This window comes from Mesobacillus sp. MER 48, from assembly GCF_023714225.1.
Lineage (GTDB): Bacteria > Bacillota > Bacilli > Bacillales > Cytobacillaceae > Mesobacillus > Mesobacillus oceanisediminis_A.
Genome location: NZ_JAMAUR010000003.1, coordinates 461373 through 519043, shown reverse-complemented (window position 1 = coordinate 519043; position 57671 = coordinate 461373). Strand labels below are relative to the sequence as shown.

The window sequence follows — 57671 nt, the reverse complement described above, 5'->3', positions numbered from 1 at the left end:
GCATTGACACCTGAAATCGTTGGCGAAGAGCACTACTCAGTAGCTCGCCGCGTCCAGCAAACATTGCAGCGTTACAGAGAACTTCAGGACATCATCGCGATCCTGGGTATGGATGAGCTTTCTGACGAAGATAAGCTGACTGTACACCGCGCTCGCCGCGTCCAGTTCTACCTGTCACAAAACTTCCACGTAGCCGAACAGTTCACAGGACAGAAAGGTTCTTACGTGCCAGTTAAAGAAACAGTTAAAGGATTCGCTGAAATCCTTGACGGCAAATATGACCACCTTCCAGAAGATGCATTCCGCCTAGTTGGCCGAATCGAAGAAGTTATCGAGAATGCAAAACGTATGGGTGTAGAGGTCTAATAACGGACCAGGAGGGTAAAAAATGAAGACGATTAAAGTCAGTGTTGTTACTCCCGATGGGCCGGTGTATGAATCAGATGTTGAAATGGTAAGCACAAAAGCGAGCACAGGCGAGCTTGGAATCTTGCCAGGCCACATTCCAATGGTTGCACCGCTACAAATTGGCGCTGTCCGTTTGAAAAATGGCAGCAATTACGAGTTCATTGCAGTCAGCGGCGGCTTCCTTGAGGTCCGTCCCGAGCAGGTAACCATCCTTGCTCAATCTGCAGAACAATCATCTGAAATCGATCTTGAACGTGCATTAAGAGCAAAGGAACGCGCTGAACAGCGCCTGCATGAAAGAAAGCAGGAGAACATCGACTTCAAGCGTGCAGAACTTGCCCTTCAGCGTGCAATAAACCGTATTTCAGTTGCTGAACGCAGAATTTAATTTTTGGATGAACACCCTCCGGTGATGCTGGGGGGTGTTTTTTTATGGAGGTGTGTTTGTTGACAACAATGTTCCCTTTCTGTTGTGCTGTGAAAGAATCTTCTTTTTGGCATTGATTGAATGCCGTGAACTTCGGCGGAGCTATCCAATTGATTAGCAAATCTGGGAGCGGATTCCGTTTCGCTATAAAAACTAAAAACTCGCTAAAAAATCGGGAAAGTCGCTATAAAAAAGAAAAAGTCGCTATATAACCGATAAACTCGCTATATAAATAAAACAGTCGCTATATAAATAAAATTCCGGCTATAAAACTCAAAAATAAATCAGAGTTTATCCGATAAATTATCCTAAGAAATCATGATAGAGATCAAAATACACTCGATCTTCGTTAAATTCTCGTTTAGAAATCAATTCCTCACTCAATTCCCCAATAATGGTCCCCAAAAACTCCCGCAAGGAGAAAAGTCCACAATTTCGCCATAAACTCAACGCTGTAACAGAACTCATAAATGTTGACAAACGTCACTGACAATCAAGCCTGAATTGTTTTAAATATAAAATGTAACCGATTGTCTTGTTTTTAACGCGCGTCTGTGAGGATGCACCCTTCAGAACGCGGCCCGGCATTAACACCAGACAGCCACGTAAAAACAATGAGAATAATTTGCCTTCTGGACAACTAAGTATGGAAAGGGACGACTCTTTCCAGCTTTCCGAACAGGTCAAGAAAGATACTATTTTTCTACCAAAAGTGTAAGGAAGAAGGTTGCCAGATTGTTCAAAGCCTTGTCGACACACTATTGTAACAATGGTATAATTGTTATCGGTTACAAGTTTAAAAAGTATGAAAATTTTACAACATTGGAGGGATGGGCATGGAACAGTTGAATCTATATCAAAATAACTATTTGATAGTCTTTGTGTTCCTATGTCTCGGGGTATTGCTTCCAATCGTAGCCTTGTTTGCGGCTAAGCTTCTGAGGCCGAAATACAAGAACGACGAGCGGAAATATACCACCTACGAGAGCGGGATGGAACCGTTCAGCGATGCACGGGTCCAGTTTAATGTCCGTTATTATGTGTTTGCCCTTATGTTCGTTATTTTTGATGTAGAAACAGCGTTTTTGTATCCATGGGCTGTCGCCTACGAGAAGCTGGGGATCTTCGCATTGATTGAAATGCTGATTTTCGTCGTAATGCTTCTAATCGGACTCATCTACGCATGGAAAAAGAAGGTGCTAAAATGGATTTAAAATTGGATGATTTATCACCAGCAGAAGCGGCAGAACTCCAAAGGAATGTATTCGTGACAACTCTTGAACAGGTAAAAGGCTGGGCCAGAAGCAACTCGATGTGGCCAATGACTTTTGGTCTTGCGTGCTGCGCGATTGAAATGATGGCGTCCAGTTCGGCTCACTATGACCTTGACCGTTTTGGGACGTTCTACAGGAACTCACCTCGTCAATCCGATGTCATGATTGTTTCAGGTACCGTAACGAAGAAAATGGCTCCGACTGTCCGCAGGCTGTATGACCAGCTGGCAGAACCAAAGTGGGTAATCGCGATGGGTTCTTGCGCGACAGCAGGTGGACCATATGTAAAATCATACTCAGTTGTAAAGGGAGTCGACCAGATTGTACCGGTTGATGTATACATACCGGGATGCCCGCCGAACCCAGCAGCATTGATTTACGGGATTAATAAATTGAAAGAGAAAATCCGTTATGAGGCGAAAACCGGGAAGAAGGTGATCTAACCGATGAGCGGGGAAAAGGATTTAGAGCAAATAAAAAGAGAAGCAGCCCAAAAGGCGAAGGAGCTTGCAAAGCAGCGTCAGGCTGCCAAACAAGCAGGGGAAGGAAATGACCCGAAAGAGGTTGCCGACAAAGTCGCAGAACCTGAAGAAAAACAAACTGAAGCAAAAGCGGAAGCACCTGCTGGTGACGATGCCGAGCTAGCGAAAAAGAAAGCTGCAGCCGCAGCGAACGCAAAGGCAGCTGCACTTGCAAAAATGAAAGCCAACGAGCAGTCTGGGGAAGCTCCAGAGGCAAAAGAAGAGGTTTCGGCTCCGGTCGAAGGACAGGATGCTGATTTGGCCAAGAAAAAAGCAGCTGCAGCCGCAAAAGCAAAGGCAGCCGCTCTCGCAAAGATGAAAGCGACTGGCCAGATAGAGGAAAACGCCGAAGCTCCAGCAGCATCAGAAACTCCAGCAGCAGCGGATGCTCCAGCCGGAGACGACGATGATTTGGCGAAAAAGAAAGCCGCAGCCGTAGCGAAAGCCAAGGCAGCAGCGGCAGCGAAAAGGAAGGCGCAGGCCGAGGCAGAAGGTGGAGCGGACGCTTCAACGGATGACGATGACCTTGCGAAAAAGAAAGCCGCAGCCGTAGCGAAGGCAAAGGCAGCAGCGGCAGCAAAAAGGAAAGCACAGGAGGCAGCTGGAGGAGAAGACGCTTCAGCAGGTGACGATGATCTGGCGAAGAAGAAAGCCGCAGCTGTAGCGAAAGCGAAGGCGGCCGCAGCAGCAAAAGCAAAAGCGGCAGCAGGCGGAGACTCTGCGGACGACGAGAAAGCGAAAGCGATTGCCGCAGCCAAGGCAAAAGCCGCAGCAGCAGCGAAGGCTAAATCAGCAGCTGGCGCGAAAGCAGGAGCAGATGAGCCTGTCGAAGAGAAGAAGCCATCTCCAAACCAGCCTTACCTTGATAAATATGTAAAAGCAATCACCGACAATCTTGGCGATGACATTTTGGAAGATTCCTATATTAACCCTCTTTCAAAGGATGTCCCAACGCTTGTGGCAAAGAAAGAATCCTATTATCGCCTGGCTGAATTCCTGAAGTACAATGAACTGCTTGGATTCGATTATCTGTCAGAGCTTCACGGAACGGATTTCCAGACCCATATGGAAGTGTATGTTCACTTGTACTCATACAAGAACAGACAGTCAGTAGCGTTGAAAGTTAAGCTTGACCGTGACCAGCCGGCCATCGAGTCATTGGCGAACCTGTGGGCAGGAGCGAACTGGCCAGAGTGTGAAACCTACGACCTTCTTGGCATAAAATTCGAAGGCCATCCTGACCTCCATCGCATCATGCTTGGTGAAGACTGGGTCGGCCACCCATTAAGAAAAGACTATGAACCGTATGATGTGGAGGTGTAGCCCGTGATACGCACAGAAGAAATGCTCTTGAACGTGGGCCCGCAGCACCCTAGTACACACGGTGTATTCCGCCTCGTTCTCAAAATCGACGGGGAAATCATTGTAGAAGCGAAGCCGGTCATCGGCTATTTGCACCGCGGCACTGAAAAGTTAGCGGAAAATCTGCAATATACCCAGATCATTCCTTACACAGACCGGATGGACTATGTGTCAGCGATGACGAATAACTATGTCATCGTCCATGCTGTGGAAACGATGATGGGCGTCCAAATTCCGGAACGCGCCGAGTACTTAAGAGTACTTGCAATGGAGCTGAACAGGGTTGCCAGCCACCTGCTGTGGTGGGGAACATTCATCCTCGACTTTGGTGCGACAAGCCCACTGCTTTACGCATTCCGAGACAGGGAGATGATCCTGAATCTGCTGAATGAACTGTCTGGTGCTCGTCTGACGTTCAACTACATGCGTGTAGGCGGCGTCAAATGGGATGCTCCGGAAGGATGGATTGAAAAGGTAGCGGAATTCGTGCCATACCTGAGGGAACAGCTGAAGGGCTATCACCAGCTTGTATCAGGGAATGAAATCTTCCTTAATCGTACGAAGAATATCGGTACATATACAAAGGAAGACGCAATCAATTATTCATTGAGCGGCCCGAACCTGCGTTCAACCGGAGTCAAGTGGGATTTGCGCAAGGATGAGCCGTATTCAATCTATGACCGTTTCGACTTCGATATTGTCACGCGTGACGAAGGCGATGCGCTGGCCCGCTATTATGTACGGATGGGCGAAATCGAAGAATCATTAAAAATCATTGAACAGGCTGTGCAGCAATTCCCGAAAGAGGGAGAAATCATGGCCAAGGTTCCAAAGATCATCAAGGCTCCAAAAGGGGAAGCGTTTGTCCGGATCGAAGGCTCCCGGGGCGAAATTGGCTGCTATATTTCCAGCGATGGCAAAAAAGAGCCGTACCGCCTCAAGTTCAGAAGGCCTAGTTTCTATAATCTGCAAATCCTCCCTAAACTGCTCGAAGGTGAAAGCATCTCAAATCTGATTGCAATTTTAGGAGCGGTTGATATCGTTCTTGGGGAGGTAGACGGATAATGGTTCAGGAGCTACTCGAATCCAGTGCTGGCCTTATGAATTTCAGCATCTTCTTCGTCCTGGCTGTCGTCCTTTTGTTCGTAATCCTTGGATTCGTAACAATGGCGATTCTGGCAGAGAGGAAAGTGCTTGGTTTCATGCAGGGCCGTTATGGTCCAGCCCATGTCGGCGGTAAGTGGGGGCTGTTGCAATCCGTTGCCGACGTTGTAAAGCTTCTTGTAAAAGAAGACTTAATTCCAAAAGCAGCGGATAAGCCGCTGTTCATCATCGCACCGGTCATCGCGTTCGCGCCGTCCTTCATGGTCATGGCGACGATCCCGCTGACGGATAAACTGCAATTTGCCGACTTGAATGTCGGATTCCTGTATTATATAGCGATTTCAGGCCTGACGATTGTCGGGATGCTGATGGCAGGCTGGGCATCCAACAATAAATACTCATTGCTTGGCGGTATGCGTGCCGCGGCCCAGATGATTTCCTACGAAATCCCGCTGGTCATGAGTGTTTTGGGGATTGTCCTGTTATCAGGCAGCCTTAACCTGAATGAGATCGTTGAAACACAGCAGAACAACGGCTGGTTCATCCTGTGGCAGCCGATCGCGTTCATCGTGTTCTTCATTGCCGCTACCGCTGAACTGAACAGGGTGCCATTCGACCTTGCCGAAGCGGAGAACGAACTTGTTGCCGGTTTCCACACAGAGTATTCCGGATTCCGCTGGGCGATGTTCATGCTGGCTGAATATGTGTATATGTTCGCAATGTCTGCTTTGATCACTGTATTATTCCTTGGAGGCTGGCTGCCGCTCCCATTCCTCGGCTTCATCCCTGGAGCTGTATGGTTCGCGCTCAAGTTCAGCTTAGTGGTTTATATCCTCATTTGGTTCCGTGCTACGTTCCCGCGTATCCGTGCAGACCAATTGATGGAGTTCGCCTGGAAAGTGCTTTTGCCGGTTGCGCTGGCAAACATCTTCCTGTCGGCATTGATCAAAGAATTTTTCACTAATTTTTTCTAAAATAGGAATGGAAGCAGCATGGCTTCCTGCATTAAAGGGGTGAATTACGTGCTAGGATGGACTAAAGGATTAGCTTATACCCTTAAACAATTGACTCGCGAAAAGGTGACTTACGATTATCCGAACGAACCGATTCCGCTTCCTGACAGGTTCCGCGGAATCCAGAAGTTTTATCCTGAAAAATGCATCGTCTGCAACCAATGTGCCAATATTTGCCCGACCGAATGCATTAACTTGACTGGTAAAAAGCATCCTGATCCAACGAAAAAAGGCAAAATCATTGATACGTATGATATCAACTTCGAACTTTGCATCCTCTGTGACCTGTGCACAGAAGTGTGCCCGACTGAAGCGATCATCATGACGAATAACTTTGAACTTGCTGAATACAGCCGGGATGACTTATTCAAGAACCTGGAATGGCTTGACGAAAATGATGAGAATATACGGAAGGTGAATAAAGCATGACGTTAACAGGCGAATTCTTTGCGTTTATGTCACTTGCTTTAGTGGCGGTAATCGGCGGCGTGCTTTTATTGAATCTCACCAAGGTCATCCACATGGTCGTAGCGCTCGTCTTTACATTCGTCAGTATTGCAGGTATTTATGTGCTCTTGTCCGCTGAATTCCTGGCGGTCATCCAAGTCATGATCTACTCGGGCGCCATCACAATCATGATGCTGTTCGGGATCATGCTCACCCGCCACCATGGCGACGAAGAAGAGCCAAAGGGCGGAAGATTGCGCAAGCTTGTGCTGCTGCTCGGTGTCCTCGGATTTGGCGCAGCAGTCTATTTCGGTATCTACGATCTGGATTTCGAAGCATTGCCGAATACTCTGCACGAAAACAATACAGAACAAATCGGGGTCGCTCTGTACTCGCATTACATCATCCCGTTTGAACTGACATCCGTGATCCTGCTCGCTGCGCTAGTCGGCGCAATTGTACTCGCGCGCAAGGATGACGATAAGGAGGGTGATCAGGAATGAGTTCTGTTCCGGTTTCAGCCTATCTGGCACTTGCACTTATTATTTTCTGCATCGGACTGTACGGTGCCCTGACAAAAAAGAACACAGTCATTGTGTTGATTTCAATCGAACTGATGCTGAATGCGGTCAATATCAATCTCGTAACCTTCAGTAAATACGGAGCAGTTCCATCGATCACCGGCCAGGTGTTCGCGCTGTTTTCCATCGCGGTGGCAGCTGCTGAAGTAGCGGTTGGACTGGCGATCCTTATTTCACTTTACCGCAACCGCAGAAGTGTCAATATCGATGAAATGAATGAGTTGAAAAATTAATGGAACTTTTCATAAGCGGCATCGGCCGTTTGAAAAAGAAGATATTTAGTAGCTGGACTGCCCCGCTTGATGCGGGCCTCAATCTGACGGGCGTACACATGAAAGAACACGCGCGCGTTCAAAAAAGGGGATTGTGATATTAATGGAGAATGCTTGGCTCATTCCGCTGTTCCCGCTTGTATCCTTTCTATTCCTTCTGCTGTTCGGAAAAAAGCTTAAAGAAGCGAGCGCATTCGTCGGAATCCTTGCGACGCTAGCCTCACTTGTCTACTCCATCCTTGTGCTCCTTGAGCGCCTGGAGAGCCCGACACATAAAGCTGAAGCCGTTTGGCTCACTATTGGGAATCTGGAACTTACTGCGGGTTTTGAAGTAAATCAATTAAACGCACTGATGCTGGTAATCGTATCTCTTGTCAGCTTCCTTGTACATACCTACTCAAAAGGATATATGCATGGTGATGAGCGATTCCCGGTTTTCTATGCTTATCTTGGACTCTTTACTTTTGCAATGCTTGGTCTCGTCATCTCGCCGAACCTTTTACAGACTTATATTTTCTGGGAATTGGTCGGTGTTGGTTCATTCCTGTTGATTGGATTTTACTTTTACAAGGAAAGCGCCAAAGCGGCTGCAAAGAAAGCCTTCATCATGACCCGTATCGGGGATGTCGGACTTTTGATCGGAATGATTCTTTTATTCTGGCAAACTGGAAGCTTCGAATATGATGAAATTTTTGCGGCAGTAGAAGAAGGCGCGATTTCCGGAACGATGATTACCTTGACTGCGATCCTGATTTTCATCGGGGCAGTTGGTAAATCAGGTCAGTTCCCGCTGCACACATGGCTTCCAGACGCGATGGAAGGTCCTACGCCAGTTTCTGCGTTAATCCACGCAGCAACGATGGTTGCGGCTGGTGTGTATTTGGTCGCTTCACTGTTCCCGCTGTTCAACGCTAGTGAAACAGCAATGTTGACGGTAGCGATCATTGGAGCGTTCACAGCAATTTTTGCGGCAACGATCGGCCTTGTCCAGACTGACATTAAACGAGTGCTTGCCTTCTCGACTGTCAGCCAGCTTGGCTACATGATGCTCGCATTGGGATCTGCCGGTTATGTGGCCGGAGTATTCCACTTGATGACCCACGCTTTCTTCAAAGCATTGTTATTCCTTGCAGCAGGAAGCGTCATCCATGCTGTACATACTCAGGATATTGAAAAAATGGGCGGGCTATGGAAAAAGCTGACCTTCACAGGACCTTTGTTCCTGATCGGAACGCTGGCCATCAGCGGTGTCCCATTATTCTCGGGATTTTTCAGTAAAGATGAAATTTTGATCGCTGCATGGGCACATGGCAATTATATTCTGTTCTGGCTGGCAGTGATTGCGGCATTTTTCACAGCGTTCTACATGTTCCGCCTGTTCTTCATGGTCTTCTCTGGTGAAGCACGCAGCGACATGAAGAATGTCCATGAATCGCCATCCGTCATGACGATGCCGATGGTTGTCCTTGCAATCCTGGCAGTCATTGCTGGTTATGTGAATACACCTTGGTTCGGCACATTCCTTGGTGACTGGCTTGTCGAAGGCAACGAAGCACTCGGACATGGCCATATCGAAGGACCTGGCTGGATTATGATTGTCGCGACGGTTGTCTCCTTGCTTGGCATCCTGCTTGCATGGATGATGTACAGCAAGAAGTCGATTTCACGCGACTGGCTGTCCAGCAGGGCGCCAATTGCCTATGGCATTGTGAAAAATAAGTACTATATCGATGAAATATACAATCAAAGCATCGTGTTTGGCGCAAAGGCAGTCAGCTTGTTCCTGCGTTTCATCGAGCTCTTCCTTGTTGAGGGACTCGTGAAGCTGACAACGGCAACTGTCCAGGGCCTTGGTAAAGCCGGTGCGAAAATCCAGAACGGTCAGGTACAGACTTACGGCACAATCGCCTTCGTCGGCCTTGCAGTCCTGATTGTCATCTATGCGTTAACAGGGGGGTATTTATAATGGATTTCAACTATTTTCTTACCTTGCTGGTATTCTCCCCTTTACTAGGAATCCTGCTTTTGGTCTTCATGCCAAAAGCGAACGAATCAGGCATTAAAATGCTTGGCGTATTGGCAACACTGCCATCTTTGATCCTTGCGCTGATCGCGTACTTTTCGTATCGCGGAGGCAGCGATCTCGCTGGCTTTTCTGAAAAATTCCGCTGGATCCAATTCGGCGGGCAGGGTGCCGAGCAGCAGGGCATGTTCTCTGTCAACTACGAACTTGGCATCGATGGGTTCGGTTTGATCATGGTGGTACTGACAGCGGTAATCGCAACACTTGCGGCAATCGCATCCTTCCATATCAAAAAAGAGTGGAAAGGCTATTACATGCTGTTCCTGCTTCTCGAAATCGGGATGCTCGGAGTATTTACATCGCAAAACCTGATCCTGTTCTTCCTGTTCTTTGAAATCACCTTGATCCCGATGTTCTTCCTGATTGGGAAATGGGGCTATTACGAAAAAGAAAAGGCTGCCTACAGCTTCTTGATTTATAACGGCCTTGGTTCAGCGATCCTGCTGATTGTCATCATGGTGTTGTTCTCAAGAACCGGCACCTCAAATATCGAAATGCTAAAAGTCATGATGAACACAGATAATGCGCCGCTGTTCGCGCCTGTGTCTGATTCCTTGAAGATGGGATTATTGATTGCCTTGCTTGTCGCTTTCGGTGTCAAGCTGCCAATCTTCCCGCTGCACAGCTGGATGCTGCGCGTCCACGTTGAAGCACCGCCATCGATCGTCATGATCCACTCAGGGATCCTGCTGAAGATCGGGGCATTCGGTTTGATCCGCTTCGGGATGGGGATTTTCCCTGAACAGTTCGCTGAATTAGCCGGGCTGCTTGCAGTACTGGGTGTCATCAACCTGCTTTACGGAGCGTTCCTTGCTTTTATCCAGACAGATTTCAAAATGGTCCTTGCTTACTCTTCTATTTCCCATATGGGAATCGTTTTAATCGGACTTGGAGCATTAAATGAGGCGGGAATACAAGGTGCTATTTTCCAGGTTGTATCACATGGCCTGATTTCAGCATTATTGTTCTTCCTTGTCGGTGTACTTTATGAACGCACACACACAACCACACTTGCCAATCTTGGCGGCATGGCAAACGGAATGCCGCTTGCCGCAGGCTTCCTGCTCGCAGGCGCGATGGCTTCACTTGGACTGCCTGGCATGTCAGGCTTCGTCAGCGAATTCATGGCATTCCTCGGTTTGTTCGAAGAGATGCCAGTTCTGGCTGCAGTCGGTACACTGGGCATCATCATGACTGCGGTTTACCTGCTGCGTGCCGTGCTGGCCATCACGTATGGCAAAGCAGAACGTGAATTTGTCGGCGTAAGTGACATCCGTTCATTCGAATGGGCACCGGTGCTTGTGCTTGTCGGCTTGATCGTCCTGATCGGTGTATATCCGGCCGTTCTTAGTGAACCGCTTCAGGCAACATTAGAGACTATCTTGATGGGAATAGGGGGGTGATGAAGGATGGATCTAGATACACTTCTATCATTTGATTGGGGGACGATGGCTCCGGAATTCATCATCCTCGGTTTTATTGCACTTTTATCAGTCGCTGATTTGTTCATGCCAAAGCATGTTGACCGCAAGATCCTTGGATTGGTTGGTTTTGCCGGGGTGGTAATGGCGCTGGTTTCACTGGTAACTTTGATTGGTACCGATACAACATCAATTTTACATGATACATTCAGGCTTGATTCATTCGCGATCGCCTTCAAGTTGATCCTTCTTCTTGGAGCGGCGCTTGTCATGCTATTGGCGATTGACTTCAGAGCGAATGAGGGGCTTGAGGACTACAAAGGTGAATTCTATTACCTGTTCCTTACTGCCTTGCTTGGAACCATGTTCATGGCATCAAGCGGCGACTTGATCACTTTGTTCGTCGGCCTTGAATTGCTGTCGATTCCGTCTTACATCCTTGCAGGAATGCGTAAACGCAACCTGAAATCGAATGAATCAGCAATGAAATACGTCCTGAATGGCGGCATTTCATCTGCCATCACTTTGTTCGGTATGAGCTATGTGTTCGGAATTGCCGGCACAACGAATTTAAAAGGGATCGCCCAGGTTTTCAATGGCTTGAGTGACCCTCAGCATATTTACATTCTTGGACTGGCATTCTTCATGATTTTCGTTGGCCTATCCTTCAAGCTGGCATCTGCACCATTCCATATGTGGGCACCTGATGTTTACGAAGGAGCGCCGACTCCAGTGACGGCATTCCTGAGTGTCGTCTCCAAAACAGCTGGATTTGTCATCATCCTGCGCATCCTGCTATCCATCTTCGGGTATGTACCGGTTGCACAGGAGGACGGCCAGCCAATTCCGCTGCTGTTCGCGATGCAGGATTACATTGCATTCCTTGCGGGAGCAACGATGATCATTGGTAACGTCGTCGCCTTAAGGCAGCGCAACATCAAGCGCATGTTCGCGTACTCAAGCATCGCCCATGCCGGTTACATCCTTGTCGCGCTGACAGCGATGTCGTTCGTGACCTTCGATGCCATCTGGTTCTACCTGCTGGCATACGTTTTGATGAACCTAGGTGCGTTCGCCGTAATCCAGGTCATCACAGCAAAAACCCGTTCAGAGGATATCAGCCATTTTGCCGGACTTTACCGCCGCTCGCCATTACTAGCAGTCGGAATGGGAATCTTCATCCTGTCACTCGCAGGAATCCCTGGTACAGCAGGCTTCATCGGAAAGCTGAACATCTTCATGGGAGCCTTGATGGTCGACGAGGCACATTACGTGCTCGTTTCGATCATGATTGCGACTACAGTCGTATCCTATTTCTACTACTTCGGAGTCATGACACAAATGTTCTTCCGCCCGGCAGCTAATGATGAAAAAATCAAGCTACCAGCAGGAACAATCGTGGTCATCCTGGTAGCAGTAATCGGAACAATCCTGTTCGGAGTCATGCCAAACCTGGCCATCGACTTCATGCAAAATAACTTCAACCAGTTCGTTGACTTTATGAAATAACCAGAATGAATTTTGGGGAAAATCCATTCATGGAAACAAAGGGGTAAATTCAGCTGGCCTGCGATTTTTGCGGGCCGGTTTTTTATTTGAAACTTTTTCATAAGTAATACGTCTATAAATAAGGGAAAGTATCGCCTTTATGGTAAAATAGCATGTGAAGGGAGGAGAGTATATGCTAACAGGTTTTGGCGGCTTTGCGCTGACCAGCATTCTGACACATCTAGTTTTTATTGCTCTTTCATGGTGGGCTCTTCAGGCACTGCAGTTTGACAAACTGCTGCGAGCGAATCATGTTCTTCAAGCCCGCGTACTATATATCCTGCTTTCCATTGCACTCGGATCTACAGTCAGTAATTTCTTCCTTGATTACCTCCAATGGTCGCAGCAGCTTCCTATGATTTTTCAGTAGCTGTTAAGTCATACCCAAATTGGTAAAAAATTAGGTCTTCATACATGTTTTCAAAACGAACAATATCAAGTATTATTCTCTTTGTGTTTGTTTTTTTGAACAAACATGTTTGTTTTTTCACAATCTATGAACACCCGGGCAAGTTGGTACATAGAATGATGTCAAAAAGTGACGAGAATTCCCAAGTATGTGATTCGCTCTCCTGGTAAGAATGGTAATAAGGGGAGAGTGAAGCAGATATGAAGAAGATTCCATTTATTTTATCAATTTTTGGCATTATTGGTTTTATTGTGTTCCAAGCTGGGAATAAGACGACTGTAGCTGACGCTGATCATGAAATAAAAACTCTGGCCTCGGTTTTGCAGGACGAAGATATTTTAATCACTGGTTGGTCTTTATATGCAAGGGAAACATTGGAACAACAAAATGTCGAAGCATTGGTGAAGGATTTGAAGGTCCAGCTTTCTGAGTGGACATGGTCAGGACACGATGGAGAACTGACAGCTGTCACGAACTCATCTGGGATTCAGGAAAAAATTAAAATTGTTTCTACCGACACAAAGGGACCTTTACATACGTATGTGATGTATGAGGTCAGAGGTCAGTACTGGAATAAAAATACAGAAACCTTTTTAAACGAAAATTTACCAGGCAGAATATTTGACATTTTTCGAGGAAACGCAACAACTTTCTCTTGTGTAATAGGCGAAATCAATGATAAGATAGAGTCGGCTTTACCTGTTTATAAAAGTAAATTGCTTAAGGCTTTCAACGCTCGTGAAGTTGAAGGGCTGGCAGAAGAATCATTCATTTCCTCTTCCGCCGTTTCGCCTTTGTTCGACAAAACACTGAGCAATGAACATGACATGAATATGCAGCTTGGATTACGGAAAACTGAACGATTGGGCGCAAAGACTACCGTCGTAGTTGGCACACCCATCATTACGATTGAATATTAATATAGAGAAATTGGACGCGGAGGGGAATACACTTGGAAAAAATCATCGTCCGCGGCGGACAAAGGCTAAGCGGTTCTGTAAAGGTTGAAGGAGCTAAGAATGCCGTCTTGCCTGTTATCGCTGCAACATTATTAGCAAGTGACGGAAAAAGCGTAATTCGTGATGTGCCAACTCTCTCCGATGTATATACCATCAACGAAGTATTACGTTCTTTAAACGCCGTAGTGGAGTTTGAAAATAACACGATTACAGTAGATGCATCCAGAGAGTTAAAAATTGAAGCACCTTTTGAGTATGTTCGAAAAATGCGTGCTTCTGTATTGGTTATGGGATCCCTGCTTGCCAGGAATGGCCGTGCTCGCGTAGCATTACCAGGCGGCTGTGCAATCGGTTCCCGTCCTATCGACCAGCACCTTAAAGGCTTTGAAGCAATGGGTGCTACAGTCAAGGTAGGCAACGGTTTTATCGAAGCCGAAGCAGTCAATGGTCTGCACGGAGCTAAAATATACCTTGATTTCCCTAGCGTTGGCGCTACGGAAAATATTATGATGGCTGCTGTCCTTGCAAAAGGTACAACAATCATTGAAAACGTCGCAAAAGAACCAGAAATCGTCGACCTTGCAAACTTCCTGAACAAAATGGGAGCAAAGGTAAAAGGCGCAGGCACTGGCACGATCAAGATCGAAGGTGTTGAAGTACTGTTTGGTGCTGACCACAACATCATTCCTGACCGAATCGAAGCAGGAACATTCATGGTTGCGTCTGCCATTACTGGCGGAAACGTGCTTGTAAGGGGCGCAGTTCCTGAGCATCTTTCTTCATTAGTAGCAAAGATGGAAGAAATGGGCGTTACTATCACCGAGGAAGAAGATGGTCTTCGTGTCATCGGGCCTGAAAAACTGAAAGCAGTCGACATCAAAACGATGCCGCACCCTGGATTCCCGACGGATATGCAGTCCCAGATGATGGCCTTGCTATTGCGCGCACAGGGAACAAGCATGATCACCGAAACTGTTTTCGAAAACCGCTTCATGCACGTGGAAGAATTCCGCCGCATGAACGCAAACATCAAAATTGATGGCCGCTCTGTCATCATGAATGGGCCATCTGACCTTCAAGGAGCAGAAGTGGCAGCAACTGACCTGCGTGCCGCAGCATCACTGATCCTGACTGGCCTTGTAGCAGATGGAGTTACACGCGTTACAGAACTGTATCACCTGGACCGCGGCTATGTTGACTTCCATCTTAAGCTTGCCGCACTTGGCGCAGATATCGAACGCGTAAGCGAAGTAGAAGAACAGCCAGTAACTGAAAAATTAGTCTCAGACATGAACGCATAAATAAACTGCTCATAAAACCGGAGAATTGTGCTTTAACGTATAGTTCTGCGGTTTTTTGATTTTTTGACTGGATTTTTTCAATGCTCTTTTTTCAAACCTTTGTTGCTATTGAATACCACATTGGATTGAACTACCTACGCTTCTTCACTAAATTTACGCTTTAATGAGGAAAGAGCTTGCAAACTTAGTACCGACCTACAATTTGCCTTTTATCACGTTAAAATCGGCTTTAGGATTTTAACACCCCTGTTTACGAAAATAAACTTCTTCAAAAAATATCTGTCCAATTTCGACCGACTTATTATGAACTTTTTAAAAGAAAATATGCAAATTGTGAGCTTTTTCAATTTCTGTCATAAAAGCTCGTCCGCCTCCATAAGAATGGAATGAGACGGTTAACAGCCGTGAAATTTCATAATGGAGGCTTTTTTATGTTAAAATTCAAACCAATCATCGTACTAGCTGCAATCCTTTTCGCGGTCACACTCTTGATCCCATCCTTGCTGGTCCTCCCTTTTATGGAAGATAAGGCAGGCGGAAAGCTTGGGGAAGAGCTGCAAAATGAAGCAAAGGAGGCTGCCGCTATGCCTACAGCAGATTCAGCAATCGAGGTGGCTGTCTACCGGACAGCGTTATCAAAAACCGAGAAGCTTCCACTTGATGACTACTTGATCGGCGTCGTAGCCGCTGAAATGCCAGCCGAGTTCGAGCTTGAGGCATTGAAGGCACAGGCGCTGTCAGCAAGGACTTATTATGTAAAACAAATGCTGAGCCCCAATAAAGTTGGCGTTCCCGAAGGTGCACAGCTGAATGATACCGAAATCCACCAGGTTTTTAAAAATAAAGAAGAGCTGAAAAAGCAGTGGGGTGCCGATTATAAATGGAAGATGAAGAAAATCGCCGAGGCTGTAAAAGCTACCGATGGCCAGGTACTGACTTATGATGGTTCGCCGATCGATGCCACCTTCTTTTCGACATCGAACGGGTTCACAGAGAATTCGGAGGAATACTGGTCAAATTCACTGCCGTATTTGCGCAGCGTAGAAAGTCCATGGGATCTGAAATCACCGAAGTTCCGCAGCCAGGAAGTGAAGACAGTGGCCGAGGTGGAATCCAAGCTGGGCGTAAAGCTCCCAAATTCCGCGGAGATTGGCAAAGTCATCTCCAGAACCACTGGAAACCGTGTTGCAAAAATTGATATCGGCGGCAAAGTCCTGACTGGAAAAGAAGTTCGTGATAAACTCGGCCTGCGCTCAAGCGACTTCAGCTGGGAACTCAAAGGCAACAACGTCATCATCACCACCGAAGGCTTCGGCCACGGCGTCGGCATGAGCCAATACGGAGCCAACGGCATGGCCACCGAGGGCAAGAACTATCAGGACATCGTCAAGCACTACTACAAAGGCGTTGAGATAAGTGAAGCGGATAGTATGCTGGCGAAGGTGACAGCGAGGAAATAAAAGATTAATGACCAGGCCAGGGCGAAGAGCAGCCCTGGCTTTTTAGCGCGGATTGATTTGGTGGTTTGACTTATTAATTCTTCGCGAGTTCAGGATGGCACTTTTCTATGTCGAGTTCAGGATGTTATTTTTTCGCTGAATCGAAGAAGGTTTCGATGTCTGGTGGCATGTGGTAGATGCGGCCTTTGTTAGTCCCCGTAAAAGGGAGATTTAAAGAGGATAAAATGTTAGTGATAGTTCTGGATGATATTCCGGGGCAAAACTCTCTGCACAACTGATTTTTAATAGTGGGACTAATAAGGAGAAAAAACTCTTTTATAGTTTTATAATGTGCTGTTTTGGATTTATGCTCACACACTGGACAACGCCAAATCCACTTTTCCCGTTGCATGCCATATGTAAAACAGGATGGACATTGAACACCCTTTTGGAGGTCGTCTGGAGTGAGGGAATATTGTTTCAGAATGTCAGGGTGGTGTGGGGAATGATTCTTTACAAGTGACTTGGATAACTTTCTTACTTCTTTATCAGTAAAAGTTGGATTTGAATTCCTATCATCAATTTCATGAACACGACTTAATAATACGTCCCCTTTTACAATCAAGTTATTCAGGGAGCGGTCACTTACCTTGATAATAGTAGATGAATTGCTGATCACAACAAGATGGTATATGGGTGGGACACTGAATTTGTGGTTCTGCAGCCACCTTTTCAAGTGCCAGGCTTGCATTCGGACCTGGTTAATGGGATTATCGTATGATTTTTCTTGACCATCTTTGGTTTGAATCATTTGTTCGGAATGTTTGTCGAAGAAAAGGGTACCGGAATGGGCTTTGGTTTCAATTAGAAGGATATATCGAAGAGTTAAAATGAGGGTATCAATCTGGAAATGCCATTTTTCATCTTGCAGGCGTAAATCCCTGAATATATGGAAACCTTTTTCAGGCAGAAAACTTAAACGGTAATCAGTTTGCAACTCGCCTCTGTATCCTGCACGCCTGGCTTTGTAATCTTGTTCGATTAGTGAGATTTTAGGGTGATTTGGTATGATTCTTTCCATTAAAGCCTCATACATGAGAAGACGGAGGGGATATGTTCTATCTTTTTCAATCAAATTGGTCACTTCCTTACTGTTTTTTTAATAAATTCTTTGCTTGCACCGAAATTACCTGCTGAGATAACTGTTTTATTATGAAGTTTTTATGTCCGAATAACTATTAGAAATTAAATCTCCAGTTGCAGCGGATATATCTCCGGTTGCAGACATTTTATCTCCAGTTAATCGGATTTTATCTCCAGTTAAGCTCAATTTATCTCCAGTTGAGATTACGGCTGGACTAAACAAACAAAAGCCAGCCTCAATAACAAGGCCAGCCCCTTAAAAACCGTAATTATTAATAATCCCAAAATTACACCCGGTTAAAATCCCCGAACTCTCTCCTCAATCCCGCGCAAAACCTTCCCCAACCACACAAACTTGCCGCTGAAGTAGGCGTGATGAATGAAGTGTGATGCCGCTAAAACCCCGATTACGTCTTTTATAAAATCAATCACGGTGGCGGACCGCGCCGGGACGAAGCTTTGATGAATCTCGTCGAGCAGGCCGTACAAAATTGCCACGCCCATAAAGGCAAAGCTCATAACAGGGTTGAAGCGTCCGGTCGTCAGCGCGGCCAGGACGAGCAGCACATACAGGATGCCAAACTCAACGAGGTGGAGTGATTCTTTTAAAAAGCGGTCAACGCCACGGTCCGGCAGTTCGATGACCGCGGTATCGGGCAGGCTGGACATGATCCAGATCGCCGCCATATAGGCAAAAGGAAGAATGCGCAGAATCCATACTAATAATTTTTTCATGATAATACCTCTCTTTATGGTAATAACCCGAACGAACGGAGTGGGAAGCGGGTATCAGCCGACACTTAGCAGCTAAAAATCCGCCCAAAAAACTTTTTTGCATAAAATCATAACCTTTGTCGAAAAATAAGCAGTAAAAAATTTTTCAACTCTATGTATATATTTTTTCGCTTCTGTTCAAACTGATTGCTGAGGTGATGAAAATGAGAGAGGAAGAAAAAAGATCTTCTCAAGACAAAAGCAAGAACAGCTTTTTCAAGAAGCGGTGGGTGTATCCAACAGTTTATATTGCTAGTGCCGCAATCATTCTAACTGGTGTCCTTTGGTATCAAAACAGCGCGAGCGATCAACTGGATCAGTCGGAATACAAATCGACTGACATGCCTGGCAAAAAGATGAATGACCAGCCTGCAGTTGAAGTAAACCGCGCGATGGAGAACTTCGTAATGCCAGTGGTGAGTGAAGACGATGCTGTCATCCAAATGGGATTCTATGATAATGACGGCGATTCGGCAGAGCAAGAAGCAGCTCTAGTGTTCTATGATAATACTTACCATCCGAACACTGGACTGGACATTGCAGCAAAAGACGGCAAGGAATTTGATGTAATCGCGTCACTTAGCGGTACTGTCAAGAATGTCATGGAAGATGCTGTACTTGGAAATGTCATTGAAATCGAGCACGACAAAGGTATTGTAACACAATATCAGTCAGTAAAAGACTATCAAGTTAAGGTTGGCGACGAGGTTGAGCAAGGACAAGTCATTGCGAAGTCCGGCACAAGCCTGATCAATGAGAAGGCTGGCAACCACGTACACTTTGAAATCCGCAAGGACAATGTTCCTGTCAATCCGCACGAGTACTTCAACAAGCCGATGAGCGCATTGCAGGATGCCAATGTGACAGAAGAGAAGGCTTCATCTGATGCAGATGCAGGAAAGTCTGAAGATGCTGTCGAGGAAGATGCTGAAGGAACCACTCCATCTAAAAAAGATGTAGAGGGTACGACTCCAGCAGAAGAGAAGCCTGCTGAAGATGGCTCTGATAAAAAAGACGCTGGACAAGATGAAGATAAGGATGCAGGCGAAGACCAAGATTCTTCAACTGACTCTGATACTTCGAGCAACTCATAATAAAATTAAAAATTTTGGAACCCGCCTGGTTTTAAAGGCGGGTTTTTTTATTGGAATAATATGAAATGCATCACACTTATCGAAAAGGGTTGAGTATGGTAAAATCAGACAGGAGGAGGGGTACATATGAAACGAGTATTGTTCATAATCATGTCGGTGCTAATAGCCGCAATCATTTCAGGCTGCAGCAAGGAACCGACTCCCGAAGAACGGTTTTCCGAGTATGTGAAGCTTTGGAATGACCAGAAGTTTGATGAGATGTATGGATTTTTATCAGCGGAAGCGAAGAATTCGATTTCAAAAGAGGATTTCGTCTCCCGGTATAATAAAATTTATCAGGATTTGGAGATAGACAAGCTGAAGGTCAGCTACAAAAAGCCTGAGGAAGAAAAGGAACACGAAGAGAACGCAGAGCTTCCTTTTTCGGCAAAAATGGAGAGTGCTGCTGGTCCGATTGGATTCGATCATGATGCCACTCTTGTAAAAGAAAAACGCGATGATGATACAAACTGGTATGTGGAATGGAATACGACCTATATTTTTCCTGAGCTTGGATCAGGCGATAAAATCAGCTTCAAGAATGTCCAGGCAGAACGGGGCAGCATCCTCGATCGCGGCGGAAACGGTCTTGCAATCAACGGTACTGCTGTGCAGGTTGGAGTAGTCCCAGGCGAACTGGGAGAGCAGAAAGATCAGACGATTGCGAAGGTGGCGGAACTGCTCGATATGTCCGAGGAGCAGATTAACAAGGCGATGAGCGCCGGCTGGGTAAAAGATGACCTGCTTGTTCCAGTAAAGAAAATTTCAAAGGAAGACAAAGGTCTGCATGAAAAACTGTTTGCGATGAATGGCGTGAAGAGCCAGGAGGTTGGGGCACGTGAATATCCATACGGAGCAGCATTGTCCCACTTAATCGGCTACGTCGGCCCAATCACAGCCGATGACCTCGAAAAGCTGGAGGGAAAAGGATACACCTCGACTGATCTCATTGGCCGCCGCGGACTTGAGCAGGTTCTTGAGGAGCAATTAAAAGGAACAAATGGTGTCCGGATTTCGATTGTGAAGAAAGACGGCACGGTCAAGACACTCGCAGAAAAGCCAGTGGAAAACGGGAAGGACGTCAAGCTGACCATCGATGTAGTCGCACAGCAGCAATTGTATGATCAGCTAAAAGGAAAAGCGGGTATGGCATCAGCCATCAATCCGGCAACAGGCGAAACGCTGGCCCTCGTGAGCGCGCCAGGCTTTGACCCGAATGAAATGACGCTCGGAATCTCGCAAAACAAACGGAAAATGCTAGAGGAAGACCCGCTCAAGCCCTTCCTGAACCGATTCAAACTGACCTATGTGCCAGGGTCTGTGATGAAGCCGATCACCACGGCAATCGGCCTTGAGAGCGGCAAGCTCCAGACGGATACTGCATTTGAAATCAACGAGAAACAATGGCAAAAAGACGCATCCTGGGGCAAGTACAAGGTGACAAGATATTCCGATATAAAAGGCAGCATCAATCTGGAAAAAGCGCTGGTTTATTCGGATAATATTTATTTCGCTCAGGCTGCGCTTGGAATGGGGCAGGAAACTTTTACAGAAGGCCTGAAAAAATTCGGCTTTGAAGACCAGCCGGAATATTTATACCCGATCGAGCCATCGCAAATCGGCAAGATTGACAGTGAAATCCGCCTGGCGGACTCTGCCTACGGACAGGGGCAGGTGGAAATGAATATCCTCCATCTTGCGACCACTTATTCGCCATTCGTGAACAAGGGCAACATGATAAAGCCGATTCTGAATATGGAGGATGAGCAGGGGCAGGTGTGGAAGGAAGGCCTGGTCAGCGCGGAAAATGCCGCTGTGATAAACAGCATGCTGACAAAGGTCATCACCGATCCAAAAGGAACCGCACATAACGGCTTGATAGCCAATTATCCGCTCGCAGGTAAAACAGGCACAGCGGAAATCAAAGAGAAGCAGGGTGAAAAGGGCAAAGAACTTGGATGGTTCGTCGCCTACAACCCGAATGCAGCCGACATGATTGTCGCAATGATGATCGAGGACTCTGGATCCAAGGATGTTGTTTCTCGGGTGAAGTCGTTTTATGAGTTAAAGTTGGATAGTGGACAATAGGAAGTCTGGCCGATACTGGCCGGGCTTTTTTATTTATAGCAAATCAATTAGCCTGTTCCATTGTTGGTCGAAATTTAGTCCCTAGTATATTTTTATTTAGAATTTTCAATTATCTTGGTATAATATTTCGTAAGACGAAAAAATATTGGGGGAATTCAAATGTCTTTGCATACATATCCATATCCGTCCCAGCGAATGGCGGCGGTGGCGCGCAATGGGATGGTCGCTACATCACAGCCCCTTGCTGCGCAGGCTGGGCTGGATATTTTAAAAAAGGGCGGCAACGCGATTGATGCGGCGATTGCAACAGCAGCATGCCTGACGGTCGTTGAACCAACTTCAAACGGGATTGGCGGCGACGCGTTCGCGCTCGTCTGGGTAAAAGACAAGCTTTATGGCCTGAATGCGAGCGGTCCTGCACCGCAATCGATTTCGATTGAAAAAGTAAAAGAGCTTGGCCATGAAAAAATGCCTTCGCATGGCTGGATTCCGGTCACGATTCCGGGGGCGCCATCTGCCTGGGCGGAGTTGTCAAAGAGGTTCGGGCGTCTACCGCTAACCGAAGTTTTGCAGCCGGCAATCGAATATGCTCGCAATGGCTATCCGCTGACTCCGATTCTCGCAAAATATTGGAAGGGTGCTTATAACGCCTACAAGAGCCGCTTTCAGGGCGAGGAATACGATGAGTGGTTCCGTATCTTCGCTCCTGAAGGCAGAGTGCCTGACGCCGGTGAGATGTGGAAATCGGAAGACCATGCGAATACACTCCAGGAAATCGCCGAAACGAATGGTGAAAGCTTTTACCGCGGCGCACTTGCTGAAAAAATTGCCGCTGCCTCTAAGAAAGCTGGCGCATTCTTAAGTAAGACTGATCTTGAAAACTATCATCCGGAATGGGTTGAGCCCATCTCAGTATCCTACCGCGGGCACGAGGTCTGGGAAATCCCGCCGAACGGGCAGGGAATCGTAGCTTTGATGGCATTGAATATTTTAAAAGGATACGAGTTTACTCATCGTGATGATGTCCGTGGAGTCCACCTGCAGCTGGAAGCGATGAAGCAGGCGTTCACGGATGGAAAGGAGTATGTCACCGACCCTAAGACGATGCAGGCGAAGGTAGCGGACCTGTTATCAGAGCAGTATGGTGAGGAAGCGCGAGCTAAAATTTCCGATGAAGCAAGAATGCCTGAACCGGGTTCACTTCCAAAAGGAGGAACGGTCTATCTTTCTACAGCGGATGGCGAATGCAACATGGTTTCATTCATCCAGAGCAACTATATGGGCTTCGGCTCTGGTGTGGTCGTTCCGGGAACAGGCATCGGACTGCAAAACCGCGGACATGATTTCTCGCTTGACCCCACTCATGCGAACGCGCTTGCTCCTGGCAAAAAGACATACCATACAATAATTCCGGGATTCATCACGAAGGATGGCCAGGCTGTCGGCCCGTTCGGCGTAATGGGCGGCTATATGCAGCCACAGGGTCATGTCCAGGTTGCGATGAATATGATTGATTTCGGAATGAATCCGCAGGCTGCGCTGGATGCACCTCGCTGGCAATGGACCAGCGGAAAGCAGATTGAATTAGAGCATCATTTCCCAAACCATATCGTCAAAGAACTAGCTAGACGAGGGCATCAGATGAAGGTGGCGTACGATGGAGGAGGTTTCGGCCGAGGCCAGGTTATTATCCGTGATCCAAAGACGGGCGTCCTGACCGGGGGAACCGAAATGAGAACTGACGGTGCCATTGCCTGCTGGTAATATTATAGTCTAATGAAGGAACACTCCATCACGAGTGTTCCTTTTTACTATTCTGTAAAATCATTACAGACAGGCCATTTCTCTGGAAGTAAGCAGAAAAAATTTTTTCGACAAACTCCTTAGCCTGTAATCCCTATAAACCCTTATTGTTACTGACGAATTTACCACGGTATGAAATATATCGACATAGTAAGCGGTTACATTTTTTAAACATAATGATTGACCAGCCTGGACATTATATGGATAATTAAATTAAATTTTCTAAAGATTTAGTTAAATGGCATATTTTAGAGTTGGAGGGATCTACTTGATTATTTTAATCGGCCTGCTGGTGATTACCGGCATCAGTCTATTCCTGGGTTTACGGAAAAACAAGGTGATTTTTCTGGCAATCCCATTCCTGAGCATCTTTCTCTACTTCCTCATCCAGATCATCATGGTCCCGGCCCCATTTTTCGAAACGTTGAAATTCATCTTCAGTCTGAGCTGAATTTTTTTCCCGTAAACATATCGGTATCAACCTTGCCTGGCGCAGGGTTCATATAATTAAAATTTGAAAAAGGAGTGGGGAAGCTTTTAGAATGATAGGCTGTGACCGTCCATCATGAAGGAATATAAAAAGGGGATTAGCAAAACCAAAGGGGTGTAAATGTGAAGAAAATTGATAAGTCAGTTGCTGACGCGTATTTCCGTGAAAAAACCCGTAACATGATCGTTTATTTCGTCATCTGGTTTCTCGTTTCGTTCGGTGCAGTGTTGATTGCCGAGCCTCTGAGCGAGATTTCAATCGGCGGCTTCCCGTTCCACTACTTCATGGGAGCCCAGGGTGCGGTTGTGACGTTCATCATCCTGCTGTTTGTCAACGCCAAGCTTAGCGACAGCATCGACAAGAAGTATGGAATTGACGAAGAGAAGAATGTAAAGCTGAGCGAAGGAAAGAGCCTGGACCATTAAGTCTTTGGAAATGACAAAAAGAGCGTTTGAATAAGGGGGAGAACTTTGGATACACAATTCTTGGTCTCATTATCTATTATTTTAGCTACATTCGGTTTGTATATCGGGATTGCGGTCTACAATACAGCTAAACAAACGTCAGACTTCTATGTTGCCAGCCGCGGAGTACCGCCAATTTTCAACGGCATGGCAATCGGAGCTGACTGGATGAGTGCCGCTTCCTTTATCGGGATGGCCGGTACGATCATGCTGCTCGGCTATGACGGCCTGGCGTATATCATGGGCTGGACGGGCGGATATTTGCTTCTGACCTTCCTGCTTGCACCGCAGCTCAGGAAGTATGGGCGATACACGGTTCCTGAATTCATCGGTGACCGCTTCAACAGCCATACAGCACGCGTTATTGCGGCCATTTCAACAATCATCATCAGCTTCACGTATTCAATCGGCCAGCTTTCCGGTTCCGGCGTGGTGATCGGGCGCCTTTTCGAAATCGATGCAAAGGTTGGCACGATGATCGGGGTTGTCCTGATTGCATTCTATGCTGCTTTCGGAGGTATGAAAGGAATTACCTGGACACAAGTTGCTCAGTATATCATTTTGATCATTGCCTACCTGATTCCGGTTATCTTCATGTCCCTGCAAATCACGAGCAGCCCGCTGCCATGGCTTTCTTACGGCGAACTGGTCGGGAAAATGGGTGAACTCGACCGTGAGCTTGGCATTTCCGAATATTTTGCACCATTCACGAACGGCACAAAATGGCAGTTCCTTGCCCTTATGTTCACATTGATGGCCGGTACGGCGGGACTTCCGCACGTAATCGTCCGTTTCTATACGGTTTCTACGATGAAGGCTGCTCGCTGGTCAGGCGCCTGGGCACTTCTTTTCATCGGCTTGCTTTACCTGTCTGCACCTGCGTATGCGGCATTTTCACGTTTCATCCTGATGACAAAAGTAGCCGGCAGCAAAATCAGCGAGCTTCCTGCATGGACGAAAACCTGGGTCGATACTGGCAAGCTTCAGGTTGCCGACGGAAACGGCGATGGAGTCCTGCAATGGAGTGAATTGATCATCTCCAACGATATCGTCGTAATGGCGACGCCTGAAATCGCCAACCTTGGCGTATTCGTCATCGGCCTTGTAGCGGCAGGCGCTATGGCTGCAGCCCTTTCTACAGCAGGAGGCTTGATGATCGCCATTTCCTCAGCGTTTGCGCACGATATCTATTACCGAGTCATGAAGCCAAATGCTACTGAAAAAACGCGTCTGAACGTAGCGCGTATCTCGATCGTTGTAGCGACTTTATTTGCAGGCCTGATTGCCCTTAACCCTCCTGGGGCGATTACGCAGATCGTGGCCTGGGCGTTTGCGCTTGCCAGCGGTACATTCTTCCCGGCACTAATCCTTGGTGTCTGGTGGAAGCGTTCCAATGCACAGGGTGTCATCGCCGGCATGGTCGTCGGTCTGGCCGTGACATTGGGATATATTTTCGCCGCAAAGTACGGCGGCTATACGATTCTTGGCATTATCGACACCGGTGCAGGAGTATTCGGCGCTACAGCTGCGATTTTAGCAAACGTGATCGTATCGCTTGCCACTCCGGCTCCATCGCAAAAAATTCAGGAAGAAGTCCTCGACCTTCGTTATCCTGAACAGATGTCTTACAAGAATGGCGAAGTCTGGATGAATGATGATGGAACAAAAGCTCTATAAAGAAATCTGGAAGGCCGTGCAGTTCCATCCCCTGTTTCAGGGGTTGGATGAACGCACGGCCCTTTCCCTTGTCGAGGAATGTGGAGCATTTTCTTTTGGGAAAAGGGAAATGATGCTCCAGGCGGACACACCACGCCAGGGGCTTTTGTTGATTTTACAAGGAATCGCCGAGGTATTCGTAAAAAATGCCGCCGGGCAGGAAGAAATATTGGAGGTCATCCAAAAAGGGGAAATCGTCGGTTTTTCAAGCCTCGCGGAATTCCTCGGATTTACGATGGCCGATAAATCACAAACCAATGTTGAGGTCAGGGCAGTTGATGATGTCCGGGCCCTGCTGATTCCTTTTTCCGTTCTGGCAAAGAGATGGGATGACCAGGATGTCCATGACTATCTGCTGACCCAGGTGTCAATCCGGCTAAAAGATGTGTATGGATCGCTTGCAGAGCAGGTGAAGATGGCCAGGGGAATCGGCGAAGGCGAGACGATTCTAGCAAGGGTGCAGGACATGATGTCGGAGAGCATCGTCTCCGTTTCCCCGGAAACAAGCATAAAGGACACTGCCCTGAAAATGTCCGAGCATAAAACAAGCTCCGTGCTGGTACTGGAACAACAAGAACTGAAAGGAATCATCACCGAGCGGGACATCGTCGGCCGGGTGGTGGCAGAGGGTCTGTCATTTGATGAACCATCCAGACTCGTCATGACTGAGGACCCGGTGACGATCTCAAGGTTCTCTTATTATTATGATGCATTTTCAGAAATGCTTTTGAATGGCATCAAGCATTTGCCGGTCGTTGACGATGGCCAGGTGTCTGGGATTGTTACATTAACCGACTTGCTTAGAAAAAAGAATGACAGTGTGATGAGGACAATCAAGAAAATCGAGGGGGAAAATGAAGCGAGCCTGCCTGAGGTTAAAGCCGCAATCTATGAAATTACCGATACATTGATGCGGGACTCTGTTCCTTCACTAGCGCTGCTAGATATCGTGACAAAACTGTATGATAGATTGATCGGCAGGGCAGTGGAGCTATCTGTTGAGGCAGTTGGGGAGCCGCCTGTACCGTTTGCGTTCTACTTGATGGGATCTGCGGGCCGCGGTGAGCAGTTCATGCTGACAGACCAGGATCATTTTCTTGTATATGCCGATACGAAGGAACATGGCTATTTTGAAAAATTAGGCGGGGAAATCACCGCCAAGCTCGAGACCGCAGGCTTTGCCCGCTGCAAAGGTCTGATGATGTCGAGTGAAGAACAGTGGAGAGGGACGGTGCTGCAATGGCAGGAGCGTGTCCGAAAGTGGATGCTGCAATCGACGAATGAGAATATCCTGCTGGCCCAGAATTTTTTCTCTTATCGATTTGCGGTTGGAAGCGAACAACTGAACAAGGAATTCGAAGCAAAAATCGGCGAACTGCTCGACCGCTCTAAAATATTCCTGTATCGCATGGTCCAGGCAGAAAAGGAGCAGGAAATCCCGACTCTGGATGAACCAATACGCGCCCTGTTCAGACTCGGCCGGAAAAGCATCGACATGAAAAAAGAAGTCTTGTTCCCATTCCATCACAGCCTGCAGATTCTTTCGCTGTATTATGGCGGCATCCCGGGAATGCCCCTCGAGAAAATCGGAGCATTAAAGGAGAAAGGCGTTTTTACGGAAGGATTCACACAAGACCTGAGAGAAGCCATCAGCCATGTACTTGACCTCTATATCAGGCAAAGATGGACAAATAGCGAAAGCAGCACCATTCTATCATTCACCACCATGTCCACCAGACAAAAAGACGAACTCATCCTGAGCCTGCGCACACTCCGCGAACTACAAGGTATGGTATATGCTAGATTCTCAGTCTGAGAAATCGACAAGTTTGGTGACAGGCACCATGAAAATCACACGAACGTAAACCTGATCGTTACTGGATTCGTCAAAATTGGGCGGTGCCAGGCACCGAAGTGGAAAGGAGGCTGGCATGTTTTTTCAAAAAAGGAGTATTTCCTGCCCGCTTTTGTATGAAAAAATACCTTTATCGACTGGAATCGATGATCTTTCTTTTATTGTTTTCGACACGGAGACGACTGGTTTTCAGGTGGCGACTTCTGACCGGCTCATTGAAATAGGTGGAGTTCCGGTAAAAGGCCTGAAGGTGATGGAAAATGACCGTTTTCAGACATATGTGAACCCTGAGCGACAAATTTCTCGGGAAATAATTGAGCTGACGTCGATAACAAATGAAAAGGTAGCTGGCGCGCCAAAGGCATCTGAAGCGATCGCCGACTTCTTTGATTATGTACAATCACACGAAGCGGTATGCCTTGTCGGCCACTATGTCGGCTTCGATCACCTCGTGCTGAAAAGCGAGTTAAAACGGGAAAAGCTGGGTCTGAAAAAGCTGTTCACCATCGATACGCTCGACCTGATTGGCTTTATTGCCCCATCCTACGATATGCGCGATTTGGAACGATACGCAATGGCTTTCGGGACAAGGATTTATGACCGCCATAGCGCAATCGGCGACGCGCTGACAACAGCTTATCTGTTCACCGAGCTGCTGCAGCAGTTCAAGGGCAGGGGAAATTCCACCTGGGGTGAGCTGATCAAAGCGACCGATAGCCAGATGCGGTCGATGCAGTTTTGATTGTTTCATTAATATGGAATAATGTGTAAAATGAAAACAGTGGATTATTGCTTTCGCCTGCTAAGTTTGTTTCAACTTATTAGGTAAATGAGGGAAATGCATGGATGTAGTCCAGATTGTCTTTTTAATTTTGTTATGGGGAATACCACTCGTCCGGTTTATAAAGATTTATAGAAAACTGGATAAAGAGGAACAATCAGAAATAAAAGCAGCCTTGAAAAGTCCCTTATATTATCTTGATGATGGATTTAGGCATATCGGTATGCTTTTGATGTTTACGGGGATGATTACATGGATTTCTATAATCCAGCATATCGGTATCTCCTTGATTTGCATTAGCTGGTTTTATGGCGGCCTAGAACTCATAGATGTGAGCTATAAAAAAGGTTTTGGAATGATGTCATTTTCTGTGATAGCAGCAGGGGCTTATTATTTGCTATGGATATAGTAAGAGTGCGATTTCAGCAAGAGGAAGGGTGTAATATGTTAAAAATACAAAATATCATACCTAATCTTTCTGTTATTATGGTCTTACTTATTGTTTACTTATCTACTATTCCTGGATATATAAAAGTAGTCCTTGCGATCTTTGGATTAACATTCATAATACCGGCAGCGAGAGAGGTTATGTTCGAAAATAAACTGAGAAAGATAAAAGTGGCTCTTTATACTTCACTTGCTTTTTCGATCGGATTGCTGCTTTTTTCTGCCATGCAGAGTATAGCACATTTAGGCCACGAAATTTTTGTTGGCTTCATGCTTGTCTTTTTCTTTAGCGGTATCGGGATTTTCTGTTATGGAATTCCCTCCTCTATCATCGCAGAGCTTGTTTCTCGACGGTTCAAGAAGTTTCGTGCTCTGGTATCTGGTTCAATACACATCGGATTTGGACTTCTTACTGCGATTTTTGGACTGTCAGACTACATGGAACCAGGTGTTTTCATGTTGCCAACATTATGTTCGGCCATTTTCTTTTTAATTGATGAATATACAAGAAGACAAGTAAAAAATGCTTAGAGATCCCTCTAAGCATTTTGTGTATTATTGAATATTGATCAATGCCCCGTTTTTAAAAGTAACAATGACTTGTTGTCCGGCCAGCTCTTGATATTTCCGGGCTGTACCGTATGAAACCTTCAAAGGTATCGCCTTCCCATCTGTTTCGAACTCGACGGTGAAATTATCGGCTGCTCCGTTGACGGTTGATTCCATAACTTCAATGTTACCTGGGATGAGCAGGTGTTGGCCAATCAACACCATATCTTTCTTCAACCCATTTGCTTCTTTTAATTCTTTTAGGCTAACTCCAAAACGCTTGGATATATTAAATAACGTGTCTCCAGCATTCACTTCATAAAATTCTTCGTGTATATCATAACCATGAGTCGGTACGGATAAGGCCTGTCCAACATAGATGGAATCAGTGACCAATTTGTTTTCCTTTTTCAAGTCGGTAATGGCCACTCCATATTTCTTTGCCAGGGAAAACAATGTGTCCCCTTTTTTAACAATATAGGTTCCTGCTTCTGCCTCTACTGGCACCTCAAGTTTCTGGCCGGTCCTAATGAAATCTGAACGGAGTGAATTAACCTCTTTCAGCATTTCAACTGAGGTATCATATTGCTTTGCCAGGCTGTAGAGGGTGTCTCCTTTTTTCACAGTATAAAAGGATCCGACCGCATCTGTTTTCTTTTGGCCGACCCCGATCAGCAATCCTGCCGCAACCGATCCGGCTACCGCTGCACCAATTAATTTTCGATTCCTTTTTAAGGTTTTTCTGCGTTTTTCTTCTCTGATTCTCTGTTTTCTAGTCTGTCTGTAGGTAATCAAGTCTGCTTCTCCCCCAATGAAAAATAAACTCCTTTACAAAAATTCGTGCGGGAATAAGTTTTTATGTACTAAAAATGGGTATATAGGAAAGTTTTTCTGTAAAAAATAGTTGAATTTTTCAAAAAACTTAACTAAACCTTGTCCCTATTGCTTTTTTCGTGCATATATCCTCAACCAAGCTAATAAAATGTTACAAACCTGACAAAGAGAGTGTTTGAGGTGAGGAATCGTTTGAACAATATGAGGATTCAGCCGGGGACATGATTAATCTTAGTAATATCCAGAAGGACCATCCTTCTGCCGCAATGGGAGAGCATTCGCGGAATACAGTATTGGCCGATAAAAGCGAGTCTCATTTCACGCTTCTCACATCCAATTTAGGGAGGGCGAGTGGTGTGCACGATTACATCAAAGAGAGAACAATCAAGATTGGAAAGTATATCGTGGAGACGAGAAAAACAGTTCGCGTCATAGCGAAGGAGTTTGGCGTATCCAAAAGTACAGTCCATAAAGACCTGACAGAAAGATTGCCTGAGATCAACCCTGACCTTGCCAACGAAGTAAAAGAGATCCTTGATTATCATAAATCCATCCGCCATCTAAGAGGCGGGGAAGCCACCAAAATGAAGTACCGTAAAGAGGAAAGGGAAGAAGAACCTGTGAAGTGAAAAAATCCGAATGAAGCAGATGGGAGGGACCGTAATTCAGCTTTATAATCACTGCCGACATATCAAAAAAAAATGCCCAGCTTAGATCCAGAAAAGCCGGGCATCGCCACAAAAGGCGTGTATGATTCTGCTTTGATACATAGCGGAGGCTGCCGCCTTTTTATTATGGGGGGAAAAGGGACAGGCAGCCGAATCCATCCACCCGTGCCCCCTGTTCGTCTATTGTAAGCCGGTATTCTTCAGTCTTGCTTCCCGTTCGGCAGCTGCGCGTTCTGCTGCTGCCTTTTCCGCTGCTTCCCGAGCCTCTTCTTCCCTTCTGATTTCATTCGCTGCTGCGACGATATTCGGTCCAATAGAAAAAAGAAGCGTCTGCAGTTCTGAAATTTCCCTGCTTATGCTATTGATGGCGTTATTGATATACACCATTTCCTGCGCCTGCCAGCCGCTGTTAAGACTCCCCTTGAAGTCCTGCAGCCTGCTTTTAACCTCATTCAATTCCTGGGCGTATTCACTGATTCTATTTGCCTGTGCATACGCCTGGCTGACATTGATTTTCATCTGGATCACCTGCTCATATTTTTAGATTCTTTGATTATAGTATGTTTTTGAAAAAAATCCCAATGTTTTATAAAAATAAAATGGATTATTTTAGTTAAATTAGGGTTTATGTTACATTTTTTCAGGGTAAAAAGAACTAGTTTTATGATTTTGGAGAGCAAGTTGGCACCTTTAACATCCTTTGATACTTACATATAGTAAGTAAATTTAGGACCAATATCCCTATTTTTCCAATTAAGGGGGTAATTAGTTGAATATAATTCCTAATATTGTAAGATATTTATATATTTAGAGATGAACCTTAAGTTTGATGTAAAATTACACTTTTTGAGCTAAAATGGTAAAAAATATGAAATTGCCACTATACATACTGTAGGAATATAAATATTGGGGCTGGGGAGGTTTTGAGGTGATTTTAACACTTTTTGACCGGAATCGGGTATTCGATCTCGTTTTACCTGAACGAGTCACTGGGAGATACATACTGAACACGGAAGACCCGGAGCAAAATCCGGTCGATATGCTGGCGGTGGAAGCGGAAGATGGCCAGTGGTACCTGAAGTCCAATAAGCATGCATTCATAAAGAACAACGCCAACGAAATACAATCAAAGGTCCTCATTGAACCATTCAAAACGTATAGTATTCACCGCAACGATGATCAATCCGCGTTAGTCTATGTCGAGCCGCAAACGGCAGACCGCAATGAATTCACAAAACATATCGCAACAAGCAATCTCATAAAAATCGGCCGTTCCCAGGACAGCCAGATTTGCTTCTCGAACAAACTAGTATCAGGTTCACACTGCGTCATCGAATACAGCAGCAAGGGCGAGGCTGTGATCAAGGACTTCAACAGTTCGAACGGTACATATGTCAATGGCGAAAGAATCAAGGAAAAGCAGCTGGCTGTTGGCGATGTCATTTTTATCATGGGCCTTAAGATCATTTTCAACGGCCGCCTGTTGTCGCTTAACAATCCACATAAATCTGTATTCCTTGACCGGAATGCGTTCAATTCCTTCATTGCCGAAAAGCCGGTAGTAGAGAAAGAAATCAACCTCGATGAAATACATATTGAAGAAGAAAATGATCAGCTTTTTTACCGTTCACCGCGTTTCAAGAGGGATATTGAGGAAACGACGATAAAAATCGATCCGCCGCCGCCGCAGCCGAATGTTGATGAAACACCGCTGATGCTCCTGTTGGGACCGTCCATCACGATGGGGATGGCATCCTTGTTCACCGGACTCCTGATGTTACAGAACGTCATGAGCAATGACGGGAATATCATACAGGCGTTGCCAATGCTTGTTATGTCGTTCAGCATGTTGATCGGTACCGTACTTTGGCCGATTTTAACAAAAAGATACGAAAAGAAGCGCCGGATCAAGCTTGAAGGCATCCGCCAGGAGAAATATTTGAAATACCTTGCAGACATGAAACAGGTCATCGCAGATGAGTGCAAGCACCAGAGCGAGATTCTGTTTGAAAACCATGTCACATTGGAAAACTGCCTGACAAGGATCAAGCGCCGCCAGCGGAATCTGTGGGAGCGCGGGATCGGGCAGAATGACTTTTTAAAAGTGCGTCTTGGAATCGGCGATTTGCCCCTCAACGCAGAGATCAAATATCCGGAAAAGCGCTTCATGCTTGAGGATGATAATCTTCAGGATGAATTGTATCAAATCGTGGAGCAGCCGCAGATTTTAAAGGATGTTCCGGTCACGGTCGACCTGACGGATGAACGGATCAGCGGCATCATCGGCAGAAGGGAAGAAGTGAAGAGCTTCGTTCAGGGGCTGATTTTCCAGCTGACAGCATTGCACAGTTATGACGAGCTGAAGTTGGTGTTCATCTATGATGACCATGAGCATGATACATGGAATTTCGTGAAGTGGCTGCCGCATGTCTGGGATGATGGCAAGACAATCCGCTTCGTCGCTACAGATGCGAATGAAATCAAGGAGCTTTCGGCTTACTTTGAAAAAGAAATTGCAGCGCGCCAGGCACTCGACGAGGAAGACCTAGCTGAAATCGAACAGCATTATATCGTGTTCTCAATGAGCAAGAGCCTCGCCTCAAAGGCTGAGATGATCAACCTCATATTAAAAGAAAAAAAGAATATCAGATTCAGCCTGGTCACCCTTTATGACGAGCTGAAAAACCTGCCGAAGGAATGCACAAATGTCATTGAGCTCGACAAGAGTTTTTCGAAAATCTATGACAAGGACGATATTTCTGGGAAATATGTAGGTTTCAACGCAGACAGCTACCTGGAGGGGAATGCTGAAGATCTGGCTGTAAAATTGGCCAATATCCAGCTGAATACCTCACAAAAGGCATATACCCTGCCTGATATGCTGACATTCCTGGAAATGTTTGGCGTCGGAAAAATTGAACATCTCAATGCGCTGACAAAATGGAAGGAAAACAATCCGGTCCATACGATTCAGACGCAAATCGGTGTTGATACGCAGGGCGATCCATTCATGATCGACCTGCATGAAAAATATCACGGACCGCACGGCCTGATTGCCGGGATGACCGGCTCCGGTAAAAGTGAATTCATCATGACGTTCATCTTATCGCTTGCGGTAAATTACCATCCTGATGAAGTTGCGTTTATCTTGATCGACTATAAGGGCGGCGGAATGGCTAACGCGTTCGAGGATCTGCCTCACCTGGCAGGTACAATCACCAACCTTGACGGAGCTGCAGTCAACAGGTCACTCATTTCAATCCAGAGTGAATTGAAACGCCGCCAGGCCATTTTTAGCGAAACGAGCCGGGTAGTTGATCAGAGCAATATCGATATCTATAAATATCAGAAACTATACCGAGAAGGCATGGTAACAGAGCCGCTGCAGCATTTGTTCATCATTTCCGATGAGTTTGCCGAGCTGAAGGCACAGCAGCCTGAATTCATGGAGCAGCTTGTCAGTGCGGCCCGTATCGGCCGGAGCCTTGGTGTCCACCTGATCCTTGCGACACAGAAGCCATCGGGTGTCGTCGATGACCAAATCTGGAGCAACAGTAAATTCCGCATCAGCTTGAAGGTGCAGGAAAAAGCGGACAGTATGGAGGTCATCAAGCGTCCTGACGCCGCGGAGCTGAAGCAGACTGGACGTTTTTACCTCCAGGTCGGCTTCAATGAATTGTTCGAGATGGGGCAGTCCGCGTGGGCAGGTGCACCATACTATCCGTCCGACAGAGTTGAAAAGCATAAGGATGACAGCGTCGTCGTCATCGATGACCTCGGCCGCGTCATCAAGAATGCGCGTATCGATAAGCGCAAGTCGGCGGTGAAGAACCCGCCGAAGCAAATTGATGAGATTACCGAATACCTGGCGAAAATGGCGCAGCAGGAGAACATCAAGGTCCGCCAGCTGTGGCTAGAGCCGATACCTGAACTGATTTACGTAGATAAGCTGAAAACGAAATATGGTGTCGTCCAGCAAGGCTTCCATCTGAATCCAATCATCGGCGAATACGATGATCCTGCTAACCAGAGACAGCTGGTCATGAGGATGCCGATCACTGAGGAAGGGAATGCCGTCATTTACGGAATTGCTGGCAGCGGCAAGACGACCTTCCTGACGACGATGCTTTACTCATTGATGGAAGAGCATACGCCGAACGAAGTGAATTTTTATCTGCTGGACTTCGGTTCCGAGACACTGGTCTGGTTCAAGGAAGCACCGCATGTCGGCGATGTCATGCTGTCGCATGAGAGTGAGAAGATCCACAACCTGTTCAAGATGCTGACAGGCGAGATCGAACGGAGGAAGAAGCTGCTTTCGAATTACGGCGGCGATTTTATTACCTACAACGAGATGTCAGGTGAGAGCCTGCCATCGATCATTGTGGCGATCCACAACTATGCAGCATTCTCAGAGATGTTCGAGGAGCTCGAGGAAGGGATTTCATTCCTGACGCGCGAGGGCCTGAAGTATGGCATTTACTTCATCGTCACCGCCATCAATACGGGAGCGATACGCTACAGGCTGCTTCAGAATTTCAAGCAGATGTATGTGCTCCAGCTGAATGACCAGAGTGAATACTCCGGTGTGCTTGGCAATACGGATGGAGTGTACCCATCCAAATCGAAGGGCCGCGGCATATTCAAGAACGATACGACATATGAATTTCAGACGGCCCATATCACAAGCGATATAGACAATATGTACACATTCATCACTGATTACTGCAAGGATTTGCGAGAAACCTGGACGCAGCCGGCCGCAATGCGCGTTCCGATCCTTCCGGAAAAAGTGGACCTGAACTATCTTCGTGATGAAGCAAAAAATATGACCAGCAACAAAGTGCCAGTCGGCATCGAGAAAAACTCGCTGAAGACAGCTCATTTCGATTTCCTTGGCAATTATATAAATGTCGTGACTGCTTCGCAAAACGACCAGTGCTCAAGCTTCATGCAGGGTGTCGCGGAAATGTTCAACGCTTCCGAAGGCAGGGAGCTGATCGTCATCGACCCTAATGAGCACTTCGCGGCGGGCCGCACGCAGGATTACAAATATATCGCTGAGCCTGCTGAACTCGAAGACACAATCGTCTATCTGTTCAACACGCTCGTCCACCGCAACAATACGACGAAGGACGCGATCGAAGCGGGCGAACAGCCGCCAGTATTCGGCAACATCACCTGTATCATCGACTCATTCACCGATGTGATGATGTATCTGTCGCCGGACGGCCAGGATAAACTCAAGGTCTTCCTTGAAAAAGGAAATGGCCTGAATGTAAACCTGATCATCTCCGACAGCGCCGATAAACTGAGCTCGGTTTCATTCGAAGCCTGGTTCAAGCAGCACATATCGCTAAGCGATTTCATCTGGGCAGGCAACGGCATCACCGACCAGTACATCATGAAGATCGGCAAGGTGACAAACGATATGTACCAGGAAATCCCGCCAGGCTTCGGTTATGTCGTGACAAAAGGAAAAGCAACACTAGTGAAGCTGCTAACTTCAGTTGAGAGCATGCAAGAGGAGGTAGCGTACCATGGATAAGGTGCTCGTAGAGGTCTTCATCCCTGCCTCGGAAAAATCATACGACGTCTTCCTGCCGCCAGAGAGCAAACTGCACGAAGTCGTCTTCCTGCTCGCCGGCACCATGACCGAACTGTCACAAGGATACTTCTCAGCAACAGCCGACACCATCCTCTGTGACCGCAAAACCGGCACCATCTTGAATATCAACCAGACCGTCGAGGAACATGGGTTGATGAACGGGGCGAAGTTGATGCTGATCTAGAGACATGGGGACGGTTCTTGTGTCACGGAAAGAGCGACGCAGGGGCGATGCACGTCTCACAGAATATGAACATATGACCTTGGGGGCGGTTTTCATAAACCGGACCGCTCATGTTTTTAAATACGGAAGGTGTGGAGAACTTGAAGAAATGGATCAAGCTGACTGCAGTGATTTTATTCATAGTAATGGGAGGTGCGGGGTGTATGAGTTCGGAGAGTAAGGTTATGGAGCATTTGGAAGAAAAATATGGTGAGAAGTTTGAGATTGAAAGTGTAAAAGAAGGCAGTGTTATTTTTCCGGAAATGTATGGAAAGGACAAAGTGATGGCTCATCCAGAAGGAAAGCCTGAGCTTGTTTTTCTTGCAGGTGAAAGCAGAAATGAAGATGGAGTATACTATGACACCTATATTTTATCCGTTTGGTCAAACCAGCTTGACCATCTTTATAAGGATAAGGTGAACCAGGCTTTCAATGAAGATGTCCAGTTCAAGACAATGCTGTTTGTGGAAGAAGAGAAATACACAGCAGAAAAGAAAGATTCATCTGTCACTGATTTTTTACAAACAGATGAAAATGGTGCTTTGCTTACGTTAAATATTGCAGTGAAGACCGACGGAGAACCGGAAGTAGAAAAATATTTGGAGCCGGTATATCAATTGCTTAACGAACTTAAGGAGTCTAATGCGAAATATTATGGTGTGACTGTCGGCTTTGTAGATCGTTCTGAAAATGTATCTGACTATATGAGGACATCTAATGTGAACAATATTGACTGGTCAAATCTGGATGCTAAGGTGTACGGAACTATTATGGTTGATGATTCAATGGATATTAACAGTCCTGAGCAGATCAAAGAATATTATCAACCGCAAGAGGGGTGATGATATGTCCCTTAATCAACTAACTGATGAAGAGAAAAATGTCTTATTAATGTTGTCCTACTATGATTTGCCTAATAATCAACCTCTTAACGGCAAAAGCATAGAGCGGATTTGGGATTATGCAAAAATGAGTGCTGATAAAAATGAGGATAGCTATAAACAGCTAGAGGCATTTTTTTCAAGTGGTAGTTTTAAAAGTTCAAATCTTCATAGCGTAAAATTATCAGGCTATCAGAACTTTAACCCGAATGAAGGAAACAATTCTAAAGGTGCATCCGACTCCGGTTTTGTAGGATATGCATTCGAAGATAAGAGCGGAAACGCGACTGCTGTTTTCCGAGGCAGTGAGGCGATGGGGGATATGGGTCACTTAAGGACTGATTGGACCTCCAACTTTGAAGCTTCAATGGGAGTGGAAATCAAGCAACAGAAAGAAGCAAATGAATTTTATCAAAAATATCTTGGAGAGGCATCGGGTGAAAGGCTGCTGCTTGGCCATTCCAAGGGCGGCAACCTGGCGGATTACGTCTTTATCAACAACCTTGATGATAACACCAAGGCATATGTAATAAATGCTGCCCCATTATATTGGTGGTCTCTATCCAAGAAGGAACAAGAGGCATTGATGGGAGATCGGCATGATTTCATCGTTTATGCTTATGATCCTGTCTCGCAACTTGGCAAAGTACCGTATGTCGATAAAACGATTGGTATTAAAGAGGATTATGATATTAAAAAACCATTCTATCCTCATTCATTAACGAGCAGTGCTGGATTTGATGAAAATGGCAATTTCAAAGTTTATGAGAATGGTCAATCGTTTGGCAGGTCTGTCCTAAACAATATGATTTTTGAAGACATCTTCCGTGAACTATCTAACTCCACTCCGATCAGGGTTTATAAGGCAGCTTACGTAGTCGCTAATGCCGCGGTAGCTGTCATGCATTACACGGCCAAAGCAATGACAGCAGCTGCCCATTTAATCCGTGAACAGACGGTGAAGCTTGTCGTGGGACTGGCAAAAGCAAAAAAAGAGTTCGAGGAAAAGGTAAATTCATTCTTTGCCGAGCTCATATCAAAGGCTGCAGTTAAAATCGGCAATTTTATAGACGGCCTGAACGGCAACAACTTCCCAATCGAACCCTATATAAAAGTAGACATCCCAAGGCTGTACTATTACGCCAACCGGCTCCGTTCGGTCCAAAGGCGGATCGCGCAGCTCAACGACATGATTGACAATCTATACTGGGAAGCGGGATTGTCCGGGCTGGATAATGTCCTTGCTGCCGATATCAGCACGTCTTTCGACTTCCGGATTCCGGATAGCATCAATTACCTTTACACCACGGCAGAACTTTTACAGAAGAATGAAAGATATCTTGCCGGAAAAGCCGGTTCGATCAGGGGGTAAACAATGGATGCGAAAGTGAAAAGCAAGATTAACAGGATTGCCAACGAAGCGAACGCGATCGCCAGGGAGCTTGATGATATTTCGAATGGGATCAGTCACGAATTTAAAGGGATCGGTTCGGTAAAAGCAGCCGCGGGTTTGCGCCGGTCTGCGGAAAAGTACCGTTATGTAAGCTACAAATTAAGAAGAATATAACTCTATCAGACTTGAAAGGAGGTGAAAAATGATGGCAAGATCAATCACTGTTGAACCAGCGAAGCTTGAAACGACTGCTAACAAGATCGACCAGCAGGCAGCTGACTACGAAAGAAACTACAAAGCTCTTTTCAACGAAGTCGAAGGCATGGCTGCAGCGTGGCAAGGTGCTGACAACCAGGCTTACACTTCACAGATCAAAGGCTTCATGGACGACTTCCAGAAGATGACTCAGTTGATGAGACAATACTCTGAGTTCCTGAAGATGAGCGCGAAGACATACCGCGACACTCAATCTGAAGTAATTAACCAGGCTAAGAGATTGAGCAACTAATCCATAACATAATGCAGGAGGTGAAATACATTGGCAGGAGATGGAATCAAAATCTCGCTCGGCGAGGTTAGCAAAACGGCGGGCCAGATCCGCACGCTGAACCAGCAACTATCCACTAGATTGGAAGAAATCAAGAAGGACATGAATGCACTTGCGTCATCATGGAACTCTGATGCATCCAACACAATCCGCGGCAACTTCAACTCATTGGCACCACGATTTGAAGAATATCGCCAGGTCGTCGACAGCTACGCCAAGTTCTTGGATAACACTGTCACAAACTACAACACCGCAGAAACAGCAATCAACAACAACGCCAGCTCTTTTAAGTAATCACTTTTTACAGAGGGTAGGGGGCAAGCGGCATTGGCAGTTTGCCCTTCTGTAAAATGTACCCCTAATTAAGGGCAATTTTCATATATGAGGAGCAACCCGGAAAAAAAGTGCTCCAACAGGAAATATCCATGATTTTGCAGGAGGGAAAGCTTTTGTTTTCCTCTAAAAATGGGATTCGCTGTAAAAAATCACCAAACTGGAGATAAAAGCTCTTCAACTGGAAATAAAAGTTCTTCAACTGGAGATAAAAGCTTTTCAACTGGAGATAAAATGGGCCCAACTGGAGATAAACGTCCTTAAAGGATGGTCTCAACCTAAAACCATACATAAATTCAAAATTGGAGTCGAAGCGCGATGATCAAACAGGTGGAATTTAAATTGGAAAGCTACGGAATTTCGAAATTCCTTTATTATCTTGCAGAAAGCAAGGCGGATATCGATGCCGGCCAGGTGGAGCTGCTGAGAGCGAGCCGGGTTCCGGGAATCCTGCCGTGTCATGCGATTTTAGAGGGAGAGAACTGCTTTCTTCGCTATGACATGATTTCCGATAACACGCTTGAAATGATGAATTCCGCGCCGGCAACGAAGGAGCGACTGTACAACAGCTTCCTCAACATTGCCGAAACCTTGGCGGATGCTCAAGCAAGCGGCCTGGATATCGCGAATTTTGTGTTCAGCCAGCGTGACATCTTTATTGATAATTTTTCAAACAGATTAGTTTTTATCTACCTCCCAATAAAAAATAATATTTTTGAAAAGGTATCACTTAAAGGATTCCTGCAGGAATTGCTGCTGTCGGCTCCTTACGACGAAAATGATGATGCCGTATTTTTTATCAAACTCCATAACTTCCTGATTGAGTCAGAGGAAACCACGCCGGAACGTCTATTAGAAAAGATGAATGAGCTTGGCGGGGATGAAACGCTCGTACGTCAGCCATACAAAATGCCCGAAAAACCGAAGCAGGAAGCGGCACTACAAGCAGCAACAACAGACGAAGAACCACTGCTGGAATCCTCAGAGCTTGAAATTCCGGCGATCAACCCGAACTTTTACAGCCCGGGCAGCGAAGTTCACACTATGAAAACGAGTGTCGACAATGGCGTGCTGACCTCCGAGTATACAAGCCAGAAGAAGGATGTAAAAACGGGACGCAAGCTTGAAATCGAGGAAGAGGTCAATTACAAGCGCATTACGAGGGCTGAGCTTGGTGACAACAATGCCTTGCTAAAAGAGGCTTCGGCACTCGGTGGCGGAACGTCAATCAACATTCAGCCGGCCATTGCCAGCAGTGAACCGGAGCACGAAGGGACAACAGTTCTAGGAGTTTTTCCGGACGATGAGGATGAGGGAACAACAACCCTCGGCCATTCGACCCGAAGGCCATTTTTACTGGCGGTATCAAAGAACGAAAAAATTACAATTGCCAAGGACTTTTTCAAAATCGGCCGCGACCCCATGAGGGCGGACTTTGCCTCTGAAAATAAAGTGATCGGCCGGGTCCATGCCCATGTGATCGTATCAAACGGCGAATACTTCCTGGAAGACAATCACTCGACCAACGGCAGTTACGTGAATGGCGTGAAGGTCTCGCCTAAGGAGAAAGTCAAAATCAAGCATGAGGACAAAATCAAGCTCGCGAACGAGGAATTCATCTTCAGGCTTTATTGATGGATAGGAGGAACTACGATGGCATTTCAAGTGGCCTATCATACCGACATAGGAATCAAGAAGAAAACGAACCAGGATGGCCTGTTGCTGAAAACGGCGAAGACACCTGAAGGCGAAATCGGCCTGTTCATCATCTGCGATGGCATGGGCGGACTATCCCACGGGGAACTTGCAAGTGCGACGGTAATCAGAGGCGTGTCCGACTGGTTCGACAATGATCTGCCGGAGCTGCTGGAGACTGGCATCGATGAAAAGGATATTCCCGGCAAGCTTGAGGAGCGCATCCGCGTGTTGAACCAAAAAATCCTTGAATATGGCGAGGCTTCAAACATCAAGCTCGGGACAACGATCACGGCTTTGCTCACCCTCCACAAGCAATATTACATTTTGCAGATTGGGGATAGCAGAGCCTACAGCATCACTGATCATCTGGTAAAACTGACCGAGGACCAGACGCTCGTCGAACGTGAGCTGCAGCGCGGCAATATCACCGCTGAACAGGCAAGGATTGACCCGAGGCGGAATGTTCTCCTTCAGTGCGTGGGCGCAACTAAGGACATCAACGTCGTCACTACTTCAGGCCAACTAGAAAGCAGGAGCATGTTTATGCTCTGCACCGACGGATTTTACCATGAAATCACTGATGATGAAATGCTCACAAACCTTAATCCGCAACATTTTACCAGTGAAATAACCATGAAAGAAAAGCTCGTTCAACTCGTCGAGCTCGCAAAAGAACGCCAGGAAACAGACAATATCTCGATTCTTTTGGCAAAAAAGGAAGCGTAAGGATGGTTCTAGAATCACGATAAATCTTGAAGAACCAGCGCGCGTTTCTGGGAGGAATGACATTGATACAAATTGGCACGATTATTGATGACAGATATGAAATATTGAAGGAGATCGGGCGCGGCGGCATGAGTGTCGTCTACCTGGCGATGGATAACCGGCTTAACAAGTCGCTCGTCGTCAAGGATATCCGCAAGCGCAGCAACAGCAACAATGAGCTGCTGATCAACAGCCTGGTCGTCGAGGCGAACATGCTGAAGAAGCTCGACCACGGTTCACTGCCAAAAATCTATGACATCATCGAGTCAGAAGGCGACATTTATGTGGTGATGGACTATATCGAGGGTGAGTCGCTGAAGGAACGCCTGAAGCGCGACGGCAAAATCCCTGCTAAAGAAGTGATCGAGTGGGCGAAGCAGCTGAGCGATGTGCTCGGCTATCTGCACACCCGAAAGCCATACCCAATCATCTACCGCGACATGAAGCCGGACAATGTCATGCTCACACCCGAGGGGAAAATCAAGCTGATTGACTTCGGGATCGCGCGGGAATTCAAAACTGAGAATCTCTCTGACACTACGAATCTCGGGACGAAGGGGTACGCAGCTCCTGAACAGATTTCCGGCAGGCAGACCGACGCAAAAACGGATATTTACAGCCTGGGAATCACGCTTTACCATCTCGTCACCGGCAAAAGCCTCAGTGAGCCGCCGTTTGAAATCAGGCCGATCCGAGAGTGGGATCCGACGCTTCCTGAAGGCCTCGAGCATATCATCAAAAAATGCACCCAGGCCGAACCAGCAAATCGATATCAGAACTGCGAAGAGCTGAGCTATGACCTCGAGCATATCAACAGGCTGACGAAGGGCTACAAGAACATGCTGATAAAGAAGCTGGCGATGTTTCTTGTTCCTGCTGTACTGTTCCTCGGATTCTCGACGACTTCTGCCCTTGGCTACAAAGGGATGAAAAATGAACAGTTCCAGGATTATATGAATCTTGTTAATCAGGCCAGCATTGCCTTGATGGACGGAGAGCAGACCGAGGCGATCAAGCTTCTCGAAAGTGCCACCCGCGTCGACAAGAGCCGTCCGGAGGCATACATCAATCTGCTTGATTTATATATTAATAGAAACCAGACCGACGAAGGACTCGCCAAGCTGGAATCATACATACAGGATGAATACGGAGGAGTCCATAAGAATAACGAGGTCCTTTTCAAAATGGGGATGACCTATTTCGATGTAAAAAGGGACTATAACAATGCGCTGAAATACTTCCAGCAAATCGATGAAAAAGACCTGCCGGATGCGAAATATTACAAGTCGCTGGCAACGACAATGAGCAGTCTGAACGTCGACTATGCCAAATTTGCCGGAGACCTTCTGGAATTCCACGAGTACAATGATGGCCTTGCCAACGACAGTAGGAAAATCGATAACTACAATTCACTTGCCAACATCTATATTTCTTACAAAAGCCAGATTCCAGATGCCAATACCCAGGCGATCGAAATTGTCCAGAAGGCGAAGGAAGTACTGGCAAAGCTCGAAAACGAACAGCTCCAATTCAAATATGAAATGGAATTTGAACAGAAGCTGGCTCAGGCATACTACAGCCGCGGCGTGAATTCCGAGGACAAAGCCAGCGCGCGCGGCGATTTTGAACAGGCGATCGAGCGTTATAACAATCTGCTCGATTTGAATGTCGCCGACCAGGAAGAAGTCTATGTCAAAGTTGGCGTTATATATCAGGAGATGGGTGAATTCTCACGGGCAGTCGAACATTTCCGTAACACGACGCTAAAAAAATTCCCTGACAGCATCGACGCACATGTGAAATTCGGGAACCTGCTCCTCGACATTGAACAAAACAAAGAGGAAGGCAGCCGAAATTATGCCGAAGCGAAAAAGGTCTATGAAAAAGCAGGCAGCCTGCCTGGCGTCAAAGACGATGAAGGCTTCAAAAAACTCACCAGACGTATGGAAAACTTGAATATTCTCTAGGGGAGTAAAAGGATGGTCCCCAGTAGCAAAGGGGCTCTTCCCAAGAAAGGCAGTTGAAAGAGATTGGCATACCAGATTATGTTTTACGGCGGTATGGCAGGGGCAGCGGTTACGCTGGTGATAGCCATCACAGTCTATATAAAACTCAATATTGCCCAGGTGATTACGGACCTTACCGGATGGAATTGGCCAGGTGCGGGGAGAAAAGCCCGGAAAACGACCAGCAAACAGACCGACACAAGCACGAAGCCGACAACAAAGGAAATCCATGTCCGCAAGAATGTTGAGAAGGAAGTGGCAGCTGGTGAGTATGTGGAGCCAACGGAAAAGATGGCAAGCGGGAAGATGGATTCGACCGCGCTTTTGAGCCAGGAGAGTTTTAAAAATACAGATTTACTAAAACAGGAGGGCCTTGACCCGACAGCGTTGCTCACACCGGATGGGCTCGAGCCAACGGCACTGCTCATGCCAGATCTACATGAAGCAACAGGTCTTCTGACAAAAGAAGGACAACAGCCAGCGGCTATACAAACGCCAAAACGGGAACCAGTAGCAGCCGCAGTCTCAGCCGGAAGGGATCATTCAGATTCGCCAACAGAGACGACCATCCTGTCTGATTGGAATGAAACAACCGTGCTGACCGCAAATCCTGACGAAACGACATTATTGAATGAAACAACCTTATTAGACGACATCGATGAAACCACCCTGCTGACAGAAGCGGAACCACGCTTTCAGAAACAAGTGGATATTATGATTGTCCACTCTAATACCATAATTTAAAGGAGAATTGAGAAATGCTTGAACCTAGGAAAAAGAAAAGGCGGCCTAATAAGTGGGCAATTGTTATTCCAATCTTGTTAGTATTAATATCTTCTGTTTTGGTATTCAATGGGAGGGCTTGGTCAAATGGAGAAATTGAACGGAAGATTATATTTAATGAATCAAGAGGGGAAATCTGGAACTTAAGTGAGGGAGATTTCAAACAAGATTGGAAAACGAATAGTAATCCTGTTTCTTTTATTGTTGATTTATCGCAAGATTTTACATCGAAAAACTTACCGGAAAGTAGCGATAGACCATTCACAATTAATGTGCAGTCTAAAAAAGGAGTCATTAACTCGAATTCCATAGTTTACAAAGAAATTGCTGAACCGAAATTCACTGGTAAATATCTTGTGGAAATTCCATACACCGAAGATGGTGATTTGCAAATAACTTTATTATTCTCTGAAAACAATCAGTTTAATATTGATGCTGACTCAAAGATTTTTGTTGTTCAGCGTGATATTACGGGGCCTGAATTAACTTTATCAGGAATAGAGGATGGCTCATTATCAACTTCTGCTGTTTCTTTGGATGCAACAGTAAACGAAAGTGGTTCCAAGATTAACAATATTGTAGTTTCAGCACTTAAAAATGGAAAAAGCTATACTGCTTTTTCAGAAATTAAAAATATTGGGAATCCGAAAGAAAATCAATATACAAACAGGTACACATTTAAAGATGAAGGTTTATACAGCTTAGAAATTACTGCATACGATGATTTGGGAAACGAGAGTGAAACCAAAGAAATTTCATTTGTGATTCGACAAAAAGGTGCAGCTTTGGTAGTAAGTGCAGGAGATAGGGTTATTGAAGATGGGGGTTACCTTAAAACAAATGATATAGATATTAGTGTTTCCAGCGGTGTTCCCTTAGAGTCTGTCGAAGCTACAATTACTAAAGAGAATGGTGATACGGAGGTATACAACCTACCTGTATCTGGATCAGAGGCAGTTTTAAGTTATCCTGTTATGGAAGGAGAATATTCATTAAAGATTTCGGTAAACGAAAAGCATGGGAATATTGCCCCATACCAACTGGAAACCTTGGTTTTTACTGTTGATAATACTGAACCAAGAATTCAGATAGATGGATTAGATGGCGATAATTTTAATACCAATAAAAGTATAACCATAACCATACTAGAAAAGAACATTAATTCTTCTGATTTTAAGGCAATATTAACTAATATAAGTGGAGAGAAGAAGCCAATACCAATTCCTGTTAAAAATGGGGTAGCAACATTTACTACTACTGAAGATGGGAAATATGAACTTGAATTAACTGCGGTAGATAAAGCTAATAATACTAATCTAGAAAACCAAAAAGTTCTTTTTACAATCGATACAAATGGACCAGAATTATTAACTTCAGAGGAGGTTAATGGACAATACTTTAACACTAGCAAAAAAATTGCATTTTATGTGAATGACTTCAATCTTTTGCTTAACAACACTTCTCTTAGCTATAGAATAAATAATAGTGCAGATTATGTTATTGAAGGGTTAAAGACTTCTTTACTAAATCCTTTTTCTGCAGAAGTTGAACATGAATTTACGAAAGAAGGAAAGTATACAATATCGATGGTATCTACGGATTCACTTAATCTGGAAAAAGAGTCTAGGAGGAATCTATCTTTTACAATAGACAAAACGGATCCGCTATTGTCAATTAAAAGAATAATAGATGATAAAAAATTCGAAATTAATGATGAAAAATATTCAGAAGATGTAGATGTTGATGTAAGTGCAGTTGACCCTAATTTAGATTTAGATAAAACAGTTTTGACTATCATTAAGAACGGAAAATTAATATCTGAACTGAAAGGTGAAAAGGCTTTAGAAGTTCATAGTTTTTCAGAAGGGGTTTATAAACTAAAACTTATTGTTTTTGATAAGGCAGGAAATGATGCAGTTTCAGAAGTTACTTTTACAGTAGATAAAAACGCCCCGAAAATAAAAATATATGACAAAAGTGATATCACTAGAGTAATTAACAAGGAACACTTTGAAAATATTACGCTAAATGTTGAAGTTCAAGATTTGATGCTTGATCTAACTCAAACTTTCTTAGAAGTAAAAAAGGACGGTAAAGCGTTTAAGACTAAAGATTGGGATAAATCTGTTGAAGAAAATGGAGAATTAAAAGCAATAAAGGATATTGCTTTTATTGAAGATGGAGATTATGAAATAACTATTAAATCTAAAGATTTATTACATCCATTAGTAAGTGACACAGTCTCCTTTACTATTGATAATAAAGAGCCGATTGTAGAGATGAGCAGTGATACTATATCAAACGGAAAATATGTACAAAAAGGTGACGTTTATATCACTGTAAATGAACATAATTATTTAACTAATGATATAAAACTAGAAGCAACAAGAGTTGCTCCGAATGGGAAGCTTGAATCTTATGAAATGGGAAAATGGAATCATGGAGAGATATCTACACTTCAACATAAATTTACTAAAGAGGGAAAATATAATCTGATTGTCAGTGCAATTGATAAAGCGGGTAACCCTTCCAATATAGAGACTTTAACTTTCACTGTCGATACTACAAGTCCTGATGTGGGTTTTATGGATGTGAAACCAGGTTATTACTATGCAGCAAAACAAGAAGTGGGAATAAATATTGACGAACTCAACTTTCGTAATAACGATGTAGTAATAACCGTTAATAGGGATGGAAATGAAAAAAATATCAGTGATAAGTGGAATAACGTTGGAAAGAAATCTACTTTAATTTATCCTGTAGAATTTGATGGTAGATATATAGTTAGAGTAACAGCTACAGATAAAGCAGGTAACTCTAAAACCGAATCAGTTCAATTCACAATCGATAAAACTCTGCCAGAAATTAATATTACTGGTGTAGAAACAAACCATAACTATCGGACGAATAAGCCAGTCAGCATGAAGGTAACAGACCGAAACATTGACTTGTCACAAACGAATCTTAAGGTTAAAAAGGATAATAAAGCATACGGAATTGGTGATCCAGAATTAAAAGGCCTAACATCTGCTGAAAAAGAGTTTACTTTCAAACAAGAAGGCAGCTACACAATCAACCTTGATACGACCGACAAAGCCGGTAACAAGAAAGTTCATGAACAGATTGGATTCATCATCGACAAAACCAACCCAGTAGTCAAGATTGATGGAGTAGAAAACAACTCATTCAATCCTGAGAATAAAAATGTCACCATCTCAATTGACGAATTGAATTATGTAACGAATAATGTCAGCATCAGCGCGACGAAAGATGGCGCTTCATTCCCGATTGGAACTTGGAGGAACAGCGGAAAACTTTCGAAGCTAGGCTACAATTTTACCAGGGACGGCCTATACACCATCCTCGCGACTGCAGAGGACAAAGCCGGTAACGGTCCAATCACTGAAAAGAGGACCTTTACCATCGACAAGACCAAACCGGAAATTGAGATCACAGGTGTGGAAAATAACGCCTATTACAATGTTGATAAACCTGTTAACGCTACAATCAAAGATGTGAACCTGGATATCAACAGAATCACTGTTACAAGAAACGGTGCAAGATATAACGCCGGCGGCTTCTCCGTAAATGGAAATCTTGCTTCCTTCCGCCACAACTTCAGCGGAGAAGGTGAGTACAACATCCTGGTTGAAGCAACTGACAAAGCGGGCAACAGCTTCAGCAAAACAATGACGTTCACCATCGATAAAACGAAGCCTGTCATCACGCCGAAGTTCAAAGGGCAGAATCGTGTGATCAAAGATGGCGAGTATATCAATGAAGTATTCACACCGGAGTTTGCCCTGGATGAAGCAGAAGATATGATCGTTTCTGCGACATTGAACAATGGTGCAAACCTTGGTAAAAACATTCCTGTTGCGGCAAGGGAAATGAAGTACACTTACAAGGTTCTTGCCCGCGACAAAGCCGGCAATGAATCGACACTAGAAATCAGCTTCACGCTGGATACAACAAAGCCAGCACTGAATATTTCCGGCGTACTTGATGGCTTTTTCAATAAAAACATCACGCCGAAAGTGACGTATTCAGACATCCATCTGGATAGCAGCAAGACATCAGTTACTTTGAACGGCAAGCCATTCGAAAACGGAGCAAAGCTTGAATACGAACAGGATTATATTTTAAAAGCGGTTATAACAGACTTGGCGAAGAACGTTTCATCACGGACAATCGTCTTCACAATTGATAAAACAAAGCCGGTCATTAAGTTCAAAGAGCCAATTTCCAATAAGTATTTCAACACCGATCTGCTTCCACAGTTGCTGATTGATGACATGAGTTCTTACGATATCATCGCCATGATGCTTGACGGAAAACCATATGAAAAAGGTGATCCAATCAAGGAAGAAGGAAAGCACGTCATGTTCTTCGAAGTGAAGGATAAGGCAGGCAACATCCAGCAGCTAAGCGTCGAGTTCATCATCGATAAAACGGCGCCTAAGGTTATGTATGAAGGTGTAAAAAATAAAGGCAAATACTATGATCCAGTAGACGTCGCGATTCGCCTGGATAACCCGAATGACAAGATAAAATCCGTCATGATCAACGGTGAAATGTTCGATGGCGACGTAATTGAAGAAAATGGCTTCAAGGTCATCAAGACCAAATTGGCTGAAATAAAGTCATATGAGATTAAAGTAACTGCGTCTGACGAGGCAGGCAACGAAAAAACAACTGTCATCTCATTTGAAATCGTTGAAAAAGGCGCGTTAGTGAAGTTTTATGAAAATAAACCTTTGCTTGGCGGGACGGTTGCTGGTTTAGTAGGATTAATCGGAGCGACAGCAACTATGATGGTGAGAAGGCGAAAGTTGAAAGTTGAAGAAGAATAAAGCAGATAGAGAATCCAAAGAGTATTTTAATGCGCTCTTTGGATTCTCTTTTTTTAAAATTTTAGCTGTGTTAGTATTCATTGTTATATTTACAAACATTCGAACATTCATTCTATAATATTGGTAAAAGACGGTGCAAAGTAGGTGTAATCAGTGAAGGTTAGAGATATTATTAATGCCATTCAATATCTTAATCCAGGAGACAAACATTGTTTACGTGCGTATTTGATTGCTTCTCTTCAACAGGCATAAAAGATTTGATCATTAAAGGGAATATGATGCCGAATATAGAAACATATAATACGCTTAGAACTTCAAATATGGTGATATAACAATTGGTGCTGTGTTTTGAATTTAAAGGTTACGTTAAAAAGGAGTGGTTGTTTTTTGGTCGCTACTGAAGTATGCCAGGCTTGTAAGATAAATCCAATAAGCGTTGTTGAGGAGTCTGATGATGAAAGTCAACCCTACAGGCTTTGTCTGGTGTGTCGTGATAGATTAGTAAAATATTCTCTTAAACCTATTGAGTGGTATAACTTAGCGGTTATTCATTCTCCAAAGAAATTCTTATTACACGATGATTTTTATGATGATGATGGAGAAGCTACTCAACCAGAAGAAGAAGTATGTGTGTCTGATAATGATTTAGCACCAACTCTAGAAAGTGTTAAAGATGATTTGGAATTGCTATTGGATTTTTCAATTACGAGATGGTTCCTTGAGGATGAGGTAATTTATGCTCTGAACCAGCATGATAAAGTTTCTCTATTAAATTCTATCAAATATCGATTTTATGACACTGTAAATTATGAAATAAAATCAAGAATGTTAGAAATAATAGCTGATGTTCTTGGTGATGTTGCTTCTGATTGGGTTAGAGAACTTTGGGATAACTACGATGATGATTTTTTGATTCAATTGTCTTGGGCAACATCAAGTAGTTTGCCTGCCAAAGAAGGTCCAAAATACATTTTCGAAAAATTACAATCTTTAAGCGATAAAGAACTAATTATGTCTGTATTTTCGTGTTTGCACAGATTTCGCTCAAATGAAGTGCTTGATTGGATTGAAACCAACTGTATGACGTTTCATGATAATTGGGGAAGATTAGCAGCTCTATGCTTTCCGACTTGGGAGAGGATGAAAGTGTGGTTAGCGAAAGGACGACCTCTTAGCCTAGTGGCATTAGACACTATGGCTAAATGTGCAGCAATAGGTAACGACCCATATATTGAAAGGTTCAATCCGAAAATTATCATGACAAATATGAGTGAAATTAACACTGTGTTAGACAGATATTACGATAACGATGCTGTACCTCGTGTCAAGAACAAAAGAGAAAAAATTTTAAACCATAAAGAGGTTATTTTTGAGTAAATTCAAGGCAATCCGATTAGGCTATCATTTAATGACAGCCTAATCTAATAGTATTAATCAACATTAAACGCTAACACCGCGAAAATTATAAGGATGTGATTAATTTGAGTCTCAATCCCCACTATCCCCTCCATCACCATCCCCATCATCATCCGAATCACGTCCTTCCCCTCCGATGCTGTCGGGTGCTGAGGATGGATTGCTGATATCTGGTGCCTCGCCGCGTTGTGCGGATTGACGCAAATTTTTAATGACTGTATAGGAAAGAAATAAGATTACGACGACTGCTGCTGTTAATAAGCCCATATAATTCCTCCGTTCTGCATTTTTCTCTATTTTACCATTTTACAAAAAAACCGTGAATTTTCGCTAATATGACAAATTTCCGCAAAACCTATCAAATTTATTAACAGTTAGTTACTTCTTTATTACAATTGTGATAAAATAAACAATTAGGGTAGAATATGGTTCGCAGATTGCGGCAACGTCTGAATATTCTCGGACATAGTGGTCTATTTTTACATAGATGAGGGTTTCGACAGCTGAGATAACGAGGCTAAAGTCAGCCGCAGCCAGCGCATTTGTCAAGGAGGAAAAAGAAGAATGTTTGCTAGGGATATTGGGATTGACCTTGGTACTGCCAATGTGTTGATCCATGTTAAGGGCCGTGGAATTGTCTTGAATGAACCGTCTGTTGTGGCGATTGATAAGAATACGAATAAGGTTTTGGCTGTCGGGGAAGAGGCGCGCAAAATGGTTGGGCGTACACCTGGCAATATCGTAGCGATTCGCCCGTTGAAGGATGGCGTCATCGCGGATTTCGATGTAACAGAATCCATGCTTAAGCATTTCATCAACAAATTGAATGTAAAAGGCTTCCTGTCGAAACCGCGCATCCTGATTTGCTGTCCGACGAACATTACAAGCGTCGAGCAAAAGGCGATCAAGGAAGCAGCTGAAAAAAGCGGCGGCAAGAAGATTTATCTTGAAGAAGAGCCAAAGGTGGCGGCTATCGGCGCAGGCATGGACATCTTCCAGCCAAGCGGGAATATGGTTGTTGACATCGGTGGTGGAACGACGGATGTTGCCGTTCTGTCAATGGGAGACATCGTTACATCCCAGTCAATAAAAATGGCCGGTGACAAGTTCGACGCAGAAATTTTAAGTTATATTAAACGTGAATATAAGCTGTTAATCGGTGAGCGTACAGCTGAAAACATCAAGATTCAAATTGGGACTGTCTTCCCGGGCGGCCGCAGTGAGGAAATGGAAATCCGCGGACGTGACATGGTATCTGGACTTCCGCGCACGATTACGGTCCATTCTGATGAGATCGAAAAGGCTTTGAGGGAATCTGTAGCTGTTATTGTCCAAGCGGCAAAAACAGTTCTGGAGAAGACTCCTCCTGAATTGTCTGCAGACATCATTGACCGGGGTGTCATCCTGACTGGCGGTGGTGCATTGCTTCACGGCATCGACCAACTGATGCAGGAAGAGTTGAAAGTGCCTGTTCTTGTAGCCGATAATCCAATGGATTGTGTTGCAATCGGAACTGGCATCATGCTTGATAATATTGATAAAATTGCGGGTCGCCGCAGAATTGTATAAAACAGAAAATCTGGAATTTTCTCGGTTAAAAGGCCGCAGGATTCCAGATTTTTTTATGTTTTACCCAATTTTTCTGGAATAAAACCCAAAATCCTACATTTTCCTGCAAATTTTTAATGTTTCTTGCCGATATATTTCTTATAATAGAGAGTAGTGAAAAAATTTCCTGTCATAGGGATTTTTCCAATAGAGGTGGAAAAACATGTTTAGAGGCTTTTACACAGTCGCTTCCGGGATGCTTGCGCAGCAGCGCAGGACCGAAATGCTGACGAATAATATGTCCAATGCCAATACGCCAGGCTATAAGGCGGACCAGGCGGGAATGAGGGCGTTCCCGGAAATGCTGCTCCAGCGCTTTGACAAGCAGCAGATTCCTACAGAAAATGGCCTGAATCTTCCGTTCAATAAGGAAATTGGCACAATCAATACAGGCGTGTATATGCAGGAAGCGATCCCGAAGTTCATCCAGGGCGATTTGCGTGAAACTGGAAGGAAGACGGATGTCGCGCTGCTAGATATAAATATGCCGGAGAATGGCTCGGTATTTTTTACAATCCGCAATGCAGATGGTACGGTTCGTTATACAAGGAACGGAAATTTCACGGTCGATGCGCAGGGGTTTTTGACGACGGGGAGCGGTCATTATGTCCTTGATTCAGCCGGACAGCAGATCCAGCTTTCCAGCGACCGTTTTACCATCAGTGAAGGCGGTGTGCTGACTGGTGAAAATGGAGAGACTGCTGCACTGGGTGTTGCATACGCAAACAACCCGCTCAGGATGATCAAAGAAGGCGACGGCCTGTTTCGTACTGAAGATGGCGGCGAGCTGCCGAATGCTACTGGAGCTGAAGGTGTCCAATTCAGGACACATCAGGGCTTTCTTGAACAATCAAATGTTGACATCAGTAAGACAATGACCGACATGATGACAGCATACCGCGCGTTTGAGGCAAACCAGAAGATTCTTCAGGCTTATGATAAAAGCATGGAGAAGGCTGCGAACGAAATTGGAAGACTGTAACTTGTATTTTGGATCGCATTGCCAGTCCGGTGGAAAACTGGATTTGAATAACGGTGCAAACTATTCCGTGTCTGTTATGGCACGCATCGAGGTATAAAATATGAATAGAACAATGATTACCGCGACAAATACATTATCCCAGCTGCAAAAACAGATGGATCTGATCAGCCACAACCTGGCGAATGTCGATACTGCAGGATATAAGCGCCGGGATGCGTCCTTCACTGATTTGCTTGTACAGGAATACCGGAACCAGCCGAATAATGCGCTGGAGCCGCAGAACCGGATGACGCCTTTTAACATCCGCCAGGGGAATGGAGCAAGACTTGGACAGGTTCAACTGACGTTATCTCAGGGAAACCTGAAATCAACTGGCCGTTCGCTTGATACAGCCTTCACATCGGAAGGCCAATTTTACCGGGTGATAGTTCGCAATGAGGACGGAAGCTCGGCAATGCGCTTGACTCGCAATGGTGCACTGTATCTGACACCACTGTCTGATAATGAATCCATGCTGGTCAATAGCGATGGGCATGCTATTCTGGATGAAAACAGCCAGCCTGTCACGATTTCCGGCAATGTGAAAAACTTCCGTATCAATGAAACGGGCGGTTTTTCAGCAGAAATGTACGATGGGACGAGCCAGAATTTCAATCTTGGTGTAGTATTGGTAGAGAAGCCGCAGTTTTTGGAGCAAAAAGGCGGCAATCTGCTTGGATTGCCAGATAATCTAGTGGAACTTGGAGTGGAAGAGGCAGACATCCTTACCGCTCTCGATGGTCAGCAGCGCAACAGGGTTTCGATCCAGCAAGGCTCGCTTGAACAATCGAATGTTGACATGAGTAAAGAAATGACGGATTTAATCAATGTCCAGAGGAGCTACCAGTTCCACTCGAAATCGATTACGCTGGCCGATCAAATGCTCGGGCTGGTGAACGGAATCCGTTAAGAGGGGAAGAACTAATCAATGGCTTTAAACAAGAATAATCAAGAAGCAATAACGCGTGAAGATATGAAAAAAGAAAAAAACACACGCGAAAAAAAGAAAAGAATCCGGGTTCGCCTTATTCCGATCTGGCTTCGGATTATTATTGTAATCGTCCTTTTAGCTGCAAGCATCACGCTTGGTGCCATATTCGGCTACGCAATAATGGGCAACGGCAAAGTGAAGGATGTTTTTGAGAAGTCTACCTGGACTCATATTATGGATTTGGTCGATAAAGAATAAATTTTCGGAAGGAAGGGAGATTTCCCTTCCTTTTTAATTGCGTTTTTTAGTACAATGTTAGTAAGTATTAGTAGGAGGTACTAAAAGTATGCTTGATATTACTCAAATCAAAGAAATCATCCCGCATCGCTATCCATTTTTGCTTGTTGATAAAATTCTTGAAATCGAAGAAGGCAAAAGGGCGGTCGGCATCAAAAACGTAACGGCAAATGAAGAATTCTTCAACGGCCATTTCCCGGATTACCCTGTCATGCCAGGTGTGCTGATTGTTGAAGCATTGGCGCAGGTCGGAGCAGTTGCAGTATTGAAGCTAGAAGAAAACCGCGGCAAGATCGGCTTTTTCGCCGGAATTGATAACTGCAGGTTTAAAAGGCAGGTAAAACCAGGCGACCAGCTTCGCCTCGAGGTGGAAATGGTCAAGCTTCGCGGGCCGATTGGCAAAGGGAAAGCAGTTGCGACGGTTGATGGTGAGCTGGCTTGCGAAGCGGAGATTACGTTTGCGATTAAATAATCTTTTAGAGGGCCCAATGGAGATTGGGTTCTTTTTTTACATATTTAGTAAAAAGTAGTGATTATAATTCGTTTTGTAGTGATTAATGAAGAAAATGGAGTGATTTACTCCTATATTGTAGTGATTATTCAATAAAATGTAGTGATTCCCATCGATTTTGGAGTGTTTAAACGGAGAAGACGAGTGATTATTTCTTTTTAGGATTGTATGGCAACAGAACATAAGGGTATATCAAACTATATCGGGTGAATAATGGTTCCTTATTAATAATATAAAGTGTTACCTTTTTATAAATAAACGGTTTGAAATCTTTTTTTACAAAATAATGCAAGTTTTTTTCATAGGTGGGCAATCTAACTGCAGACCCGTGTAACAGGTCTCCAATTACCTATTTAAGAAAGGGGCTTTTACCTATGAAGAAAAAGCTATTGATGTTAATCGGCGGTTCTTTGCTGTCGGCTATGTTCCTTGCTGGCTGCGCGAATAATGACGATCAAAATCCTCCACCGGATGATAACATCGAGAATCCAACGGACAATGACATGAACGATAATAACGGAAATGTCGATGACGATGGCGTAATCGATAATAATGATGAGAATGTTCCTGACACTCCGGATGTCAACACGGATGACGACGGCGATATGATGAAGGATAACAATGAGCCAGGTGAAGACGCTGTTGAAGACAACATCGATATGAATGACAAGGATAAAGAGGACGAGTAAGAAAAACGGGCAGGGATGGATTTCCTGCCCTTTAATATTGCATTCAGTACTTCACCCATTTTTCGCATAAAAAAACTCCAGCCAGTCAGCGGGAGTTCGGTTACACTTTTTTTGGCTGCAGAATCTTCGGCCGAGTAGTGATTTTATCCTTGAATTCCGAGAGCAGTTGGTCGCCTTTGTATCCTTTATCAAGCAGGTACTCGAGCAGCCTTTCCGGATAATCGCTCTTCGGTTTTGTCAGCTTTCCTGTTAAAAGGATGCTGGCATGGTTCTTAAGCTTCTTCACACAGCAAACCTTCGTAAGGAATGCAGCCGGGTCGTTTTCTCGTTTGGTGATGACGACTTGAACGATGATTTCTTTGTCGTGGTCGCATGCGTCCTGGAAATACGGTATATACTTATGGTCGGTAAAAACCTCGACAAGCCAGGTGCCTTTGTCATCCTCTTTGTTGATAATCAGGCCGTCTTCCATTTCGATATCCACTAAAGCATCCTCATCTGCCAGCTGCATTGAAATCAACTTGAACGTCTTCATGTCAACCACCTCCCGTATACTTGTCCAAATTATAACACAGAGGAACTCGAAAACGAAAAAAACACCGTTTGTCGAAAGAAAAATTTCTGAATAGGCAAAATTCATTTTTCTTAGGGTCGGTATAATTGAAAACTGATTTATAGGTAGAAAATTTATGCCGTTACAGCCATTTTTCAAGGTAAAAGGCCCATTTTTGACATTTTACTCCCGGCTTAAAAAGGAATATTATCAGGCTATAACTTGAGAAAGGAGATGAAAA

At 45.0% G+C, this 57671-nt stretch carries 53 protein-coding genes (1 of these 53 only partly in view); 47 read left to right on the top strand and 6 right to left on the bottom strand.

The window, feature by feature from the left end:
• The 17 genes from atpD to spoIID form a co-directional block, all read left to right on the top strand.
• Nucleotides 1-366: the final stretch of a F0F1 ATP synthase subunit beta gene (gene atpD / locus M3593_RS13830; protein WP_144479125.1), read on the top strand. The gene continues 1047 nt to the left of window position 1, outside the view; only the last 366 of its 1413 coding nucleotides appear in the window; its start codon lies beyond the left edge, outside the window; its stop codon occupies nt 364-366.
• 22 nt (nt 367-388) lie between these two features.
• Nucleotides 389-796 carry a F0F1 ATP synthase subunit epsilon gene (locus tag M3593_RS13825; protein ID WP_144479123.1) on the top strand — a complete coding sequence of 136 codons (408 nt, stop codon included), beginning with the start codon at nt 389-391 and terminating at the stop codon, nt 794-796.
• Nucleotides 797-1671: 875 nt separating this feature from the next.
• Nucleotides 1672-2049: an NADH-quinone oxidoreductase subunit A gene (locus M3593_RS13820; RefSeq protein WP_144479121.1), complete on the top strand. Its 378-nt coding sequence runs from the start codon at nt 1672-1674 to the stop codon at nt 2047-2049.
• Nucleotides 2040-2552 carry a NuoB/complex I 20 kDa subunit family protein gene (locus M3593_RS13815; RefSeq protein WP_144479119.1) on the top strand — a complete coding sequence of 171 codons (513 nt, stop codon included), beginning with the start codon at nt 2040-2042 and terminating at the stop codon, nt 2550-2552. The genes M3593_RS13820 and M3593_RS13815 overlap by 10 nt, the downstream gene beginning before the upstream one ends.
• A 3-nt stretch (nt 2553-2555) precedes the next feature.
• On the top strand, nt 2556-3953 hold the full coding sequence (locus M3593_RS13810; protein ID WP_144479117.1) for an NADH-quinone oxidoreductase subunit C: 1398 nt from the start codon (nt 2556-2558) through the stop codon (nt 3951-3953).
• A gap of 3 nt (nt 3954-3956) precedes the next feature.
• Complete coding sequence (locus M3593_RS13805) at nt 3957-5057, top strand: NADH-quinone oxidoreductase subunit D (protein WP_144479115.1); 1101 nt, start codon at nt 3957-3959, stop codon at nt 5055-5057.
• Entirely contained in the window at nt 5057-6070 is a 1014-nt protein-coding gene (gene nuoH, locus M3593_RS13800) for an NADH-quinone oxidoreductase subunit NuoH (protein WP_144479113.1), read from the top strand. The genes M3593_RS13805 and nuoH overlap by 1 nt, the downstream gene beginning before the upstream one ends.
• 48 nt (nt 6071-6118) lie before the next feature.
• Nucleotides 6119-6538, top strand: a complete 420-nt coding sequence (gene nuoI / locus M3593_RS13795; RefSeq protein WP_144479111.1) for an NADH-quinone oxidoreductase subunit NuoI — start codon at nt 6119-6121, stop codon at nt 6536-6538.
• The gene (locus tag M3593_RS13790) at nt 6535-7059 is read left to right on the top strand and encodes an NADH-quinone oxidoreductase subunit J (RefSeq protein WP_144479109.1); all 525 of its coding nucleotides are present in this window, start codon (nt 6535-6537) and stop codon (nt 7057-7059) included. Before nuoI ends, M3593_RS13790 begins: the two co-directional genes overlap by 4 nt.
• Nucleotides 7056-7370 (top strand): NADH-quinone oxidoreductase subunit NuoK, encoded by a 315-nt coding sequence (gene nuoK, locus M3593_RS13785; protein ID WP_144479107.1) that lies wholly within the window; start codon nt 7056-7058, stop codon nt 7368-7370. The genes M3593_RS13790 and nuoK overlap by 4 nt, the downstream gene beginning before the upstream one ends.
• Before the next feature lie 142 nt (nt 7371-7512).
• Nucleotides 7513-9375, top strand: coding sequence for an NADH-quinone oxidoreductase subunit L (gene nuoL, locus M3593_RS13780; RefSeq protein ID WP_251542582.1), 1863 nt, complete (start codon nt 7513-7515; stop codon nt 9373-9375).
• Nucleotides 9375-10895: an NADH-quinone oxidoreductase subunit M gene (locus M3593_RS13775; RefSeq protein WP_144479103.1), complete on the top strand. Its 1521-nt coding sequence runs from the start codon at nt 9375-9377 to the stop codon at nt 10893-10895. Before nuoL ends, M3593_RS13775 begins: the two co-directional genes overlap by 1 nt.
• A 6-nt stretch (nt 10896-10901) precedes the next feature.
• Nucleotides 10902-12422, top strand: a complete 1521-nt coding sequence (nuoN, locus tag M3593_RS13770) for an NADH-quinone oxidoreductase subunit NuoN (RefSeq protein WP_144479101.1) — start codon at nt 10902-10904, stop codon at nt 12420-12422.
• Nucleotides 12423-12594: 172 nt separating this feature from the next.
• Entirely contained in the window at nt 12595-12831 is a 237-nt protein-coding gene (locus M3593_RS13765) for a DUF1146 family protein (protein WP_144479099.1), read from the top strand.
• Nucleotides 12832-13070: 239 nt separating this feature from the next.
• Nucleotides 13071-13790, top strand: coding sequence for a YwmB family TATA-box binding protein (locus M3593_RS13760; protein ID WP_144479097.1), 720 nt, complete (start codon nt 13071-13073; stop codon nt 13788-13790).
• Nucleotides 13791-13822: 32 nt separating this feature from the next.
• Nucleotides 13823-15130, top strand: a complete 1308-nt coding sequence (murA, locus tag M3593_RS13755) for a UDP-N-acetylglucosamine 1-carboxyvinyltransferase (RefSeq protein ID WP_144479095.1) — start codon at nt 13823-13825, stop codon at nt 15128-15130.
• 431 nt (nt 15131-15561) lie between these two features.
• Nucleotides 15562-16590, top strand: a complete 1029-nt coding sequence (gene spoIID, locus M3593_RS13750) for a stage II sporulation protein D (protein WP_251542584.1) — start codon at nt 15562-15564, stop codon at nt 16588-16590.
• A 124-nt stretch (nt 16591-16714) separates the two neighbouring features.
• Here the strand turns inward: spoIID and M3593_RS13745 are convergent, their stop codons facing one another.
• The gene (locus M3593_RS13745; RefSeq protein ID WP_251542586.1) at nt 16715-17704 is read right to left on the bottom strand and encodes a nuclease-related domain-containing protein; all 990 of its coding nucleotides are present in this window, start codon (nt 17702-17704) and stop codon (nt 16715-16717) included.
• 305 nt (nt 17705-18009) lie between these two features.
• Entirely contained in the window at nt 18010-18447 is a 438-nt protein-coding gene (locus M3593_RS13740; RefSeq protein ID WP_251542587.1) for a VanZ family protein, read from the bottom strand.
• A 203-nt stretch (nt 18448-18650) separates the two neighbouring features.
• Here M3593_RS13740 and spoIIQ point away from each other — a divergent pair, with 203 nt between their 5' ends.
• From spoIIQ to M3593_RS13690, 10 genes are all read left to right on the top strand, one after another.
• Nucleotides 18651-19580 carry a stage II sporulation protein SpoIIQ gene (gene spoIIQ / locus M3593_RS13735; RefSeq protein WP_251542589.1) on the top strand — a complete coding sequence of 310 codons (930 nt, stop codon included), beginning with the start codon at nt 18651-18653 and terminating at the stop codon, nt 19578-19580.
• Nucleotides 19581-19706: 126 nt separating this feature from the next.
• Nucleotides 19707-21707: a penicillin-binding transpeptidase domain-containing protein gene (locus tag M3593_RS13730; RefSeq protein WP_251542591.1), complete on the top strand. Its 2001-nt coding sequence runs from the start codon at nt 19707-19709 to the stop codon at nt 21705-21707.
• 159 nt (nt 21708-21866) lie between these two features.
• Nucleotides 21867-23471, top strand: coding sequence for a gamma-glutamyltransferase family protein (locus M3593_RS13725; RefSeq protein ID WP_251542593.1), 1605 nt, complete (start codon nt 21867-21869; stop codon nt 23469-23471).
• Between the two features lie 307 nt (nt 23472-23778).
• On the top strand, nt 23779-23961 hold the full coding sequence (locus M3593_RS13720) for a hypothetical protein (protein WP_251542595.1): 183 nt from the start codon (nt 23779-23781) through the stop codon (nt 23959-23961).
• A 161-nt stretch (nt 23962-24122) separates the two neighbouring features.
• Nucleotides 24123-24425 carry a DUF4212 domain-containing protein gene (locus M3593_RS13715; RefSeq protein WP_251542597.1) on the top strand — a complete coding sequence of 101 codons (303 nt, stop codon included), beginning with the start codon at nt 24123-24125 and terminating at the stop codon, nt 24423-24425.
• Nucleotides 24426-24470: 45 nt separating this feature from the next.
• Nucleotides 24471-26141: a sodium:solute symporter family protein gene (locus tag M3593_RS13710; protein WP_144479078.1), complete on the top strand. Its 1671-nt coding sequence runs from the start codon at nt 24471-24473 to the stop codon at nt 26139-26141.
• On the top strand, nt 26116-27996 hold the full coding sequence (locus tag M3593_RS13705) for a DUF294 nucleotidyltransferase-like domain-containing protein (RefSeq protein WP_251542599.1): 1881 nt from the start codon (nt 26116-26118) through the stop codon (nt 27994-27996). Before M3593_RS13710 ends, M3593_RS13705 begins: the two co-directional genes overlap by 26 nt.
• A gap of 115 nt (nt 27997-28111) precedes the next feature.
• Nucleotides 28112-28777: a 3'-5' exonuclease gene (locus M3593_RS13700; protein WP_251542601.1), complete on the top strand. Its 666-nt coding sequence runs from the start codon at nt 28112-28114 to the stop codon at nt 28775-28777.
• A gap of 100 nt (nt 28778-28877) precedes the next feature.
• Entirely contained in the window at nt 28878-29225 is a 348-nt protein-coding gene (locus M3593_RS13695) for a hypothetical protein (protein ID WP_144479074.1), read from the top strand.
• 35 nt (nt 29226-29260) lie between these two features.
• Complete coding sequence (locus M3593_RS13690; RefSeq protein ID WP_144479072.1) at nt 29261-29794, top strand: hypothetical protein; 534 nt, start codon at nt 29261-29263, stop codon at nt 29792-29794.
• 24 nt (nt 29795-29818) lie between these two features.
• Here M3593_RS13690 and M3593_RS13685 read toward each other — a convergent pair whose 3' ends face one another.
• The gene (locus M3593_RS13685; protein ID WP_251542603.1) at nt 29819-30607 is read right to left on the bottom strand and encodes a LysM peptidoglycan-binding domain-containing protein; all 789 of its coding nucleotides are present in this window, start codon (nt 30605-30607) and stop codon (nt 29819-29821) included.
• Between the two features lie 395 nt (nt 30608-31002).
• Here M3593_RS13685 and spoIIID point away from each other — a divergent pair, with 395 nt between their 5' ends.
• The gene (spoIIID, locus tag M3593_RS13680; RefSeq protein ID WP_031307660.1) at nt 31003-31275 is read left to right on the top strand and encodes a sporulation transcriptional regulator SpoIIID; all 273 of its coding nucleotides are present in this window, start codon (nt 31003-31005) and stop codon (nt 31273-31275) included.
• Between the two features lie 219 nt (nt 31276-31494).
• On the opposite strand, the gene M3593_RS13675 is transcribed toward spoIIID, so the two are convergent.
• Nucleotides 31495-31833 (bottom strand): hypothetical protein, encoded by a 339-nt coding sequence (locus M3593_RS13675; protein ID WP_251542605.1) that lies wholly within the window; start codon nt 31831-31833, stop codon nt 31495-31497.
• Between the two features lie 409 nt (nt 31834-32242).
• Between M3593_RS13675 and essC the strand changes: the two genes are divergently transcribed.
• The 13 genes from essC (at nt 32243) to M3593_RS13610 (ending at nt 51781) form a co-directional block, all read left to right on the top strand.
• On the top strand, nt 32243-36862 hold the full coding sequence (gene essC / locus M3593_RS13670) for a type VII secretion protein EssC (RefSeq protein WP_251542607.1): 4620 nt from the start codon (nt 32243-32245) through the stop codon (nt 36860-36862).
• Entirely contained in the window at nt 36855-37106 is a 252-nt protein-coding gene (locus tag M3593_RS13665; RefSeq protein ID WP_144479064.1) for a methyltransferase, read from the top strand. The genes essC and M3593_RS13665 overlap by 8 nt, the downstream gene beginning before the upstream one ends.
• A 140-nt stretch (nt 37107-37246) precedes the next feature.
• Complete coding sequence (locus tag M3593_RS13660) at nt 37247-37987, top strand: hypothetical protein (RefSeq protein WP_251542608.1); 741 nt, start codon at nt 37247-37249, stop codon at nt 37985-37987.
• A 4-nt stretch (nt 37988-37991) separates the two neighbouring features.
• Entirely contained in the window at nt 37992-39398 is a 1407-nt protein-coding gene (locus M3593_RS13655) for an Mbeg1-like protein (RefSeq protein ID WP_251542610.1), read from the top strand.
• Between the two features lie 3 nt (nt 39399-39401).
• Complete coding sequence (locus M3593_RS13650; protein WP_251542613.1) at nt 39402-39593, top strand: hypothetical protein; 192 nt, start codon at nt 39402-39404, stop codon at nt 39591-39593.
• Between the two features lie 28 nt (nt 39594-39621).
• Nucleotides 39622-39927 (top strand): WXG100 family type VII secretion target, encoded by a 306-nt coding sequence (locus M3593_RS13645; RefSeq protein WP_251542615.1) that lies wholly within the window; start codon nt 39622-39624, stop codon nt 39925-39927.
• A gap of 30 nt (nt 39928-39957) precedes the next feature.
• Nucleotides 39958-40260: a pore-forming ESAT-6 family protein gene (locus M3593_RS13640; protein WP_041964573.1), complete on the top strand. Its 303-nt coding sequence runs from the start codon at nt 39958-39960 to the stop codon at nt 40258-40260.
• A 357-nt stretch (nt 40261-40617) separates the two neighbouring features.
• On the top strand, nt 40618-41934 hold the full coding sequence (locus M3593_RS13635) for a DUF6382 and FHA domain-containing protein (RefSeq protein ID WP_251542616.1): 1317 nt from the start codon (nt 40618-40620) through the stop codon (nt 41932-41934).
• 18 nt (nt 41935-41952) lie between these two features.
• Nucleotides 41953-42723, top strand: a complete 771-nt coding sequence (locus M3593_RS13630; RefSeq protein ID WP_251542618.1) for a PP2C family protein-serine/threonine phosphatase — start codon at nt 41953-41955, stop codon at nt 42721-42723.
• Nucleotides 42724-42779: 56 nt separating this feature from the next.
• Nucleotides 42780-44729 carry a protein kinase domain-containing protein gene (locus tag M3593_RS13625; RefSeq protein ID WP_353056095.1) on the top strand — a complete coding sequence of 650 codons (1950 nt, stop codon included), beginning with the start codon at nt 42780-42782 and terminating at the stop codon, nt 44727-44729.
• 63 nt (nt 44730-44792) lie between these two features.
• Entirely contained in the window at nt 44793-45512 is a 720-nt protein-coding gene (locus M3593_RS13620) for a hypothetical protein (protein WP_251542622.1), read from the top strand.
• 14 nt (nt 45513-45526) lie between these two features.
• Complete coding sequence (locus M3593_RS13615; RefSeq protein ID WP_251542625.1) at nt 45527-50404, top strand: Ig-like domain repeat protein; 4878 nt, start codon at nt 45527-45529, stop codon at nt 50402-50404.
• 387 nt (nt 50405-50791) lie between these two features.
• Entirely contained in the window at nt 50792-51781 is a 990-nt protein-coding gene (locus tag M3593_RS13610; RefSeq protein WP_251542627.1) for a hypothetical protein, read from the top strand.
• 111 nt (nt 51782-51892) lie between these two features.
• Here the strand turns inward: M3593_RS13610 and M3593_RS13605 are convergent, their stop codons facing one another.
• Nucleotides 51893-52087, bottom strand: a complete 195-nt coding sequence (locus tag M3593_RS13605) for a hypothetical protein (RefSeq protein ID WP_251542629.1) — start codon at nt 52085-52087, stop codon at nt 51893-51895.
• 297 nt (nt 52088-52384) lie between these two features.
• Here M3593_RS13605 and mreB point away from each other — a divergent pair, with 297 nt between their 5' ends.
• The 6 genes from mreB to M3593_RS13575 all read left to right on the top strand — a co-directional run bounded on the left by mreB (nt 52385) and on the right by M3593_RS13575 (nt 56877).
• On the top strand, nt 52385-53389 hold the full coding sequence (mreB, locus tag M3593_RS13600) for a rod shape-determining protein (RefSeq protein ID WP_251542631.1): 1005 nt from the start codon (nt 52385-52387) through the stop codon (nt 53387-53389).
• A 202-nt stretch (nt 53390-53591) separates the two neighbouring features.
• Complete coding sequence (locus M3593_RS13595) at nt 53592-54410, top strand: flagellar hook-basal body protein (RefSeq protein WP_251542633.1); 819 nt, start codon at nt 53592-53594, stop codon at nt 54408-54410.
• Nucleotides 54411-54510: 100 nt separating this feature from the next.
• Nucleotides 54511-55359: a flagellar hook-basal body protein gene (locus M3593_RS13590; RefSeq protein ID WP_251542635.1), complete on the top strand. Its 849-nt coding sequence runs from the start codon at nt 54511-54513 to the stop codon at nt 55357-55359.
• 18 nt (nt 55360-55377) lie between these two features.
• Complete coding sequence (locus M3593_RS13585; RefSeq protein ID WP_251542637.1) at nt 55378-55638, top strand: DNA-directed RNA polymerase subunit beta; 261 nt, start codon at nt 55378-55380, stop codon at nt 55636-55638.
• Between the two features lie 88 nt (nt 55639-55726).
• Nucleotides 55727-56149 (top strand): 3-hydroxyacyl-ACP dehydratase FabZ, encoded by a 423-nt coding sequence (fabZ, locus tag M3593_RS13580; RefSeq protein WP_144478351.1) that lies wholly within the window; start codon nt 55727-55729, stop codon nt 56147-56149.
• 413 nt (nt 56150-56562) lie between these two features.
• Nucleotides 56563-56877 carry a hypothetical protein gene (locus M3593_RS13575; RefSeq protein ID WP_144478349.1) on the top strand — a complete coding sequence of 105 codons (315 nt, stop codon included), beginning with the start codon at nt 56563-56565 and terminating at the stop codon, nt 56875-56877.
• Nucleotides 56878-56977: 100 nt separating this feature from the next.
• Here M3593_RS13575 and M3593_RS13570 read toward each other — a convergent pair whose 3' ends face one another.
• On the bottom strand, nt 56978-57412 hold the full coding sequence (locus M3593_RS13570) for a YwpF family protein (RefSeq protein WP_251542639.1): 435 nt from the start codon (nt 57410-57412) through the stop codon (nt 56978-56980).
• Nucleotides 57413-57671 lie beyond the last annotated feature (259 nt).

Bases quoted from the DNA above. Each gene is read 5' to 3' on its own strand.
- M3593_RS13825 (WP_144479123.1), top strand. From the start codon at position 389: ATGAAGACGATTAAAGTCAGTGTTGTTACTCCCGATGGGCCGGTGTAT.
- M3593_RS13820 (WP_144479121.1), top strand. From the start codon at position 1,672: ATGGAACAGTTGAATCTATATCAAAATAACTATTTGATAGTCTTTGTG.
- M3593_RS13815 (WP_144479119.1), top strand. From the start codon at position 2,040: ATGGATTTAAAATTGGATGATTTATCACCAGCAGAAGCGGCAGAACTC.
- M3593_RS13810 (WP_144479117.1), top strand. From the start codon at position 2,556: ATGAGCGGGGAAAAGGATTTAGAGCAAATAAAAAGAGAAGCAGCCCAA.
- nuoH (WP_144479113.1), top strand. From the start codon at position 5,057: ATGGTTCAGGAGCTACTCGAATCCAGTGCTGGCCTTATGAATTTCAGC.
- M3593_RS13790 (WP_144479109.1), top strand. From the start codon at position 6,535: ATGACGTTAACAGGCGAATTCTTTGCGTTTATGTCACTTGCTTTAGTG.
- nuoK (WP_144479107.1), top strand. From the start codon at position 7,056: ATGAGTTCTGTTCCGGTTTCAGCCTATCTGGCACTTGCACTTATTATT.
- nuoL (WP_251542582.1), top strand. From the start codon at position 7,513: ATGGAGAATGCTTGGCTCATTCCGCTGTTCCCGCTTGTATCCTTTCTA.
- M3593_RS13775 (WP_144479103.1), top strand. From the start codon at position 9,375: ATGGATTTCAACTATTTTCTTACCTTGCTGGTATTCTCCCCTTTACTA.
- nuoN (WP_144479101.1), top strand. From the start codon at position 10,902: ATGGATCTAGATACACTTCTATCATTTGATTGGGGGACGATGGCTCCG.
- M3593_RS13765 (WP_144479099.1), top strand. From the start codon at position 12,595: ATGCTAACAGGTTTTGGCGGCTTTGCGCTGACCAGCATTCTGACACAT.
- M3593_RS13760 (WP_144479097.1), top strand. From the start codon at position 13,071: ATGAAGAAGATTCCATTTATTTTATCAATTTTTGGCATTATTGGTTTT.
- spoIID (WP_251542584.1), top strand. From the start codon at position 15,562: ATGTTAAAATTCAAACCAATCATCGTACTAGCTGCAATCCTTTTCGCG.
- M3593_RS13740 (WP_251542587.1), bottom strand. From the start codon at position 18,447: ATGAAAAAATTATTAGTATGGATTCTGCGCATTCTTCCTTTTGCCTAT.
- spoIIQ (WP_251542589.1), top strand. From the start codon at position 18,651: ATGAGAGAGGAAGAAAAAAGATCTTCTCAAGACAAAAGCAAGAACAGC.
- M3593_RS13730 (WP_251542591.1), top strand. From the start codon at position 19,707: ATGAAACGAGTATTGTTCATAATCATGTCGGTGCTAATAGCCGCAATC.
- M3593_RS13725 (WP_251542593.1), top strand. From the start codon at position 21,867: ATGTCTTTGCATACATATCCATATCCGTCCCAGCGAATGGCGGCGGTG.
- M3593_RS13705 (WP_251542599.1), top strand. From the start codon at position 26,116: ATGATGATGGAACAAAAGCTCTATAAAGAAATCTGGAAGGCCGTGCAG.
- M3593_RS13700 (WP_251542601.1), top strand. From the start codon at position 28,112: ATGTTTTTTCAAAAAAGGAGTATTTCCTGCCCGCTTTTGTATGAAAAA.
- M3593_RS13695 (WP_144479074.1), top strand. From the start codon at position 28,878: ATGGATGTAGTCCAGATTGTCTTTTTAATTTTGTTATGGGGAATACCA.
- M3593_RS13690 (WP_144479072.1), top strand. From the start codon at position 29,261: ATGTTAAAAATACAAAATATCATACCTAATCTTTCTGTTATTATGGTC.
- M3593_RS13675 (WP_251542605.1), bottom strand. From the start codon at position 31,833: ATGAAAATCAATGTCAGCCAGGCGTATGCACAGGCAAATAGAATCAGT.
- M3593_RS13665 (WP_144479064.1), top strand. From the start codon at position 36,855: ATGGATAAGGTGCTCGTAGAGGTCTTCATCCCTGCCTCGGAAAAATCA.
- M3593_RS13655 (WP_251542610.1), top strand. From the start codon at position 37,992: ATGTCCCTTAATCAACTAACTGATGAAGAGAAAAATGTCTTATTAATG.
- M3593_RS13650 (WP_251542613.1), top strand. From the start codon at position 39,402: ATGGATGCGAAAGTGAAAAGCAAGATTAACAGGATTGCCAACGAAGCG.
- M3593_RS13645 (WP_251542615.1), top strand. From the start codon at position 39,622: ATGATGGCAAGATCAATCACTGTTGAACCAGCGAAGCTTGAAACGACT.
- M3593_RS13635 (WP_251542616.1), top strand. From the start codon at position 40,618: ATGATCAAACAGGTGGAATTTAAATTGGAAAGCTACGGAATTTCGAAA.
- M3593_RS13630 (WP_251542618.1), top strand. From the start codon at position 41,953: ATGGCATTTCAAGTGGCCTATCATACCGACATAGGAATCAAGAAGAAA.
- M3593_RS13625 (WP_353056095.1), top strand. From the start codon at position 42,780: ATGACATTGATACAAATTGGCACGATTATTGATGACAGATATGAAATA.
- M3593_RS13615 (WP_251542625.1), top strand. From the start codon at position 45,527: ATGCTTGAACCTAGGAAAAAGAAAAGGCGGCCTAATAAGTGGGCAATT.
- M3593_RS13605 (WP_251542629.1), bottom strand. From the start codon at position 52,087: ATGGGCTTATTAACAGCAGCAGTCGTCGTAATCTTATTTCTTTCCTAT.
- mreB (WP_251542631.1), top strand. From the start codon at position 52,385: ATGTTTGCTAGGGATATTGGGATTGACCTTGGTACTGCCAATGTGTTG.
- M3593_RS13595 (WP_251542633.1), top strand. From the start codon at position 53,592: ATGTTTAGAGGCTTTTACACAGTCGCTTCCGGGATGCTTGCGCAGCAG.
- M3593_RS13590 (WP_251542635.1), top strand. From the start codon at position 54,511: ATGAATAGAACAATGATTACCGCGACAAATACATTATCCCAGCTGCAA.
- M3593_RS13585 (WP_251542637.1), top strand. From the start codon at position 55,378: ATGGCTTTAAACAAGAATAATCAAGAAGCAATAACGCGTGAAGATATG.
- fabZ (WP_144478351.1), top strand. From the start codon at position 55,727: ATGCTTGATATTACTCAAATCAAAGAAATCATCCCGCATCGCTATCCA.
- M3593_RS13575 (WP_144478349.1), top strand. From the start codon at position 56,563: ATGAAGAAAAAGCTATTGATGTTAATCGGCGGTTCTTTGCTGTCGGCT.
- M3593_RS13570 (WP_251542639.1), bottom strand. From the start codon at position 57,412: ATGAAGACGTTCAAGTTGATTTCAATGCAGCTGGCAGATGAGGATGCT.